The organism is Curtobacterium pusillum (assembly GCF_013359865.1).
Lineage (GTDB): Bacteria > Actinomycetota > Actinomycetes > Actinomycetales > Microbacteriaceae > Curtobacterium > Curtobacterium pusillum.
The window spans coordinates 1-46,432 of the sequence record NZ_JABMCE010000041.1; the positions used below are offsets into that span (position 1 = coordinate 1).

Below are 46,432 nucleotides of genomic sequence, written 5' to 3' on the forward strand. Positions count from 1 at the left end.
CGACCGTCCGGCGCGCAAGCCGCGCCACTGACGCGCGCTTCGCCTGACGGCGGGCGGTCGCGCCCGCCGTCGGTGCCGCGCCTGCCGTCTGCCTGCGGTGCTGCCTGCCGGTGCCGTCGGTGCCGCGAAAGCGACAGTGTGCAGCCGTGCCGCCCCGTCCCTCACGCCAAAGCGACAGTGTGCCGCGGAACTTGCGCGGCACAGTGTCGCTTTCGAGGAACGTGACCCGCACGACCGCTGCCACAGCGCGCCTGTCAGGCGTCGAGGCCCGCGATCGTCCTGCGGCACACCTCGTCCCACGGGGTGGGCTCGATGCCGAAGCGCGTCCGGCTCTCCGTGTCGTCGATCACGTACGGCGCCGTCCACTGGTACCCCATCTGCGCGATCTCCCGCATCATCGGTGACACGATCCCCAGTGCCCGGAGCATCCCGGCCGGCAGCCGACGCACGGTCACGGGCGGCTTCCCCGCTGAGGCCAGCATCTCGGTCAGCGCCTGCTCCTGCGACCGGGGAGCGTTGCTCGGCACCATCCACGTGCGGCCGTGGGTGCTCTCGTCCTCCGCGGCGGCGACGAGCGTCCGGGCGACGTCGAGCACGTCCGTGAAGGTGTGCGGCAGGTCGGTCCGGCCGATCATCGACACGGCCTTGCCCCGCAGCGCGGCGGGGAGCACGCGCGTGATGTGGCCGTTCCCACCGATCCCGGGTCCGACGTAGTCGGAGGCGCGGACTTCGACGGCCCGCACCCGTCCGGCGTCGTGCGCGGCGAGGGCGTCGCCCCACAGCTTCGCGCGCAGGACGCCCTTGTGGTCGGTGGCGGCGTCCGGGAGCCCGGGGTGCATGGGGCCGTCGACGGGGCCGTACGGGTAGAGGTTCCCGGTGATCGCGTACACCGCGCCGGTCCGCTCGGCCGCCGCGAGCAGGGATGCGGCGAGCGGCGGCCAGGTCTGCTCCCACTGCGTGTAGTTCCCCGGGTTGGCGCAGTTGTAGAGGACCGAGGCTCCCTCGGTCGCCCGGGTGAGCGCGTCCGCGTCGGAGGCGTCGAGGGCGACGTGCCCCACCGCCTCCAGACCGGTGTCGCGGCCCGAGCGGGTGATGACCGTGACGTGCTCACCGCGTCCGGCCAGGAGGGCGGCGACGTGCCGACCCACGGGTCCGGCACCGACGACGACGTGGTGCTGCGACATGACTTCCTGCTTTCCTCGACGACGGAGACGTTCCGAGAGCAGCGCTCTCGGAACTCAGCATGCACCGCTTCGCAGCCAATTGCAAGAGCAGTGCTCTCGGTTGTGTGCAGTGCTCTCGCGTGGCAAGGTGGAGGGATGACCGACCGGGCCCCGACCGCGCGCGCACTCGCTCGGGAGACCGTGCACGCCCGCATCCTCGCCGCGGCCCGCGCCCGTCTCACCGACGAGGGGCCGTCCCAGCTCAGCCTCCGCGCCGTGGCCCGCGACGTCGGCATGGTCTCGTCCGCGGTCTACCGCTACTTCCCGAGCCGTGACGACCTGCTCACCGCGCTGCTCATCGCCGACTACGACGAGCTCGGTGCAGCGGTCGAGGCCGCTGACGCGGCCGCCGGGCCGTCCCCGGGCGCGCGGTGGGTCGCGGTCTGCCGGGCGATCCGCGAGTGGTCGATCGCGCACCCGGGCGACTTCGCACTGCTGTTCGGCTCGCCGGTCCCCGGGTACGCGGCCCCACGGGAGACCGTGGAGCCCGCGTCCCGCACGACGCTGACCCTGGTCCGGGTGGTCGCCGACGCGACCGCGGCACGGCTCGCCTCAGGGTCGGCCGCGTCGGGCGCGTCGGACGGGAGGCACGGATCACCGAGCGCGCCGACGGCGGCTCCCGGGCTGGTCGGCTCGGCGGTCGCAGCCGGGGTCGCGTCCCTGCGCGAGCTCGGCACGGAACTGCCGGAGGAAGTCCTGCTCCGCACACTGATGGCGTGGACGACGGTGTTCGGCGCGGTGTCGTTCGAGCTCTTCGGCCACTACGTCGGGTCGGTGTCGGACGGCGCGGCGTACTTCGACGAGGTCGTCGCGCGGCTCGCGGACGACCTCGGGTTCACGCCCGAGTTCGGCTGACGCGGCTCGTGCCGCGAGGACGGGTTCCACGCTGACCGACAGCCGACGGGCGTGTACCCGTGGACTGTCGGTCAGCTCGAAGAACCGCGGTCAGCGGCGACGCGGGTCGCGGGCGGTGTCCGTGAAGAAGTCCTCGTACAGACCGGCACCGTCCTGCAGTTCGCCGTACTTCCAGCGCTTGCGCATCCGGCGGAACGTCTCGATGCGAACCGGGTCGACGCCCTGCTGGGATTCGTAGTTGCCCATGATTCCTCCTCGTCGGCTCAGTCACCCCCGATCGGGGGTACTCGACTCGACGTTACGGACGTGGGAGTGATCCGTCCGGTCCGATAGGTAGGGAAGTTACCCAAGTGCGCTTGCTGGACAAAGGGTCCGGGGGAGTGCTCGAGCGCCCGTAGCCTGCCGCTACGGGGTCGGGGCGCCGAACTCGAGGGCATCGACCACGCGGTCGATGACCTGGACGTACTTCGCTCGTTCCCGATCCGAGAAGGAGGACAACAGCTGGTGCAGATGCTCGTTCGTGCTGTCCATCGCCGAGGCGTAGGCGCGCTCGGTCTCCGGCGTCAGCTCGATGAAGCGGCTCCGCCCGTCGTCCGGGTTCGGGACGCGGCGCAGGTGTCCCGCTCGTTCGAGGCGATCGACCGTCCCCGTCACGGCGGGACCCGTCAAGTCGAGGTGCGACGCCAGGTCCTTCACGCGGACCTTCTGCTCCGCCGCTCCGGAACGCGCGACGAACTGCACCACCGTGAGGTCCGGCCCAGAGACGCCGAGTCGTTCACGCAGGCGTCCGCGCAGGGCTCCCATCGCGGCCTCGAGTCGAGTGACGGCCGCCGTCAGGTCGATCTCGCTCATGCGGTCGCCCCCTCGGTCCTGGTCGGTTCCGCGTCACGATACGCCGCACCCGACTCCGACGCTGCTCCGAACGACGAGGAGTACAGCGGTATCCGGACACTCGTGTCGATCCGGAGGTGCGCATGGTCGATCCGTTGACGGACGACTTCGCCGCCGACGCGCCGGCGACGCCCACCCCCGTCCGCTTCGAGGTCGCCGGACACCGGCCGTCGGACGCCGTGCGCGAGCTGTGCGAGATCTCCGGCGGCGACCGCTGGGTCGCGCGGCCGACCGCCGACGGCTTCGAGTACCGGTACACAGCGCTCGGGGACGCCGAGGTGACCATCCGGCGTTCGCAGCTGCGCGGTGCCCTGCACGGCGTCGTGCGCGCCGGGGGCGACTACGTCGTGACGTGGATGAGTGCGGGCACCGCCGAGGTCGAACGGCTCGGCGAGCGGTACACGGTCGCGACCGAGGTGCCCGCGCTCGTCCCCCCGGACGACGAGTTCTCGTTCCGCACCGCCGACTACGACCAGCGCCTCGTGCACTTCGACCGGGCGTTCGTCCGTCGCGTGGCGGCGAGGCGCGGTCTGGCGGACGAGCGCCCGCTCCGCTTCGACGACCGGCACGTGCCGGACGTCGAGACCGCACGCCGGTGGCAGGCGGCGCTGACGGCGCTCGCCCGGTCGCTGCGCGTGGGCGGGCCGGAGTCGCCCGCCTGGCGGGCCGCGAAGTCCGCAGCGGCCGAGGTCTTCCTCGACATGTTCCCCCCGCAGCTCGACGACCTGCCGGAGGTGCTCGGGAAACCCCGCAACGCTCGGCTCCGCGCCGCGGTCGAGTACATCCACGACCATGCCGCTGAGCCCGTGACCGTCGCCGACCTCTCGGCCGCCTCCGGACTGAGCGTGCGGTCGCTGCAGGAGTCGTTCCGGCGGGTGTTCGACGTGACCCCGCTGACGTACCTGCGGCACGTGCGACTCGACCGGGTGCGGGCCGAGCTCCTCGACGCCGATCTGCGGCCCGGCACCGTCGGGGACGTGGCGCGCCGGTGGGGGTTCACGCATCTCGGGCGGTTCTCGGCGTTCTACGTCGAGCGGTTCGGCGAGTACCCGAAGCAGACGCTGCGGCGCTGACCGCTGCGCGCGTGGCGGAGTCGCGCCGCGTGGACCGGGGTCAGGCGCCGGGCGTGACCCGCGCCGGGCTCGGCCCGGTGCTCCGGCGGACGCGCAGGGTGGTGGGCAGCCGGACGTGGTCCGAGGCCGGCTCTCCGCGCAGCATGGTGAGGAGCATCTCCACCGCGCGTGACCCGAGTTCCGCGAGCGGCTGCGCGACCGTCGTGAGCGGCGGTGTCGTGGTCGAGGCCTGCGGCACGTCGTCGAACCCGACCACCGACAGGTCCTCGGGGACGCGGAGTCCGAGTTCTGCGGCCGCCCGCAGGACACCGACGGCCGAGGAGTCGTTCGCGGCGAACACCGCGGTCGGCCGGTCGGGAATCGTCAGGAGGTCCCGTGCGACCGCGGCGGACCGGTCCTCCTGGTAGCCGCCGTCCCGGACGAGTCCCTCGTCGACCGGGAGACCTGCGGTGACGAGCGCGCGACGGTACCCGGCCTCGCGCAGCTGGGCGGACGCCAGGTCGGGCCGGCCGCGGAGGTGCGCGATCCGGGTGTGCCCGAGCGCGAGGAGGTGTTCGACCGCCTGGACGGCACCGTCCTCGTTGTCGGCGTCGACCGTCGCGTGTCCCTCCGGCCCGGTGTGGGGATCGATGGCGACGACGGGGATCGAGGAGCTCGAGAGCGCCGTGGTGGGCGTCACCACGATGGCGCCGTCGATCAGCGTGCCGGAGAGCCGCGAGAGGGATCGGCGTTCCCATCCGGGCTGGTCGGCGCCCGTGACGAGCCCGGCGTAGGCGAGCAGCTCGTACCCGGTGCCCGTGGTGGCGCTCGAGATCCCGCGGAGGAGCTCGGTCGAGAACGGCTCGAACTCGGGGACCAGGATGCCGACCACGCCCGTCCGGGAACTGCGGAGGCTCCGCGCGACGAGCGAGGTCTCGTAGCCGAGCTGCGCGACGACCTCCTGCACGCGGACGATCGTCGCGGGGGCGACACCGTCGCGCTGGTTGATGACCTTCGAGACGGTGGGGATCGAGACGCCGGCGGCACGCGCGACGTCCGCGATGGTGACCCGGCCGGCTCCGGGACGCATGCCGAGGGCCGTGTCCATGTGCTCACCGTACCGCTGCTCTGGCCCGTAATCGGTAAAGAAAACGTTATCGATATCGATTGACAACCCGCCGCGGCACCTGGCACGCTCTCCGCAGCGGCAGTCGATGTCGCTGCATGTCAACGACGACACGAGGAGTTCCACGATGACGAGGAAGATCCGTGCCGCGGCAGCCATCGCGCTGATCGGGGCGACAGCACTGGTGGCCGCCGGCTGCTCCGCAGGGAGCGACGCCGCGAACGGCGACGGCAAGGTCACGATGACCTTCTGGCACAACTCGACCACCGGACCCGGCAAGGCGTTCTGGGAGAAGACGGTCAAGGACTTCGAGGCGAAGAACCCGAACGTCACCATCAAGATCCAGGCGATCCAGAACGAGGACCTCGACGGCAAGCTGCAGACCGCGCTGAACTCCGGTTCCGCTCCCGACGTCTTCCTGCAGCGCGGCGGCGGCAAGATGGCCGCCATGGTCAACGCCGGCCAGCTCATGGACATCTCCGGCTCGATCGGGAAGACCGCCAAGAGCCAGGTCAGCGACGGCGCCTTCAAGGGGTACGAGCAGGACGGCAAGACGTGGGCCATGCCGGTCGACGTCAACCCCGAGGGCATCTGGTACAGCCAGGACCTCTTCAAGCAGGCCGGCATCGAGGGCACGCCCACCACGCTCGACGAGCTCAACGCCGACATCCAGAAGCTCAAGGACGCCGGCATCCAGCCCGTCGCCGTCGGCGCCAAGGACGCATGGCCGGCAGCGCACTGGTACTACAACTTCGCCCTCCGTGCCTGCAGCGAGAGCGTCCTGAACAAGACCGCCCAGGACCTGAAGTTCACGAACTCCTGCTGGACGCAGGCGGGCAAGGACACCAAGGCGTTCTTCGACACGAAGCCGTTCAACGACGGCTACCTCACCACCGCCGCACAGCAGGGTGCCGGGAGCTCCGCCGGTCTCGTCGCGAACCACAAGGCCGCGATGGAACTCATGGGCGCCTGGGACCCGGGTGTGATCTCCTCCCTCACCCCGGACGGCAAGCCCCTCGCCGACCTCGGTTTCTTCCCGTTCCCGGAGGTCTCCGGCGGCAAGGGCGCACCCGGTTCGATGATGGGCGCAGTCGACGGCTACTCCTGCTCGGCGAAGGCCCCGAAGCAGGCCTGCACCGACTTCCTCAACTACATGACCGAGAAGCCCGTGCAGGAGGCGTACTACAAGGCGTTCAACGCCATCCCGGCGAACCAGTCGGCGCAGTCGGTCGTCACCGAGCCCTACCTGAAGAACGTGCTCGCGGCGTACAACAAGGCGCCGTTCGTGTCGAACTACCTCGACACCGTCTACGGGCAGAACGTCGGCAACGCGCTGAACACGAGCGTCGTGAACCTGCTCGCCGGCAAGGGATCGGTGGACGACATCGTCAAGACCGTCAACCAGGCCGCGGCCAAGGGGTGACGACCCGATGACCACCTCCGTCGCACCCCGCTCCGAAGCGCGGTCCGGGACGGGGCGGAACACGGGCGGGGCCGACGGTTCGCCGTCGGCCCCGGCCCGCCGGGCCCGCAAGGGCACCGACATCCGCACCCGGGTCGAGATCGCGGTCCTCGCCGGCCCGGCGACGATCATGTTCGTCGGGTTCGTGATCCTGCCGGTCGCGCTCGCCGCCTACTACGGCTTCTACAAGTGGCAGGGGTACGGCGTCCCCACGGACTTCGTCGGCCTGCAGAACTACGCGATCATCTTCACCGACCCGGACTTCCGGGGCGTGCTGCTGCACAACGCGTTCATCGTGATCGGGTCGCTCCTCGTGCAGGGGCCGATCGCGGTCGTCCTCGCGCTGCTGCTCAACCAGCGAATTCGCGGCCGCGGCCTGATCCGCGTGCTCATCTTCCTGCCGTACGTCATCTCCGAGGTGATCGTCGGTACCGGCTGGAGCCTCATGCTGCAGTCCAGCGGCGCCGTGAACGACCTGCTCCAGGCGGTCGGCCTCGGCGGCCTGCGCGCCGACTGGCTGTCGAACCCGGACATCGCGATCTGGACGCTCCTCGCGATCATCTCGTGGAAGTACATCGGCTTCGCGGTGATTCTCTTCCTCGCCGGCCTGCAGAGCATCCCGGAGGAGCTCTTCGAGGCCGCGCAGCTCGACGGCGCGAGCTACTGGCAGATCCAGCGGCGGATCACCCTGCCGCTCCTCGGCCCGACCGTGCGCATCTGGGCGTTCCTGTCGATCATCGGGTCGCTCCAGCTCTTCGACCTCGTCTACATCATCTGGGGGCAGTACATCGCCGCGACGGCGGGCACCTCCACGATGGCGACGTACATGGTCGCGAACGGCCGCATGTCCGGCAACTACGGGTACGGCAACGCCGTCGCCGTGGTCATCTTCCTCATCTCGCTGGTCGTCGCCCTCGTCTACCAGCGGTTCGTCCTGCGCCGCGACACCGCCGGCGCCCTCACCGAGAAGGCCGACCGATGACCGCCACCGCCTCCATCGTCTCGCCGAAGCGGGCTCGCCGCCCCCGGGACACCGGGCCCGTCGGGCGTCAGCGGAACCTCGGCACCTACTTCGTCGCGCTGCTGTTCATCGCGGTGTGCGTCGCCCCGGTCGCGTACATCGTGCTCGGCGGCTTCCGCAGCAACTCGCAGATCACCGCGAGCCCCGCGGGGCTGCCGAGCCCGTGGCAGTTCGACAACTACCTGTCGGTGCTCTCGAGCAACGTCTTCTGGCAGGAGCTCGGCAACTCGGTCATCGCCGGCGTCACCACCACCGTCGGCGTCGTCGTGCTCGGCCTGATGGTGAGCTTCGTGATCGCCCGCTACCGGTTCCGGGGCCGGGACGCGCTGTACTCCCTGTTCGCCGCGGGCCTGATGTTCCCGATCACCGTCGCGATCACGCCGCTGTACCTGCTCGTCAAGGACCTCGGCCTGACCAACAGCCTGGCCGGGGTGATCCTCCCGCAGATCGCGTTCGCGCTGCCGACGACGGTCATCATCCTCGTGCCGTTCCTGCGTGCGATCCCGGACGAGCTCGAGGAGGCCGCGTCGATCGACGGTGCCAGCAGGCTCGGGTTCTTCTTCCGGATGGTCGTGCCGCTGTCGCTGCCCGGCGTCGTCACGGTCGGCATCCTCGCCTTCATCGGCAGCTGGAACAGCTACATCCTGCCGCTGTTCATCCTCAACGACGCCTCGGCGTACACGCTGCCGCTCGGCGTCCAGGCGTTCTCGTCGCAGTACTCGGTCGACACGGCACGGGTCCTGGCGTTCACGTCGCTGTCGATGATCCCGGCGCTCGTGTTCTTCGCCGTCTTCCAGCGCCGGATCGTCGGCGGCCTGACCGGGGCGGTGAAGGGGTGACCGCGACCGACGCGACGCGGACCGCCGGAGGCGACCCGCGCCTCCAGGCCGACACGGCCGACACGGCCGACACGGCCGACACGGCCGACACGGCCGACACGACCGCACCCGACCGCGCCACCGCCCTGCTCGCCGGGATGACCCTCGAGGAGAAGACCGCCCAGCTCGTCGGCTACTGGCTCGACCAGAACGGCGTCGTCGCCCCCATGCAGGGCGAGATGGCGGCGCACCAGGACGCCGACGGTGCTCGCACGCTGGCCGACATCACGCGCCACGGCATCGGCCAGTTCACCCGCGTGTACGGCACCCGCCCCGTCGAACCGGACGAGCGCGCGGCCTGGCTGTGGGCCGAACAGCGGCGACTCAAGCGCGAGACGCGCCTCGGGATCCCAGCGCTCGTGCACGAGGAGTGCCTCACCGGACTCGCCGCGTGGAAGGCCGCAACGTTCCCGACGCCGCTCGCGTGGGGCGCGGCGTTCGACCCGGACCTCGTCGAGCAGGTCGGTGCGGCCATCGGTGCGTCCATGCGCGAGCTCGGTGTGCACCAGGGACTCGCCCCGGTGCTCGACGTCGTCCGCGACCCGCGCTGGGGACGGGTCGACGAGTGCATCGGCGAGGACCCGTACCTCGTCGGGACGATCGGCACCGCGTACGTCCGCGGACTGCAGGGTGCCGGGGTCGACGCGACCCTCAAGCACTTCCTCGGGTACTCGGCGTCGCAGGCCGGCCGGAACCACGCGCCCGTGCACGCCGGCCCGCGGGAGGTCGCGGACGTCTTCCTGCCGCCGTTCGAGATGGCCCTGCGGGACGGGGGAGCGCGATCGGTGATGAACTCCTACGCGGAGATCGACGGCGTCCCCGTCGCCGCCGATCCCGAGCTCCTGACCGGCGTGCTCCGCGACCGCCTCGGGTTCGACGGGACCGTCGTCGCGGACTACTTCTCGGTCGCGTTCCTCGAGGTCATGCACGGCATCGCCGCCGACCGCGGCGAGGCGGCGACCCTCGCGCTCGAGGCGGGGATCGACGTCGAGCTGCCGACGGGCGACGCGTACCTCGAGCCGCTGGTCGACCGGGTCCGCACCGGCGCGGTGGACGAGACGCTCGTCGACCGGGCCGTCCTGCGGGTCCTCCGGCAGAAGGAGCGGCTCGGGCTGCTCGACCCGGACGCGTTCGAGGACGACGCCCCCACCGGGATCGACCTCGACACACCCCACCACCGCTCGCTCGCGAAGCAGCTGGCGGCCCGCTCGCTGGTGCTGCTGTCGAACGAGACGGCCGGCGGCGGCGCCCCCGTCCTGCCGCTCCGCTCCGGTGCGTCCCTCGCCCTGATCGGCCCCAACGCCGACCGGGCCGAGGCCCTGCAGGGGTGCTACTCCTTCGCGAACCACGTGCTCGCGGCGCACCCGGACCTGCCACTCGGGTTCGCCATCCCCACCGTGCGCGAGGCGCTCACGGAGGCGCTCGGGTCCTCGACCGTCCGCTTCGCAGCCGGCTGCACGGTGACCGGTCCGGACCGGTCCGGCTTCGCCGAGGCCGTCGCCGTGGCGCAGGCGTCCGACGTCGCGGTGGTCGTCGTCGGCGACCAGGCCGGTCTGTTCGGCCGCGGCACCGTCGGCGAGGGCAACGACACCGAGTCCCTCGACCTGCCCGGTGTCCAACGCGAACTCGTCGAGGCCGTGGTCGCCACCGGCACCCCGACCGTGATGGTGCTGCTCACCGGTCGGCCGTACGCGATCGGCTGGGCGCTCGACGGCGGCGGACCCCGTCCGGCTGCGGTCGTGCAGGCGTTCTTCCCGGGCGAGGGCGGTGGTCTCGCGATCGCGGAGCTCCTGACCGGAGCGGCGTCCCCGTCGGGTCGACTGCCGGTGTCGCTGCCGCGAGCGGCCGGAGCGCAGCCGTACACGTACCTGCACCCGCGCCTCGGCGGGCCGTCCGACGTCACCGCCGCGGACTCGACACCGGTGCGGCCGTTCGGCTTCGGACTCGCGTACACGTCCTTCGCGTACGAGGACCTCGTCGTGGACGAGAGCGTCTCGACCGACGCCGCCTTCGACGTGTCGGTGACGGTCCGGAACACCGGGGAACGAGCGGGCGAGGAGGTCGTGCAGCTCTACGGGCACGACGTGCACGCTTCGGTCACCCGGCCGCTCGCCCAGTTGCTCGGGTACGCGCGGGTCGCGCTGGCACCCGCCGAGTCGGTGCGGGTCCGGTTCGACGTGCCGGTCCAGCGGTTCGCCTTCACCGGCCGCGACCTGCGGAAGGTCGTCGAGCCGGGCGACGTCGAGGTCTGGGTCGCGTCCCACGCCGCGGCGTCACGGCCTGGAGGCGCGGTGCACGCCGACGGGATCGTCGCGGTCGGTGCCGGGTCCGGTCCGGTGCCCGTCCCCGGCTCCGCCACGGACCGTGCGGTGGTCCGGGTGACCGGGCCGGTCCGCGAGGTCGAGCCGACCGACCGGCGCATCGTCACGTGGGAGTGCGTCTGACCCCTCCCCCCCCCCCGGGGCGCGGCGCCGGGTACGCGTCAGCACGGAGCGTGCTCATCGAGTTCGGTCGGGGGCCCGTCGATCGATACGGTGGTCGCCATGGCCCGATTCACGCCCCCTGCCAGCGATGCCATGCGCGCGCGGCTCCTGCTCGCAGCGCGCGACGAGTTCGCGGCGACCGGGCTCGCCGGTGCCCGGATCGAGCGCATCGCGGCGGCGTCGTCGAGCAACAAGGCGCAGATCTTCCACTACTTCGGCAGCAAGGAGGGCCTGTTCGACGCGCTGTTCGCCCAGACCGTCGCCGAGACGTTCGACGAGGTCCCGCTCGACACCGATGACCTCCCCGCGTACGCCGGCCGCCTGCACGACTCCTACGTTCGGCGACCGTGGGCACCGCGGCTCGCGACCTGGCACCGGCTCGAACGAGGAGCCGCCGCCCCGCTCGAGGCGATCGTCGAACGGAACGCGGCGGCGATCGCCGAGGTCGAACGAGCCCAGCGTGCCGGGGTCCTGCCCCGGAAGTACCGACCGGCCGTGCTGCTGGGACTCGTGCTCCACGTCGCGGCGTTCTGGAGCGAGGCGGCACCGGAGTTCGACGCCCTGACCCAGGCGGTCGTCCCGACGCGACGTCGGCAGGTCGTGGTGGACGCGGTCACCGCCCTCGTCGCCGGCTGACGACGGCGGGGCCGATCAGCCGCGTCGACCGGCTCGCGCCGAGAACGCGTCGAGCGCGCGGAGGATCTCGTCGTTCCGGAAGATGACCCCTTGTTGGTACTCGTTCTTCCTCGCCAGGATCCCCGCTTCGACGAGCCGGTCGAGGTGCGGGTAGGCGTTCTTCGGTTCCACCCCCATGCCGGCCGCGAGTGCCGATGCGTTGAGGACGGGCTGTCGGGCCACCACGTCGAGCGCTCGCCAGACGCCGGAGTCCCGACGGGCGGTCAACGCGTCTCTCCATCTCGCGCGGATCGACGCGATCTCGTCCACGAGTTCACGCGCGTTCGCGACCGCTTCGAAGGATGCCTCGGCGACGCGTCGGATGATGGGCTCGATCTCCCCGCGGCGGTAAGCCGTGAGGGCGCGGACGTAGCCGTCGGTGTCCGTCAGCAGCCCGGCAGAGACCGGCACCGTGACGTTCTGGGTGAGTTCGTTCGATCGGAGCATCGCCTGGAGCAGCGCTCGTCCTGTTCGTCCGTTGCCGTCGGTGAACGGGTGGATCGTCTCGAACTGGGCGTGGGTGACCGCGACCTGTGCGAGCCTCGGCAGGTCGAGGCGACGGGCGAAGGCCATCACATCGTCGACGAGCGCTGGAACTCGTTCCCACGACGGAGCCACGTACTGGGCGCCCACCGGTGATCGTCCGCTCGTTCCGATCCACACGGGCTCCTCGCGGAACCGACCGGCTTCGTGTCGTCGGTCGTGTTCCATCAGCACTTCGTGCATGGCCAGCACGGTGTCTGTCGTGAGCTGGTCGGAGAGTTCGATCGCCGTGCGCATGGCTCGTGTGTTCGACACGATCTCGCTGGCGTTGCGTTTGCCGACACCGCCGAGTTCAGCCGTGAAGATCTGCCGTGCACTCGCGGTGAGGTGCTCGATCTGTGAGGACGCGGCCGCCTCCGAGCGGAGCAGGAGCGCTGCGAACGGCGCCACCTCGCTCGCCAAGGACGTGTCGAAGCGTGCGAGCGCCGTGGACGCCTCGTCCGCGAGGACGGCGACGTCGTCAGAGAGCCGGAGTGCGCGGTGCGCGATGGACGGGGGCACCGCAGCTTCATACCGTTCATGCAGCGTCGTCCGTCGAGCCGCTCGCGGCCCGTGCTCCGCGTAACGGCTCTGCCACTGGAGTTCTTCGAATTCGAGTGCGGGCCAAGCCTCGGACGCCGATGTCATGAATCCCGTTTCCTGTCTTCTGAGTTAGAGGATCATCTCAGAAAATCTGCCCCGGCGCTCGTCCGACGGCTCAGCTGCGCGCACGGAGGAACGCCACCTGTCGCTCCCAGTGCGCGAAGCCGCCGCCCTCGTGGCCGTTGTAGGCGTAGACCTCGATCGCCTTGTCGGCCGAGCCGAGGGCGTTGTACGCGGCGAAGGTCGTCCGGGGAGGCACGACGTCGTCCATCAGCGCGACGGAGAACAGCGCGGGGGCGGTGATCCCGGCCGCGAAGTGCACCGCGTCGAAGTAGGACGCGGTGTCCCACACGGTGCCGACCGCGTCGCGGTGCACGGCGAGGTACTCCGCGAGCTCGAGGTAGGGGCCGCCGACCGCCACGGCGGTGCCGTTCTCCCAGTCGCTGAGGAACGCGACATCGGGCAGCACGGCGGTGAGCGGTCCGACGTGTGCCTCGACGAGGGCGGCGGCGGCGATGGTGATCCCGCCGCCCTGGCTGCCGCCGGCGAGCGCGATGCGTGAGGGGTCGACGCCGGGGAGGGTGCGCACGGCGTCGACGAGCCGGACGGCATCCGTGTACACGCGTCGGTAGTAGTGGTCGGCGGGAGAGCCGATGCCGGAGGTCATCCAACCGCCGACGTGCGGCCCCGAGCCGTGCGGATCGGGGGTGTCCCCGCCGGAACCCCACCCGCTGCCCTGGCCGCGGGTGTCCATCACGACGTGGACGCACCCGGTGAGGGCCCAGGCCACGCGTTCGCCGGGCAGTCCGCGTCCGCCGTTGTAGCCGAGGAACTCGACGACGACCGGCAGTGGCCCGTCCGCGGACGCCGGCCGGGAGACCCACGCCTTCACGGGGTCGCCGGCGAACCCGGGGAAGGTCAGGTCCTCGATGACCAGGCCGGTCACCGGGGTGTGCGCGGGGACGAGGACCGGTTCGGTCGTGGCTCCCGCGGCACGGGCCGAGGCGATCGTGTCCGTCCAGAAGGCGTCGAAGTCGTCCGGCCGGCGCACCTCCGGGCGGTAGCGGCGGAGCTCGTCGAGGGGCAGGTCGGTCAATGGCATGCGGTGTCCTCCGGGGACGATGATGCCCCCGGCGCCGCCGAGAGCGGCACCGGGGGCTGGGAGTGTCGGTTCAGCGCGCGGCTGCGCGGTACTGGTCGAGGACCTCGGGGTGCGGGTCGCCCGGGACGACAGCGGTGTCGAGGTCCCACGCGGGGAGTGCTCCGGTGAGCGCCCACGCCGCCTGCTTCGCCGCGCCGGCCGCGACGTACTCGCCCGGCTCGGGCACGAGGACGTCACGCCCGAACACCTGCGACGCGACGACGCGCACGGCCTCGTTGCGTGCGGCTCCACCGATGAGCAGCAGCCGGTCCACCGTGACACCGGTGCCCTCGACGGCGGCGAGGCCGTCCGCGAGTGCGCACAGCATGCCCTCCACGGCGGCGCGCGCGAGGTGCGCTCGATCCGTCGTCGCCGGGGTCATGCCGATGAGCGACGCGGTCGCGTCCGGCCGGTTGGGCGTGCGTTCGCCGACGAAGTAGGGCACGAGCACGAGTCCGTCGGCGCCGGCCGGCGCCTGGAGTGCGAGCCGGCCGAGCTCGTCGTGGTCCACGCCGAGCAGCCCGCCGATCACCTCGAGCACGCGCGCCGCGTTGAGCGTCGTGACGATCGGGAGGCGCGACCCGCCCCCGTCGGCGAACCCCGCCACGGTCCCGCTCGGGTCCGCCACCTCGGCGTCGGTGACCCCGAAGACGGTGCCGCTGGTGCCGAGGGACACCGCGACGTCGCCCGGGCCGAGTCCGAGGCCGAGCGCTGCCCCGGCGTTGTCGCCGAGTCCGGCGCCGACGATGAGACCCGCGGGTGCCACGGCCCCGTCCGGCAGCGGCACGTCGACGTCGAGCGTGCCCATCGCCTCGTCGGGCGCCACGACCCGGGGGACGACCACGGCGTCGTCGTCCCCGGTCTCGGCGACGCGCATCGGACGGCCGAGCGCGAGCTCGAACAGCTCCGGGTCGTAGTCCCGGCGCACCGGGTCCCAGTACGCCGTGCCGCTCGCGTCCGAGCCGTCGGTGGCGAGCGCGTCGAGGTCCGGACCCAGTGGGCTCTCGTCCGCCGGACCGTACCCGCGCAGCCGCCACGACAGCCAGTCGTGGGGGAGCGCGACGGCGGCGACCCGTGCCGCGTTCTCCGGCTCCGCATCGCGGAGCCACCGGAGCTTGGTGCCGGTGAACGACGCGACCGGGACCAGACCCGTCCGGGCGACCCATGCCTCCCGTCCGATCTCCTCGACCATCTGCGCGGCCGCATCCGCACTGCGCACGTCGTTCCAGAGCAGGGCGTCGCGGATGACGCGACCCTCAGCGTCGAGCGCGACCATGCCGTGCTGCTGCCCGGCGATCGCGATCGCTGCGACGTCGTCGAACCCGCCGGCGTCGGCGATCGCGGTGCCGAGCGCGTCCCACCAGCGGCGGGGGTCCACCGACGTGCCGTCCGGGTGGGACGCGCGTCCCTGCCGGACGACGGCACCGGTGGCGGCGTCGCGGATCGTGACCTTGCAGGACTGGGTCGACGAGTCGACCCCCGCCACCAGTGCCATCAGCTGCGAGCGCCCATCAAGTGCTCGATGGCGAGCTGCTGCAGCTTCACGAAGCCGAAGCCCTTGCCGCCGAAGTACGCGTCCGCGTCGAAGTCCTCGAACGCGGTGCGGTCGGCGAGGAAGTCGTCGTACGACTCGCCGCTGTTCAGCGTCGGCGTGCTCAGCTCGGACACCTTCGACGCCTCGAGCGCGGCCTGCACCTCGGGGTCGGCGCGGAACGCCTCGGCGCGCTCCTTGAGCAGCAGGTACATGCGCATGTTCGCCGCCGCGGAGTCCCAGACGCCCGTGATGTCCTCGGTGCGGCTCGGCTTGTAGTCGAAGTGCCGGGGGCCGTCGTACGCCGGGCCGCCCTGCGGAGCGCCGTGCTCGAGGAGGTCGACGAGCGAGAACGCGTTCTGCAGGTCGCCGTGGCCGAACACGAGGTCCTGGTCGTACTTGATGCCGCGCTGACCGTTGAGGTCGATGTGGAAGAGCTTGCCCTGGTAGAGCGCCTGGGCGATGCCGGCGGTGAAGTTCAGGCCGGCCATCTGCTCGTGGCCGACCTCGGGGTTGATGCCGAACAGTTCGGGACGCTCGAGGGTCTCGGTGAACGCGATCGCGTGGCCGAGGGTCGGCAGGAGGATGTCGCCGCGGGGCTCGTTCGGCTTCGGCTCGATGGCGAACCGGATGCCGTAGCCCTTGTCGGTGACGTACTCGGCGAGCAGGTTCACGGCCTCGCGGTAGCGCTCGAGCGCGGCCTGCACGTCCTTCGCGGAGTCGTACTCGGCACCCTCGCGGCCGCCCCACATCACGAACGTCGACGCGCCGAGCTCGGCAGCCAGGTCGATGTTGCGGAGCACCTTGCGGAGCGCGAAGCGGCGCACCTGGCGGTCGTTCGAGGTGAAACCGCCGTCCTTGAACACGGGCGCCGAGAACAGGTTCGTGGTGACCATCGGCACGACGATGCCCGTGGCCTCGAGCGCGCCCTTGAGCCGGTCGATCTGGGTCTGCCGCTCGGCGTCGGTCGAGCCGAACGCGAACAGGTCGTCGTCGTGGAACGTCAGGCCGTAGGCGCCGAGCTCGTCGAGCTTCTCGACCGCCTCGACCACGTCGAGGGCCGGGCGGGTGGGGCCGCCGAACGGGTCGGTGCCGTTGTAGCCGATGGTCCAGAGACCGAAGGAGAACTTGTCTGCGCGGGTGGGCGTCGTTGCCATGGTGATCACCGTTCGTCGTCGAAACAAAATGTTGCCGCGCCCAACATAAGCGGTAGTGTTGGCTGTGGCAAGGACGTGATCGCAAAGGAGCGAGCGGATGGCACAGGAACGACTTCGGGTCGCCATGGTGGGACACGGCTTCATGGGAGCCGCGCACTCCCAGGCCTGGCGGACCGCTCCGAGGTTCTTCGACCTCGCGGTCGGACCGGAGATGGCGGTGGTCGTCGGTCGCGACCCGGACCGGACCGAGGCGGCCCGGGCGAAGTACGGCTGGCAGGCCGCGTCCACCGACTGGCGCGCGGTCGTCGCCGACCCCGACATCGACGTGGTCGACGTCGTGTCGCCCGGCTCCTCGCACGTCGAGGTCGCGATCGCCGCGCTCGAAGCCGGCAAGCACGTGCTCTGCGAGAAGCCGCTCGCCAACACGGTGGAGGAGGCCGAGGCCATGGCTGCGGTCGCAGCAGCGGCCCGGGCGAACGGCGTGCGGGCGATGGTCGGCTTCAGCTACCGTCGCGTGCCCGCCATCGCGTTCGCGAGACAGCTGGTGGAGGCCGGCAGGCTCGGGACCGTTCGACAGGTCCGCGCGCTCTACCTGCAGGACTGGCTGGCGGACGAGGACGGTCCGATGACGTGGCGCCTCGACAAGGCGCTCGCCGGCTCCGGCTCCCTCGGCGACATCGGCGCGCACGCGATCGACCTCGTCGAACACGTCACCGGCGCACAGCTCACGAGCGTGTCCGGCACCCTGGAGACCTTCGTGACCGAACGCCCCCTGCTCGCGGACGGCGTCGGGCTGTCCGGCACCGCGTCGGCCGAGCGGGGGCAGGTCACCGTCGACGACGCCGCGTTCTTCACCGCCCGGCTCGGTGGCGGCGGGGCCGACGGTGCGATCGGGTCCTTCGAGGCGACGCGCTACGCGACCGGCCGGAAGAACGGCCTCACGCTGGAGATCAGCGGCTCGGCGGGTGCGATCCAGTTCGACCTCGAGTCCATGAACGAACTGCGGTTCTACGACGCCACGGCGCCGGCCGGCGAGCAGGGGTTCCAGCGGATCCTCGTCACGGAGCCCGAGCACCCGTACATGGCGGCGTGGTGGCCGACCGGGCACCTCATCGGGTACGAGCACACCTTCAGCCACCAGGTGAAGGACTTCGTCGAGGCGATCGTCGCGGGCACCGACCCGTCACCCTCGTTCGAGGACGGGCTGCACGTCCAGCGAGTGCTCGACGCCGTCGAACGCAGTGCCGCCGACGGCAGCAGCTGGACGGTGATCGCGTGAGCGGGCAGCGCACGGCCCTCGTCGTCCGCGGCGGATGGGACGGCCACCAGCCGGTCGAGACCACCGACCTGTTCGTCCCGTTCCTGCGGGACAACGGGTTCGACGTCCGCATCGAGGACGGCACCGCGGTGTACGCCGACGCGTCGGTCATGGACGCCGTGGACCTCATCGTGCAGGTCGTCACGATGTCCACGATCACCGACGACGAGTTCGCGGGGCTGCAGCGGGCGGTCCTGAACGGGGCCGGACTCGCGGGGTGGCACGGCGGCATCGCGGACGCGTTCCGGAACAACGCCGACTACCTGCACATGATCGGCGGGCAGTTCGCCCACCACGCCGGCAAGCACCCGTCGGAGCGCACGGGCGAGCAGTCCGACAACTACATCCCGTACACGGTGCACATCACCGACCTCGGGCACGAGCACCCGATCACGCAGGGGATCGACGACTTCGACCTCGTCACCGAGCAGTACTGGGTGCTCAGCGACGAGTACGACGACGTCCTCGCGACCACCACGCAGGACGCCCGCGACTTCGACGCCTGGAACCGGCCGGTCACCGCACCGGCGATCTGGACCCGGCAGTGGGGCGAGGGACGCGTGTTCGTGTCGGCACCCGGGCACCGTCTCGAGGTCGTCGAGTCGCAGCCCCTCCGCACCGTCATCGAACGGGGACTCCTGTGGGCAGCACGGTGAGCGAGCGGCCGCTGCGCGTCGGTGTGGTCGGCGTGGGGAACATCAGCCAGCAGTACTTCGAACACCTCCCGGCGCTGCCGGAACTGGCCCTCACGGCGGTCGCGGACCTCGACGTCGAGCGGGCGCGATCCGTCGGCGCCGACCAGGGTGTCCGGGGCGTCTCCGTCGACGAACTCCTCGCCGCGGACGACGTCGACGTCGTGCTCGACCTGACGATCCCCGCGGCGCACGCCGAGGTCACGACCCGGGTCCTCGAAGCAGGGAAGCACGTCTACGGCGAGAAGCCGCTCGCCCTGTCCACGGCGGAAGCGGCGCCGGTCCTGGCGCTCGCCGCGGACCGCGGCCTGCGGGTCGGCTGCGCGCCGGACACGGTGCTCGGCACCGGGATCCAGACCGCCCGTGCGGCGATCGACCACGGGCTCGTCGGCGACCCGGTGGGCGCTGCGGTGTCGTGGAGCGCCCCGGGCCACGAGCTCTGGCACCCGGCGCCGGCGTTCTACTACCAGCCCGGCGGGGGTCCGCTGTTCGACATGGGCCCGTACTACCTGACGAGCCTCGTCCAGTTCTTCGGGCCCGTCGCCCGCGTCGGCGGCAGCGCCACCAGGTCCACCCGGGAGCGCACGATCGCGACGGGCCCCTTCGCGGGTGCCCCCATCCCGGTCGACGTCGACACCCACGTGGTCGCCGTCCTCGAGCACGAGGGCGGGGTGGTCTCCACCGTCACCGTCTCGTTCGAGGTCTGGGCGACGCGTGCGCCGCTCTTCGAGGTGCACGGCACCGCCGGCAGCCTGGCGGTGCCCGACCCGAACCGGTTCTCCGACCGGGTGTCGATCGCCACCGCCGACGACCGCGAATGGCGCGAGCTGCCCGTGGCCGCGGGCTACGCCGACGCCGGGCGCGGGTACGGCCTCGCCGACATGGCGCACGCCATCGCCACCGACCGGCCGCACCGGGCGACCGGGGAACTGGCGTTCCACGTGCTCGAGGTGATGGAGGCGATCGGGAGGGCGGCACGCGAGCACACCGTCGTCGAGGTGCGGTCCCGGGTCGAGCGCCCGGCCCTCGTCCCCGCGGACGCGACACCCGGGTCCTGGTGACCCGGCCACAGGAGGAAGGAAGCAGCATGACGGAGACGAACCGTGCCTCCAGGCCGGTGACGCTGTTCACCGGACAGTGGGCGGACCTGCCGTTCGAGGAGGTCGCGCGCCTGGCCGGCGAATGGGGCTACGACGGACTGGAGATCGCCTGCTGGGGCGACCACCTCGACGTCCGGCGCGCGGCGACGGACCCGGCGTACGTCGCCGACCGGACGGCCGTCCTGGAACGCAACGGCCTGCAGGTCTGGACGATCGCGAACCACCTCGTCGGGCAGGCCGTGTGCGACGACCCCATCGACCAGCGGCACGAGGACATCCTGCCGCCGCACGTGTGGGGCGACGGCGACCCCGAGGGCGTCCGGCAGCGCGCCGCCGAGGAGCTGCAGTGGACGGCACGAGCCGCCGCGGCGCTCGGCGTCGACACCGTCACCGGCTTCTCCGGCTCCTCGATCTGGAAGACCGTCGCCGGGTTCCCCCCGGTGCCCGCCGCGATGATCGACGCCGGCTACCAGGACTTCCACGACCGGTGGTCACCGATCCTCGACGTGTTCGACGAGGTCGGCGTGCGGTTCGCGCTCGAGGTGCACCCCTCGGAGATCGCCTACGACTACTGGACCGCCCGCCGGACCCTGGACGTCTTCGCGGACCGCCCGGCGTTCGGGTTCAACTTCGACCCGTCCCACTTCGTCTGGCAGGACCTCGACCCCGCCGCGTTCCTGCTCGACTTCGCCGACCGCATCTACCACGTGCACTGCAAGGAGTCGGTCAAGCAGCTCGACGGCCGCAACGGACGGCTCTCGTCGCACCTGCCGTGGGGAGACCCGCGCCGCGGGTGGGACTTCGTCACCGCCGGGCACGGGGACGTGCCCTGGGAGCGGGTGTTCCGCGTGCTGAACCACATCGGGTACGCGGGGCCGACGAGCGTCGAGTGGGAGGACGCGGGCATGGACCGGCTCGTCGGCGGCCCGGAAGCGCTGGCGTTCGTCCGCCGGCTCGGGACGATCACACCGCCGGACGCCTCGTTCGACGCGGCGTTCGCGCGGTCGCGGTGAGTGGTACCGCAGTGAGCGGGGGTCGTCCGTCGCCCGTCGTCGGGAACTCGGCACGCGTGCTGCGGCTCGTGCACCAGGACGGGCCGCTCACGCGTGCCGAGCTCACCCGCCGCACCGGGCTGAACCGGTCGACGACGCTCGCGATCGTCGGGGAGCTGGTCGCGCTCGGACTGGTGCACGAGGAGAGCGCGGGCGCCGTCTCGGGCGCGGGCACGAACGCGTCCGTCGGGCGGCCCAGCCCCGTCGTCCGGGCGTCCGCCGACGTCGTGGCCGTGGCCGTCACCGTCGAGGTGGACGCCGTCACGGTCGCCCTCGTCGGGCTCGACGGCAGCGTCCGGGACCGTGCCGTCGTCCGCTCCGGGGCCGCCCCGACCGCGCCCGAGGCGATCGCGACCATCGCCCGCGCGCTCGACGAGCTCGTGCCGAACCGCGCGGGCGCCAGCAGCGCCGGCGGTCTCCGCGTCGCCGGCGTCGGCGTCGCGGTCCCCGGCACCGTCCGGGTCGAGGACGGCGTCGTCCGGTACGCCCCGCACCTCGGCTGGCACGACGAACCCGTCGCCGAGCCCCTCGCCGCCCGCACCGGCCTGCCCGTCCGCGCCACGAACGACGCCAACACCGGTGCCTGGGCGGAACGGCTCTACGGCAGCGGCCGGGGCGTCGACGACCTCATCTACCTCAACGGCGGCGCGAGCGGTATCGGTGGCGGCGTGATCAGCGCCGCCCGGCCCCTCAGCGGCGCCGACGGGTACGCGGGCGAACTCGGCCACACCTTCGTCGCGGCGAACGGCGTGCGGTGCCACTGCGGTGCCGTCGGCTGCCTCGAGACCGAAGCCTCCCGGGACGCCCTCGTGGCCGTGGCCGGCGTCGCCCCCGACGATCCCGCAGCGCTCGCCGCGGTGCTCGCGGAGCGGCGGCCCGAGGTCGAGCGCGTCGTGGACCGGCAGGTGAGCGCGCTGGCCACGGCGCTCCGCAACGCCATCCACACCGTGAACCCCGAGGTCGTCGTCCTCGGGGGCTTCCTCGGCGTGCTGCTCGACCACGTCGGGGACCGCATCGAGACCGCCGTGCGCGAGCAGTCGATGGCCGCCGTGACCGAGCGGCTCCGCATCGCTCCGGCCGCCCTCGGCGCCGACGTCCTGCTCCGGGGCGCCGCCGAGCTCGGGTTCCGCGACCTCCTGCTCGACCCCGTCGGCGGGCTGCCCGCCACCGAAACACCGACCGGTCGCGCCGTCGCGGCCGGGGAATCGAGGACCCCGTGACCTCCATCGACCGTCAACGCGTCAGTGTCCTGCTCGGCACCGAGGACCTCGCCGTCGAGGACCGCCCCGTCCCCGCCGTCGACCCCGGCGACGTGCTCGTCCGGGTCGCAGCCGTCGGCGTGTGCGGCTCCGACGTGCACTACTACCGGCACGGCCGCATCGGGGACTTCGTGGTCGAGGAGCCGCTCGTCCTCGGCCACGAACTGTCCGGCACGATCGAGGCCGTCGGCGACGGTGTCGACCCCGCGCGGGTCGGGGAGCGCGTCGCCGTGGAACCCCAGCGTCCCTGCCACCGGTGCGCACAGTGCCTGGCCGGCCGCTACAACCTCTGCCCGCACATGCGCTTCTACGCGACCCCTCCGATCGACGGCGCCTTCGCGGAGTTCGTCACCATCGAGTCCGAGTTCGCGCACACCCTGCCTGACGCGGTGTCGTTCGAGGCCGGCGCGCTGCTGGAGCCGCTCTCCGTCGGGATCGCCGCGGTGCGCAAGGCCGGGATCGTCCCCGGCTCCTCCGTGCTCATCGCCGGCGCCGGCCCGATCGGCATCATCTGCGCGCAGGCCGCGAGGGCGTTCGGCGCCTCCCACATCGTCGTCAGCGACCTCGTCCCGGAGCGCCGCGAGCGGGCACTGTCCTTCGGCGCCACCGAGACCGTCGACCCGACCGTCGTGTCGGTCGCGTCCGACCTGCCGCCGTTCGACGCGTTCATCGACGCCAGCGGGGCGCCGCGTGCCGTCGCGGACGGCATCCGTGCGGTGGGGCCGGCGGGTGCTGCCGTCCTCGTCGGGCTCGGCAACTCGGAGATGACGCTCCCGGTGGAGCACATCCAGAACCTCGAGGTGACCGTGACCGGGATCTTCCGGTACACCGGCACGTGGTCGGTGGCGATCGAGCTGGTCGCGTCCGGGCAGGTGGACCTCGACTCGCTCGTGACGGGACGGTTCGGGCTCGACGAGGTCCGGGACGCCCTCGAGAGCGACACCGACCCCGAGTCCCTCAAATCGGTCGTCTACCCGGGTGGCATCCCGGCTGGCGGGGCCCACCTCCAGTCCGGCACGTGACCCGGAACGGGGCCACCGCCGCGACACCGGGACGCGCTACGGTTCGCGCATGACGGCTTCACCGACGGCGGACGTGCCGCAGCGCACCGACCGCCGCGCCCTCGTGTCCTGGGCCCTGTGGGACTGGGGCTCCGCGGCGTTCAACGCCGTCGTCACGACGTTCGTGTTCAGCACCTACCTGGCGAGTCGGGCCTTCGTCGACCCGGCGCTCGTCGCCGACACCTCCGCGGCGGGGAAGGCGCTCGTGGAGCGCGAACTCGCGCACAACGCAGCCGTGGTCTCGACGGCGCTCACGATCGCCGGCATCGTCGTCGCACTCGTGGCCCCGGCGATCGGCCGACTCGCGGACTCCTCCGGACACCGACGCCGTTCGGTGCTCATCGCCACCATCGGCATCGCGCTGTCCATCGGCGGCATGGTGTTCGTCGCGCCGAGCCAGCCGTACCTGCTCCTCGGCGCCGCACTGCTCGGCATCGGCACGGTCGCCTACGAGATCGCGAGCGTCGGCTACAACGCGATGCTCGGGCAGGTCGCGACGGGGGAGCAGACCGGCCGCGTGTCGGCGATCGGGTGGGCGGCCGGGTACTTCGGCGGCATCGTCCTGCTCGTGGTGCTGCTCGTGCTGTGCATCCAGGACTTCGGCGGCGGGGACGTCGCCGGGCTCCTCCGCCTGCCGGCGACCGTGGCGTCGGGGCAGTGGGACGTCCGCGTCGCGATCGGCATCGCCGCGGTGTGGCTCGCGGTGAGCTCGATCCCGCTCTTCGTCACCGTCCCCGAGGCGGCTCCGGACCGCTCGCGCACCGGCAGCCTCCTCGGCGCCTACGTCGACCTCGTGCGGGACGTCGCCCGGCTCTGGCGTGAGCGCCGGAACGTCCTGGCGTTCCTGCTCGCGAGTGCGGTCTTCCGCGACGGCGTCGGCGCGGTGTTCACCTTCGGCGGCATCGTCGCGGCGCAGGTCTTCGGGTTCAGCGCCTCCCAGGTGATCCTGTTCGCCATCGCGGCGAACGTCGTCGCGGGCATCGCCACGTTCCTGTCCGGCAGGCTCGACGACCGTTTCGGCTCGCGCGCGATCATCGCGGTGTCGCTCGTCGGGCTCGCCGTGTGCGGGATCGGCGTCTTCGCGGTGGGGACGGTCACGGCGGGGTTCTGGGTGCTCGGGCTCACTCTCGCGCTGTTCGTCGGGCCGGTGCAGGCGTCCTCGAGGGCGTACCTCGCGCGGCTCGCGACGCCCGGACGCGAGGGCGAGCTCTTCGGCCTCTACGCCACGACCGGACGGGCGGCGTCGTTCCTGGCGCCGGCGCTGTTCGGGGTCGCGGTGACGATCGGCGGGTCGACGCGGTACGGGATCCTCGGGGTCGTGGTGGTGCTGGTCGCGGGGCTGGTGCTGATGGCGGTCGTGAAGCGGGAGCCGCGCGCCGTGCGGTGACTTCCGCAGGGAGCGTGCGCCAGGATGGTGCCATGACCGACCAGCGGATCGCCGTCGTCGTCCTCGCCGCCGGGCAGGGCACGCGCATGAAGTCGTCCACCCCGAAGGTCCTGCACCGCATCGCAGGTCTGCCGCTCATCGCCCACGTGCTGCGGACGGCGTCGTCCCTCGGCCCGCAGCACGTCGCCGTCGTCGTGCGGCACGAGCGTGACCGGGTCGCGGCCGAGGTCACCGAGCGCGCCCCCGACGCCATCGTCGTCGACCAGGACGACGTCCCCGGGACCGGACGCGCGGTCGAGGTCGCCGTCCAGGCGCTCCCGGCCGACTTCGACGGCGCCGTGGTGGTGCTCTCCGGCGACGTCCCGCTGCTCGACGCCGAATCCGTCCGGCGTCTCGTCGACACGCACGTCGGCGCCGCGAACGCCGTGACCCTCGTCAGCGCGATCGCCCCGGACCCCACCGGTCTCGGCCGAGTCGTCCGCGATGCCTCCGGCGCCTTCACCGGCGTCGTCGAGCACAAGGACGCCACGTCCGAGCAGCTCGCGATCACCGAGACCAACGCCGGCATCTACGCGTTCGACGTCGCGCACCTCCGAGCGGTCCTGCCGGCGCTGACCACGGCGAACGCCCAGGGCGAGAAGTACATCACCGACGCGCCGACCCTCATCGCGAACCGCGGCGGGGTCGTCGACGTCGTAACCCTGACCGACCCGTGGCTCGTCGCCGGCATCAACGACCGCGCCCAGTTGTCCGACGCCGCCCGTGAACTGAACGCCCGCATCGTCCGCCGACACCAGCTCGCCGGTGTCACGGTGCAGGACCCGGCGACCACCTGGATCGACCTCGACGTGTCGATCGAAGCCGATGCCGAGATCCTCCCCGGCACGCAGCTGGTCGGCGCCACCGCGATCGCCGCGGGTGCTTTGGTGGGCCCGGACAGCACCCTCCGCGACACCGAAGTGGGCGCCGGAGCCGTGGTCAACCGCGTCGACGCGACCCTCGCCGTGATCGGCGACGGCGCCTCGGTCGGGCCGTTCGCCTACCTGCGTCCGGGCACGATCCTCGGTGACGGGGGCAAGATCGGCACCTTCGTCGAGACCAAGAACGCCACGATCGGACGGGGCAGCAAGGTCCCGCACCTGTCCTACATCGGCGACGCCGAGGTGGGTGAGGACTCGAACATCGGGGCGAACACGATCACCGCGAACTACGACGGCGTGGCCAAGCACCGGACCGAGGTCGGGTCGAACGTCCGGACGGGCTCGCACAACGTGTTCGTCGCCCCGGTTAGGATTGGTGACGGAGCGTACACCGGCGCGGGTACGACGGTCCGCAAGGACGTACCGGCCGGGTCGCTGGCGATCAGCTACGCCCCGCAGCGCAACACCGACGGATGGGTCGAGGAACACCGACCCGGCACGCCGGCGGCCGAGGCGGCTCGGCGCGCGCACGGCGAACAGATCTGACGGCTCTCGGGCCGATCGACACGGCCCCTCGGGGTCAGGGAGTGAGCACCGCACTTGTCCGGAATCAAAACGACCGGCCAGAAACGACTCGTCCTCGTCTCGGGGCGAGCACACCCGGCGCTCTCGGCCGAGATCGCCGAGGAACTCGGTGTCGAGCTCGTCCCGACCGACGCCCGGACGTTCGCGAACGGGGAGCTCTACGCCCGCTTCGACGAGTCGGTCCGCGGCTGTGACGCCTTCGTCATCCAGTCGCACACGGCGCCGATCAACGAGTGGCTCATGGAGCAGCTCATCATCGTCGACGCGCTGAAGCGTGCCTCGGCGAAGCGCATCACGGTGGTCGCGCCGTTCTACCCGTACGCCCGTCAGGACAAGAAGGGCCGTGGGCGCGAGCCGATCTCGGCCCGACTCGTCGCCGACCTGTTCAAGGCCGCCGGCGCGCACCGCATCATGAGCGTCGACCTGCACGCGGCGCAGATCCAGGGCTTCTTCGACGGTCCGGTCGATCACCTGTTCGCGATGCCGGTCCTGCTCGAGCGCTTCCAGCAGATCCTCGACCCGTCGACGCTGACGGTCGTCTCGCCGGACATGGGTCGCGTGCGCGTCGCCGACATCTGGTCCGAGAAGCTCGGGGCACCCCTCGCCATCATCCACAAGCGCCGCGACCCGCTCGTTCCGAACCAGGTGTCCGTGCACGAGATCGTCGGTGACGTCTCCGGCCGCGTGTGCCTGCTCGTCGACGACCTCATCGACACCGGCCGCACGATCGCCAAGGCGGCCGAGGCGCTCAAGAACGCCGGCGCCACCGGGGTCGTCGTGGCCGCGACCCACGCCGTGTTCTCGGACCCGGCGACCGAACTGCTGCAGAGCGAGTTCATCGACCGGGTCGTCGTCACGGACACTCTGCCGCTGCCGGAGGAGAAGCGCTGGGACCGGCTCGAGGTCCTGCCGATCGCCCCGCTCATCGCCCGCGCCATCCACGAGGTCTTCGACGACGGTTCGGTGACCTCGATGTTCGACGGTGCTGCTTGACCTCACCCGCGCGTGACGCGCTCGCGGCCCGGCTCCGGGCTGCGGGCAGCGTCTTCGCCGAGGACGAAGCAGACCTCCTGCTCGAAGCCGGCGACGGCGATCCGGCGCGCCTCCGGTCGGTCGTGCAACGGCGTCTGGCCGGCGAACCGTTGGAGTACGTCCTCGGGTGGGCGGCGTTCGACGGGCACCGCATCCGGGTCACCCAGGGCGTCTTCGTGCCCCGAGCCCGGACCACGGCCGTCGTGGAGCAGGCCGCGCGCCGGTTGCAGCGCTACGACCGGGTCGTCGACCTGTGCTGCGGTGCCGGCGCGATCTCGGTCGCGCTGCTCGGCCGCGTCGGCGCCCTCGACCTGGTGGCGGCCGACATCGATCCGGACGCGGTGGACGTGGCGGCGGAGAACGTCGGCGACCGTGGGATCGTCGTCGCGGGAGACCTCTTCGACCCGCTGCCGGACCGGTTCCGCGGCGCGGTCGACGTCATCGCGGTGAACGCGCCGTACGTCCCCACGGCGTCGATCGCGACGATGCCGACCGAGGCCCGGGACCACGAGCACCGCATCGCGCTCGACGGCGGTGCGGACGGCCTCGACCTGCACCGGCGCATCGCCGCGGGAGCGGGGGAGTGGCTCCGGCCGGGCGGCGCCGTCGTCATCGAGGTCTCGGCGGCCCAAGCACCCGGGTCGTCGGCCGCGTTCGAGGACGCCGGCTTCGCGACGTCCGTCGAGACCGACGACGACGTCGACGGCACCTGCGTGGTGGCGACCCGGCCTGCGTGAGTTCGCCGCTCGTCCGCGACGCGGTGTCCCGGACCTGGGCGGTGTCCTGCGGGCCGGCGCCGCGCCTCCAGTACGCCCACCCGCCTGATGCGTGACCGCCACGCGTCAGTCCGCGCGCACCTCAACCGTGTGCCAGCCCGTGGCGCCGTTCGGCGCCGGCGGACGTTCGACGCTCGTCTGCACCTCGCCGTCCGCGCTGACCGCCCGGACCTGGATGCGGTGCGACCCCTTCGTCGGTGTCCACCGGTACACCCACTGCCGCCACGTGTCGGCGGACACCGAGTCCGCGAGGGTCGCCTCCTGCCACGCGCCGTCACCGACGCGCACCTGCACGGCCTTCACCCCTGTGTGCGGCTGCCAGGCGACGCCCGCGACGGCGACCGGCTCACCGGCCCGCACCGTCGAGCCGGAACGCGGTGTGTCGATGCGTGACTCGAGCTTCACCGGACCGCGTTCGGACCAGCCCCGCGGCGTCCAGTAGCCCTGGGCGTCGGCGAATCGGGTGACCTCGAGCTCGGTGACCCACTTCGTGGCGGACACGTAGCCGAAGAGTCCCGGGACGACCATCCGCACCGGGAACCCGTGCTCCGGCGGCAGCGGTTCGCCGTTCATCCCGACGGCCAGGAGCGCCGCCGTCCCGTCGTCCCGCAGCACGTCGAGCGGCGTGCCCGCCGTGAACCCGTCGACGCTGCGGGAGAGCACCATGTCGGCGCCGGCGTGGGGTCCGGCACGCTCGAGCAGCTGCCGGATCGGGTAGCCGAGCCACAGCGCGTTCCCGATGAGGTCGCCGCCGACCTCGTTGGAGACGCAGCTCAGCGTGGCGAGGTGCTCCTCGAGCGGCAGAGCGAGCAGTTCGTCCCAGGTCAGCACGACCTCGTGGTCGACGGCGCCGTGGATCCGCAGCCGCCAGTCGGCCGGGTCGACCGACGGCACCCGCAGTGCGGTGTCGATCCGGTAGAAGTCGGCGTTCGGCGTGACGTACGGCGTGATGCCCGCGACGTCGAGTGATGCGCCCGAGGGCACGGCGGGCGCCGTCGTCGCCGCCGCGGGCAGGCGGATCGCCCGACGCGCGGCCGTCGCCGCCTGCATGGCCGAGGTGCCCAGCCTGGAGGCGGTGCCCACCACGATCGCGGCCGCCGCCGCGGTGACGCCCCAGACCAGGAACGCGCGACGCTCGGCCGACGCGGACGCTGGCGGGGTGGCGGCGGTCGGGACCGAGGCCGCAGTCTCCCACCGGCGGAGCCGTGCTGCCAGGACCCGGAGCACGATGATCGCCGCGGCCACGCCGAGCACCGAGGGAGCGCCGTCCCACGTCCCGCCGCCGGACCGTGTGGTGACGGCCAGGAGCGACAGGACGCCTCCGGCGGCGAACACGAGGGCACCGAACGGTGGCCGGGATCGCTCGAGGATGCCCGCGCAGGCGCTGATCGCGGCGACGAGCACCGCCATGAGGACGAACAGCGCGACCTTGTCGCCCGTACCGAACAACGCGACCATGAGGTCCTTCGCACCGCGTGGCGCGAGGTCGATCACGGCGGAGCCGACCGCGACGAGCGGGCTCCCGGCACCGCCGAGGACGAGGGCGCCGAGCTCGGCGGCGGCGAAGAAGGCGGCGGCGGCGACGAGACCGGCGGCGGCCGCGAGCAGCGCCGGGCGACGGACCGTCCGGGACGCGGACTCGAGGTCAGTGGTCACGGGCTGAGCGTAGGTGGCCCGCGCCGCGCGCGTGCTGACAGTCGTGCATGTCGCACCGGGCGGACCGGTTCGTCGGGCGTTCACCGGTCCGGGCCAGCCGATCCCGAGCGGGTCGTGCGAGGATCGGAGTGTGCTGAGGCGTCCCGACCGTGTTCCGCGCTTCGCCCGCGCCCGGAGACGGGACCGGGGACCGATGTCCTCGGCCCGGCGCCTCATGCTCCTGCGCTGGGGCATCGTCGGCGTGTGGGCAGCGCTGCTCACCGCCCGGATCATCGTCGTCGCCACCTCGCCCGGCGCCGACCTGACGTACTTCGGCATCGCCGAGGTCGTCGCGATCACCCTCGGCGTCGTGGTCATCGCCGTCGCGGTCGTCCGAGCGCAGGCGATCCGCCGTCGTCGCGAGGATGAGGCGCTCGCCCTCGCGATCCGTCGCATCGACCCGACCGTGTGGCTCGTGCCCGCCGCGCCGACCCCGGAGCTCCGGACCTCGATCGAGTCCGTGCGGCCCGAGGTCTCGCTCGGACACCGCGTCACCTGGGCCTTCGGCGCGACCGAGGCGTCGCTGTGGGAGCTCGAGGACCGCCGCGCCACCCGGCTGCTCGTGATCCGGTGGAGCCGGATGGTGCACGTCGGACTCGAGGACGTGCACGGCGACGGCCGTTCCTGGGCGATCGCGATGCACTACGTCCGGCCGGATGACACCACCGCCGTGGCGACGTTCCTCGTCCGTGCGGCTCCGGGTTCCCGGCGGATGCTCGGGCGCGGACCGAGGCTCGAGCGGCTGGTCGCCGACCTCGCGCGGGAGCGCATCGTCGCCTGAGCGCATCGTCGCCTGAGCGTCCGGCCGTGGAAAGGCGGAAGGCCCCGCCGATCGGCGAGGCCTTCCCGTGGTGCGGTTGTCGCCGCGGTCTAGTGGGTGGACGGTTCCTGGTCGACTTCGCGGCGGTCGTCGTCGGACCACAGCGTGTGGAAGGTGCCGTCCTTGTCGATGCGCTGGTAGGTGTGCGCACCGAAGAAGTCCCGCTGCCCCTGGATGAGCGCGGCGGGCAGGCGGTCGGAGGCGAGCGAGTCGAAGTACGACAGCGCCGACGAGAACCCCGGAGCCGGGATCCCCGACGCCGCCGCGATCCCGACGATGCGACGCCAGGCGGCCTCGCCCTCGGCGACGGCGTTCGCGAAGTACGGGTCGACCAGCAGCGACTCGAGCGTCGGGTTCTTGTCGTACGCCTCGACGATGCGGTTGAGGAACTGGGCGCGGATGATGCAGCCACCGCGCCAGATCTTGGCGATGTTGCCGAGGTTGATGTCCCAGCCGTACTCCTTCGCCCCCGCGATGATGAGGTCGAAACCCTGCGCGTACGCGACCACCTTCGACGCGTACAGCGCCGCACGGACGTCGTCGGCGAACGTGTCCGGCACCTCGGCGATCTCCGGGCGGCGCTGCACCGATGCCTGGACGGCGGCGCGCTGCGTCGGCTTGGAGGACACCGCGCGGGCGAACACCGCCTCGCCGATGCCGGAGACGGGGATGCCGAGCCCGACCGCGTTCTGCACGGTCCACACGCCGGTGCCCTTCGAGCCGGCTTCGTCCCGGATGACGTCCACGAGCGGCTTGCCGGTGTCGGCGTCCCGCTGCTTGAGGACCTCGACCGTGATCTCGATCAGGTACGACTCGAGGTCGCCGCCGTTCCACTCGTCGAACACCTTCACGAGGTCCTCGACCGACAGGCCCCCGACGCGACGGAGCAGGTCGTAGGACTCGGCGATGAGCTGCATGTCGGCGTACTCGATGCCGTTGTGCACCATCTTGACGAAGTGTCCGGCGCCGTCCGTGCCCACGTGCGTCACGCAGGGCTCGCCCTCGGCCACGGCGGCGATCGACCTCAGGATCGGGCCGAGCGTCTCCCACGCCTCGGCCGAGCCGCCGGGCATGATCGACGGACCCTTCAGCGCGCCCTCCTCACCGCCGGAGATGCCCGTACCGACGAAGTTCAGACCCTTCTCGCGCAGATCGTGCTCACGGCGGATCGTGTCGTGGAAGTTCGCGTTGCCGCCGTCGACGATGATGTCGCCCTCTTCGAAGCGCTCGGCGAGCTGCTCGATGACGGCGTCGGTGCCCTTGCCGGCCTGGACCATGATGATCGCCGTGCGGGGCTTGGACAACGACGCGACGAAGTCGTCGATGGACTCGGACGCGATGAACCCGGCATCCCCGTGCTCGTTCAACAGTTCCTCGGTGCGGGCGTACGTGCGGTTGTACACCGCGACCGTGTTGCCCTCACGCGATGCGAGGTTCCGCGCGAGGTTCGACCCCATGACAGCGAGGCCGATGACCCCGATGTTCGCCTGACCGTTGTTGTCTGCCACGAAGTCTCCCTTGTCCTGACGTTGCGGCTCCAACTTACGGTCCCCGGCCTGGGACCGCACGGGTGTTACGGCAACTGGGGATGCGCGTCCGTCCGGACCAATACTGTGGAGGAATGACCGAGAGCGTTGTCCTGCCGCCCGTGCTCGTGATGGGGGTCTCCGGCTCCGGCAAGTCGACGATCGGCCAGGCCCTCGCGGACGCCCTCGCCGAACGAGGGGAGCCGAGCGTGTTCGTGGACGCCGACGACCTGCACCCCGCTGCGAACAAGGAGAAGATGCGGCAGGGAATCCCCCTCACCGACGAGGACCGGTGGCCCTGGCTCGACGCGTGCGCCGCCCGGATCGCGGAGGTCGAGGCATCCGGCAACCGCTGTGTGATGGCGAACTCGGCGCTCAAGCGCGTCTACCGCGACCGTCTCCGCGCGTCCGCTCCGGGTCTGGTCATCGCGTTCCTCGACGGCTCGCACGACCTCATCGCGGAGCGGCAGTCGCACCGTCACCACGAGTACATGCCGACCTCGCTGCTCGATTCGCAGTTCGCCACCCTCGAGCGCCCGCAGCCGGACGAGGCCGCCGTCGCCGTGTCGATCGAGGGATCGGTCGACGACACGGTGGCGGCGATCCTCGCCGCGCTGTCGGTCACTTCCGGCTGAGTTCGGACAGCCGCGAGCGGTACTCGTCCGCGTCGATGTCGCCGCGCGCGAACCGGTCCGCGAGCACCGAGCGCGCATCCGAGCGTGCTCGCCAGCTGCCCCGCCGGAGGACTCCGAAGACGAGGAAGACGACGAGGAACGCGACGAGGAAGAACGCGGGGAACACGAAGAACGGGAACCCGCCGCCGTGCCAGTACGGGCCGGTGGCAGCGATGGTGGTGAGCATGGTGACCTCCTGTGGTCGGTTTCGGTGCCGCTGTCGCGACCGTTCCAGCCTCCGGCCTGGAGGCACGTCACGCGTCCGCCGTGCAGCCCCACTTCCGCCTGCTCCCGCGGTCGTACACCGCACACTCCTCCACAGCGGACTACTCCCAGGGGAGTAGTCCACAGGTCGTGCTCCCGCCCGATGTCCCGCCCGCGGAGCGACCCTAGGCTCGAACCATGGACACCACGCCGACCGTCACCGACCCGGTGACCGGCGACGACCGCTGGAGCGGACGCCGCCGGTTCGCCCGCGTCGGTCGGGTGCTCCCGGTGGCCTTCCTGCAGATCGTCGGCACGCTCCTCGCGTCGCGGTTCGCGACCGTCGCCGGGGCGACCGGCACGGTCGGCGGGCCCCCGTGGGCTCGGCACACCTTCGGCAGCGGGGTCGACCCCGTGCAGCTCGGCCCACTCGCGATCTCGCTGCTGGTGGCCGGCGTCGTCGTGCTCCCGTGGCGGTGGCGCTGGCCGCGCTCGGTGCTCCTGGTCACCCTCGCCACCACGATCGGCTACGCCCTGGTGGTGAGTCCGCGCGGCCCGTTCGTCGCCGCCCTGACGATGGCGCTCGCCAACGCCTGGCTGCGGGGACACCGCCGCACGGTGGTGGTCGCCGCGGCCGTGGCCCTCGTGGTGCTCCCCACTGCGGATCTCGTCCTCGGGCGGTCGTCCGTGCTCGACCTGAGCGCCGTGGTGCTCTGCGTGGCCTGGCTGGTCGTCACCGTCGCGGTCTCCGAACTCGTGCGGGTCCGGGTCGAGCGCGGGGCGGAGCGCCGCCGCCAGCGCGTCGAAGCGGAGCGGCAGCGTGCCGCCGACGAACGGGTCCGCATCGCCCGCGAACTGCACGACTCCGTCGCCCACAGCATGTCCCTCATCAACCTGCAGGCCGGTGTGGCCCTGCACCTCGGCGATGACCTCCCGGAGCAGACCCGCGACGCGCTCACCAACATCCGCGACTCGAGTCGCGACGCCCTCGTGGAACTCCGGACGATCCTCGGCGTCCTCCGATCGGTCGACAGCACAGCGGTCGACGGCGGTCCGGAACGCAACCCCGTCCCCGGGCTCGAACGTCTGCCGGACCTCGTCGAGCGGGCACGAGCGGCCGGCGTCGACGTCGAGCTGGCCGTCGTCGGCGACCCGTCGTCGGTCGCCGGCATCACCGACCGGAACGCCTTCCGGATCGTGCAGGAGTCGGTGACGAACGTGATGAAGCACGCGCCCGGCCACCGCGTCACGATCTCGGTCGCGATCGGCCCCGACCTCGTCGACCTCACGGTGGACGACCACCCCGCGGCCGGCACCGCGTCCGACCCCGCCCGGACGCCGCTCCTCGCCCCGTCCGGCAACGGCATCATCGGCATGCGGGAACGTGCCACCGCCGTCGGGGGCACGCTGACCGCCGGCCCCAACGCCGCCGGCGGCTGGCGGGTCGACGCGCGGCTCCCCGTCACCACGCCGGTCCCGAAGGAGACACCGTGACCGACACCGCTCCGCCCGACCCGATCAGGGTCGTCCTCGTCGACGACCAGGTACTCGTCCGTGCCGGGCTCCGTGCGCTCGTCGACGCCGAGCCCGGGATGACCGTCGTCGGCGAGGCGGGTGACGGCGACGCCGCGGTGGACGCCGCACGGCGGGAACGTCCCGACGTCGTGCTCATGGACATCCGGATGCCGGGCACCGACGGGCTGGCGGCGACGCAGCGGATCTCGGCGGATCCCGAGCTCGCGCACGTCCACGTGGTCATCCTCACGACCTTCGAGGAGGACGACTACGTGTTCGAGGCGATCCGGGGTGGCGCTGCCGGGTTCCTGGTGAAGGACACCGAACCCGCGGAACTGCTCCGCGCCGTCCGCACGGTGGTCGCGGGGGAGTCGCTGCTCTCGCCCCGTGCCACCCGCTCCCTGATCGAGGCGTACGCCACCCACGCGAAGCCGTCCTCCCTCGCGCCGGAGCTCGGCGTCCTGACCGATCGCGAACGCCAGGTCATGCAGCTGGTCGCCGTCGGCCTGACGAACGCCGAGATCGCCGAGCGCCTCTTCGTCAGCCCGATGACGACGAAGACCCACGTCTCCCGGGCGATGATCAAGCTCGGCGCCCGCGACCGCGCGCAGCTCGTCGTCTTCGCGTACGAGACCGGGCTCGTCACCCCGGGCTGGCAGCCCTGAGCGCCGTCGAAGCGCTTGGTATCGGTGGTGATACCATCGAGCGCATGGCGATGACCCTTCGGCTCGACGACGCGGAGACGAGCGCGCTCCGCAGGCGTGCGGATCTCGAAGAGCGTTCGATGCAGGAGATCGCACGTGCGGCGATCCGCGAGTACATCGAGCACCACAGTCGCGCCGACCTCATCGACGGCGTCCTCGACCGCGAGCTTCCGCGCTTCGCCGAAGCGCTCGATCGTCTCGGACGGTGATCCACCTCACCACCGACGAGGCCCTCCACGTCGCCCGTCGGACACTCGGCGACGCCTTCGTCCTCCGGGACGTCGGACTGCTCGAAGCAGCGGTCGCCCGAGCGGCCACCTCCGTCGGCGGCCAGGATGCGTACCCGTCCGTGCTCGAGAAAGCGGCCGCCCTCGTGCACTCGGTCGTGCGCAACCACGCGCTGGTCGACGGGAACGAGCGGCTCGGCCTCATGCTGCTCGTCGTGTTCCTCGGGGTGAACGGGCGCCGGCTCTCGGCGAACAACGACGAGGCGTACGAGCTCATCGTCGCGATCGCGGACGGGCGTCTCGACTCGGTCCCGGACATCTCGGATGCCCTGACCGAACTGGTCGAAGCCGCGGACTGACGCCGCTTCGCCACGGCGCACCGGCACCTGCCCCGAGCAACCGCCCCCGCGCTCAGAGCTTGAAGGTCGCCTTCGGGATGTCGGACACGATGCGCCGCGCCGTCCGTACCGCGTCCTCCTCGGACATCTCGTGCGTGACCACGAGCGACGCGAGGTAGGCCGCGTCCGCCCGTCGCGCCATGTCGTGCCGGGCCGGGATCGAGCAGTACGCCCGGGTGTCGTCGATGAACCCGGAGGTCTTCGTGAACGACGCCGAGTCCGTGATCGCCGACCGGTACCGTCCGATCGCCGCGGGGGTGTCGATGAACCACCAGGGAGCGCCCGCGTACACGGCGGGGTAGAAGCCGGCGAGGGGACCGATCTCCCGCGAGAAAACGGTCTCGTCGACGGTGAACAGCACGAGGTGGAACCCGGGCGCGGTCCCGAAGGACTCGAGCAACGGCCTGAGGGGTGACGTGAAGGACCCGACGGCGGGCAGGTCGTGCCCGGTGTCCGGCCCGAAGCGCTCGAGCGTGGGGGTGTGGTGGTTCCGGTGCACCCCGGGGTGGAGCTGCATGACGAGGCCGTCCTCGACGCTCATCTCGGCCCACCGGTAGAGCATGTCGTGCCGGTACGCGGTGGCCTCCGCTGCGGTCACGGCGGACGGCCCCTGCAGCGCTGCGGTGTGGATGCGCGCGCGCTCCGCGGGCGACAGCGGCGTCGACCCGGCGTCGAGCACGCCGGTGTCCGTGGCGGTCGCACCGTGCTCGATGAAGTACCGGCGACGTGCGCGCAGTGCCGCCAGCAGGCCGTCGTGGTTTCCCGTGTCGATGCCGGCGGCCTCGCCGATCGACGCGACCACGTGCCTCCAGTCCGACCGCGACGGGTCGAAGACCGCATCGGCTCGGAAGGTGGGGACGACCCGGCCGGTGAAGGTGGGATCGGCGGCGAGTCGGGCGTGCGCGGCGAGGTCGGCGGTGGGGTCGTCGGTGGTGGCGAGGACCTCGATGCCGAAGGCGTCGAAGAGGGCGCGCGGACGCATCCGCGGCTGCTCCAGCAGCGAGGCGATGTGGTCGTACTGCTCGTCCGCGTTCGCGGCCGACGGCTGCTCCGTCAGCCCGAAGACGTCGTGCAGCTCGGTCTCGAACCAGTAGCGGACGGGGGTGCCGAGGAAGTCGTCCCAGTGCTCGGCGAGCGTCCGCCAGATCTCACGGCCTGGCGGGGCCGGCTCAGCGGCATCGCGCCAGCGATGCGCCGGTTCCGCCGGGCGAGCCTGCGAGCCCGGATCGGGTCGGCTCCCCGACAGGTCGACGCGACCCAGCGCCTCCAGTCCGACGCCGTTCGCGTGCAGGAGCCGCAGGACGTAGTGGTCGGGAGTGATGAGCAGCGACGCGGGGTCGGCGAACGGCTGGTCGTCGGCGATGAGGGCCGCGTCGACGTGCCCGTGGGGCGAGATGATCGGTGCGTCCTCGACCGCGCCGTAGATGGTCCGCGCGACCGCGCGCGCTCCCGGATCGGCGGCGAAGAGCCGGTCGGGGTGCGGGGCGAGCGGGGTGGCGGTACTGGTGCGGGTCATCGTCGACTCCTTCAGGACGGGTGTGGGACGGGTGCGGGACGGGTGCGGGCTCAGGTCGCGCGTGGCGTGGGACCGGTGGACTCGCGGACGGTCAGGTGGGTGGGCAGCGCGACGGCGCCGCTCATGTGCTCGCCGGGCAGTTCGTCGGCGGGGATGGCGCCGAGACGGCCGAGGAGCATCCGGATCGCGACCCTCCCGGCGCGCTCGATGGGTGACGTCATCGTGGTGAGCGGGGGGTTGCAGAAGTCGGCGCCGAAGATGTCGTCGCAGCCGACGATGCTCATGTCCTCGGGGACGCGGACGCCGCGCTCCCGCAGCCGGGCGAGCATGCCGATCGCGATGAGGTCGTTGAACGCGATGCACGCGGTGACCCCGGCGTGGACGGCGGCGTCGGCAGCGGCCGCTCCGGAGTCGACGAAGGGCGCGTGCGGGCCGATCCGGGCGACGCGCACGCCGAGCCGCTTGGCGACGCCGATGAGCGCCTTCCACCGGCGTTCGTTCGACCACGAGCTGTCCGGGCCTGCGACGTAGAGGACGTCCCGGTGTCCGAGCGACACGAGGTGCTGCACGGCCTGCTCGACCCCGCCCGGGGTGTCGATGAGGACGGAGGGCACTCCGGCGGGCCGCCGGTTCACGACGACGAGCGGCGTCCGTTCGGCGAACCGGGCGATCTGTGCGTCGGACAGACGCGACGCGGTGAGCACGGCGCCGTCGGCCTTCCCGACGATCGCACTGAGGGCCGCCATCTCGGCGTCGGCGGACTCCTCGGTGTCGACGAGGAGCTGCGTCCACCCGGCCCCGGCGAGCTGGTGCTGCGTGCCGCGGATGACGTCGAAGTAGAAGGGGTTCGTGATGTCCGACACCAGGACGGCGACCGCCCGGGTCCGGCCGGACGTGAGGGCGCGGGCCTGCGAGTTCGGGACGTAGCCGAGGTCCCGGGCCACCTGCTGGATGCGCTGCTGCGTCGCCTGGTTGACACGGTCGGGCAGGGACAGTGCACGCGACACGGTCGACGGGGCGACGCCGGTCGCCTGGGCGATGTCGCGGATCGTCACCCGCCGGGACGTGTCGGTGTCTGCGCTGCTCACGATGCCGAACCTAGGCATGGCTGGCAACAAGTGGCAACCGATTGCCGGAGTGTTGCCAACGCGGAACAGTGGTGGCCACGCCGGAGGCAACGCAGCCCGGTGCCCGGGATGCAGCGTCGCTCCCGGGTGGAGGTCTCGAGGAGGAAACCCCCGCATGAGCACAGGAAGACTCAGGACACGCACCCTGATCGGTGCCGTGGCCGTGGTCGCCCTCGCCGCACTGTCCCTGCAGGGATGCGCTGTGGTGAACGGCAGCGGCGACGACCCGAACACCCTCCGCGTCATGATGGGCGCGGACACCACCTACCCCAAGGAACGCAAGCAGTGGCAGCAGGACGTCGCCGCCGAGTTCAAGCGCACCACCGGAGCGAACGTCCAGTGGGAGACCTACGCCTCCGCGCAGGAGGAGCTCACCGCGATCCAGACGAGCGTCATCTCCGGGCAGGGTCCCGACGTCTACGCGATCGGCAGCACGTTCACCCCCACCGCGTACGCCACCGGCGCGTTCGTCGAGATGGGGAAGAAGGAGTGGAAGGCCGTCGGCGGGAAGGACCAGTTCGATCCGGCGTCGTTCGGCATCTCCGGCCCGAGCACCTCGAAGCAGATCGGCATCCCGTTCGCCAGCCGCCCGTTCGTGATGGCGGTCAACAAGGAGCTGCTCGCGCAGGCCGGCATCGACTCGATGCCCACGACCTGGGACGAACTCACCGAGGACGCGAAGGCCACGACCACCGGTGACCACCACGGCATGGCGATCGCCTACGCCGACGGCTTCGACCCGTGGAAGTTCATCTGGGGCATGGCGCAGAACGCCGGCAACACGATCGTGTCGAAGAGCGGGAGGGCCGAGATCGACACCCCGGCGGTGCAGAACGCCTACCGCACCTACTTCGACTGGGTGACGAAGGACGGCGTCGTCGACAAGGCCGCGATCGGGTGGAACAACGCGCAGGCGCTCGCGCAGTTCACCGAGGGCAAGGCCGCGTTCTTCCCGATGACGACCACCACGGCGATCAACTCCTTCACGGGCACCCCGGTCGACGGGAAGTACGAGTTCGCCCTGCTGCCGACCGTGCCGCCCGGCGCGACCGAACGACCGAGCAACGGCATCGAGGCGGCGAGCATCCTCTCGGGTGACAACTGGGTCGTGGCCGACTACGGCACGAAGCAGGACCTGTCGTTCGACTTCATCAAGCAGCTCAGCACGCCGAAGGCCCAGCTCGAGTACTACAAGCTCTTCGGCAACCTGCCGACCAACGCTGAGGCAGCCGGGCAGCTCGCAGCCGCCAACCCACAGCTGAAGCCCATCATCGACGCCGGCAAGCTCTCCAAGCCGACCGCGTTCACCGGGGCCTGGTCGGACATCCAGCTGGCCCTCGTCGACGTCGTCGTGCAGTCCATCCCGCAGCTCAAGGGCGGCGAGGTCACCGACGATCAACTCCGGAAACGCCTGCGGGACGCGCAGGAGGACGCGCAGTCCACGTTGAACCGCCAGAAGAACGGAGGCCTGTGATGACGCAGGTCCGCCCACACGGCAAGACGCCGCTGTACAAGCGCGAGCGTCCGCTCTGGATGCTCCTGCCCGGCGGCGTCCTCATGCTCGCCGTCATCGTCGTACCGCTCCTGGTGGGCGTGTACATCGCGATGCTCGACCTCGACCAGTACACGCTCCGGCAGTGGTTCAGCGCCCCGTTCGTCGGCCTCGCGAACTTCGCCGAGGCGTTCACGAACTCGCCGCTGCTGCACTCCGTCTGGATCTCGGCGTCGCTCTCGGTGCTCGTCACCGCGGTCACCGTCCCGATCGGCGTCGCCGCAGCGATCTCCACCCAGAACCGGTTCCCGGGTCGCGGACTCGTCCGGTCGATCTACCTCATCCCGTACGTGCTCCCGGCGTTCGTCGTCGGCACGTTCTTCCGGACGATGCTCCAGCCGCAGGGCGTCGTGAACTCGATCCTGCACACCGACGTCCTCTGGCTGAACGGCTCGGCCTCGTACTGGGCGCTCGCCGGCGTCATGGTGTGGACGAGCTGGCCGTTCGTCTACCTGCTCTCCCTCGCCGGACTGCAGGCCGTCGACAACGAGGTGCACGAGGCGGCCGCGCTCGACGGGGTGACCTGGTGGGCGAAGCTGCGCTACATCATCTTCCCGTACCTCCGCGGGCCGCTGTCCCTGGCGGTGATCATCGCGATCCTGCACAACATCAACAACTTCACCCTGCCGTTCGTCCTCTTCGGCATCCCGTTGCCGTCGAGCGTCGAGGTGATGCCCGTCCTGACGTACATCGCCAGCTTCCAGTCGTTCCGCTTCGGTCTCTCCGCAGCGATGGCGATCTGCTCGCTCGTGATCGTCGCCATCCCGCTGTTCGTCTACCTCCGGGCCGTCAAGCTCGACACCGGTGACGACGCGGGACCCAACCGGAAGCAGCGTCGCGCCGACCGACGCACGCTCGCGGCCGCCGCCCCCGCCGCGGTCGCCGACATCGACGGAGCCCGAGCATGAGCGCCTTCAGCACCACGAAGACCCGTCCGACCGCCACGCTCACCGAGAGCATCATCGCACCGCGGACGGGTGGCCGCCGACCGAGGCGCCCGTACGACACCGACGTCACGCGGCTCCTGCCGCGCTGGCTGCTCATCGTCGTCATCGCCGTGATCATCGCGTTCATCGCCGTCCCGGTGCTCTACATCCTGTTCGGCTCGGTGAACTCCGACGTCGCCGTCGCTCGCGGCGAGTACTTCCCCTCCGAGTTCACGCTGTCGAACTACGTGGAGATCTGGTCGACCGTCGCGCTCGGTTCGGGTCTGCTCAACAGCATCCTGACCGCCGGTGCGGTCGCCGTCGCGAGTGCGGCGCTCGCCGTGTCCACCGCGTACGTGCTCGTGCGCTTCCGGTTCCTCGGCCGCCTGACGATCCTCCGCGGGCTCCTCGCCCTGCAGTCGATCCCCGGCACGCTCCTGCTGCTGCCCGTGTTCGTGGTGTTCTCGAACATCGCGAGCGCGACCGGTGTGCAGATCATCGGCACCCGCTGGGGCCTGTTCGTCACCTACCTGACGTTCGCCCTGCCGTTCTCGACCTGGGTGATGGTGACGTACCTCCGCGGCCTGCCGAAGGAACTCGAGGAGGCCGCCCGCATCGACGGCGCGTCCAGCGGCCGGATCCTGCGGAGCGTCGTGCTCCCGCTGTCCTGGCCGGGCATCGTCGTGTCGGCGATCTTCGCGTTCCTGCTCGGCTGGAACGACGTCCTGTTCTCGACGATCATCACGACGCCGAACACCCGCACGGTGGCCGTGGTCCTGCAGGTGCTCGGCACCACCCAGGAGGGCGGCGCCGTCCCGATCTACGGCCAGATGATGGCCGCCTCGATCGTGTGCGCGGTCCCGGTCGTCGCGCTCTACCTCATCTTCCAGCGCTACCTGGTCGGCGGCTTGACCGCCGGCTCCGTCAAGTAGCGCCACGCTCACGAAGGGAATGCAATGACCCAGCTCAGTTGGGAGCTCTCCGGCTTCGGCGACGAGATCGACGCCGACCCGGCGATCCAGGTGGCGGTCCTCCAGGCGCTGGGGGCCAGCGCCATCGAGGTCCGCAGCGCATGGGGGGTGAACGTCGTCGACCTCGACGAGGACCAGCTCGCCGGCCTCCACCGCCTGTTCGAGGAACGCGGGCAGAACGTTTCCGCCATCGCCTCCCCGATCGGCAAGGTGCCCGTCGACGAACCCGTCGAGCACGAGGTGCGCCGCCTCGAACGTGCGATCGCCGCCGCGCACGCGCTCGGTACCACCAACATCCGCATCTTCTCGTTCTACTTCGAGGGACGGCAGCCGGAAGACGTCCGCGACGACGTCCTCGTCCGGATGCGGGCCCTCGCCGACCTCGCGTCGCGCGAGGGGGTCACGCTCCTGCACGAGAACGAGAAGGACATCTACGGCGACGTGCCCTCGCGCGTGCTCGACATCGTCGAGAGCGTCGGATCGTCCTCGCTCCGGCTCGCGTGGGACAACGCGAACTACGTGCAGTGCGGCGTCAAGCCGTTCACCGACGGGTGGACGCAGCTCGCGCCGTACGTCGACTACCTGCAGGTCAAGGACGCCCTCGCCGCCGACTCCTCCGTCGTCCCGGCGGGCGAGGGCGACGGCGAACTCGTGGAGACGCTGACCGCCCTCCGCGACGCCGGGTACGCCGGCTACGCCTCCCTCGAACCGCACCTCAGCGACTTCACCCACCTCGGAGGGTTCTCCGGCCCCGCGGCGTTCGGCCGCGCCGGCCGCGCCCTCCGGAAGCTCACCGACCAGATCGGAGTCACCCTGCGATGAGCAGCACCACCGGACCCCTCAGGCTGGCCGTCGTCGGCGCCGGCGTCATCGGCCGCCACCACGCTCGCGTGGCCGTCCAGCACGACGACCTCGAGATCGTCGCGCTCGTCGACGCGATCCCCGCCGCGGCCACGAGCGCCGCCGACGAGATCGAGGCGATGGGCGTGGCGCGCCCCGTCACCACCGAGACCATCGAGCAGGCCATCGCCGAGACGGACATCGACGTCGTGGCGATCTGCGCGCCCTCCGGCATGCACGTCCAGCTGGCCGAGGCGGCGCTCGCCGCGGGCAAGCACGTCGTGATCGAGAAGCCGCTCGACACCACGATGCCCCGGGCGCGCGAGATCGCCCGCCTGGCGCGGGAGGCACGCGAACGCGGACTGGTGACGAGCGTCATCAGCCAGCACCGCTTCGACCCGGCGTCGGTCGCCGTGGCCCAGGCGGCACACGGCGGCGGCTTCGGCACCGTCACCTCGGGTGTCGCGAGCGTCGCCTGGTACCGCTCGCAGGGCTACTACGACTCCGGAGACTGGCGCGGCACCTGGGACCTCGACGGCGGCGGCTCGGTGATGAACCAGGGCGTGCACACCGTCGACCTGCTGGTGTGGACGCTCGGCCGTCCGGTGGAGATCTCGGCCCAGACGGCACTGCTCGCGCACGACCGGATCGAGGTCGAGGACACCGCCGTCGCCACGGTCCGGTTCGAGAACGGCGCCCTCGGTGTCATCCACTGCACGACCGCCGCGTACCCGGGTCTCTCCGCTCGCTACGCCGTCTACGGCACGCACGGTTCCGCGATCGTCGACGACGACCGGCTGTCGTACTTCCACATCGCCCCCGACTCGGCGACGCTCGAGTCGGCGTCGACCACCGCGAACGCCACCGCGGTGGCGGATGCCGTCGACCAGAAGGCCGACGTCGTCCCCGCCGAGCACGTCGTCGGCGGGCCGGCCGAGCCCGACCACTTCGTCGCCGGGCACAGTCGGCAGTACGCCGACATCGTCGCCGCGATCCGGTCCGGCAGCGAGCCGGGCGTGACCGTCGACGCCGCACTCGTGTCACTCGCCACCGTCCGCGGACTCTACGTCAGCGCGACGCTCGGGCAGGCCGTCCGCATCGACGATGTGATCGAGGGCAGGTACGACGACGTCGTCCCAGTGGTCGGTGCCGCCTCCACCGCGACCGAAGGAGCAGTCCGATGAAGTTCTCCGTGTTCACCGCCTCCACGCCGGAGTGGACCCCGTCGCAGGCGGCGGAGACCCTCGCCGCGCAGGGCTGGGACGGCATCGAGTGGCGCATCGTCGACGACCGCCCGGCTGGCGGCGCGCCGGTGCCGGCGACCCGGTCCTTCTGGGCGGGCAACGAGTCGACGTGGCAGTTCACCGGCATCGAGGACCACGTCGGCGACATCGCACGGATCACCGACGGCGCCGGCCTCGAGTACTCCGGCATCGGTGGCTACCAGCAGGCCTCGAACCGGGACGGGGTCGACACCATGCTCCGCGTCACGAGCGAACTCGGCGCCCGCCAGGTCCGGGTCTCGATGCCGGTGTACCGGGCGGAGAAGGAGCGTACCGGCGAGACCTACGCGCAGATCTTCGACCGCACCCGCGTGGACCTGGAGTGGGCGGTGTCGCGCGCGACCGAGCTCGGCGTGAAGGCCCTCGTCGAGCTGCACCACATGACGATCACGCCCTCGGCGTCGGCGGCGCTGCGGCTCGTCGACGGGCTCGATCCCGAGCACGTCGGGGTCATCCACGACCTCGGCAACCTCGTCATCGAGGGGCAGGAGGACCACCTCGCGGCGTTCGAGCTCCTCGGCCCGTACCTCGCGCACGCCCACGTGAAGAACGCCCGCTGGGTCGACACCGGGGACACCCGTGCCGACGGTTCCTCGATCTGGCAGAACGAGTGGGCACCGCTGCGCACCGGCCAGGCCTCGGTGTCCGAGTACCTCGACGCCCTGCGGCAGGTCGGCTACGACGGCTGGGTCACCGTCGAGGACTTCTCCACCGACCTCCCGCTCGAAGCCCGCACGGCGGACAACCTGGCGTACCTGAAGTCCCTCGTCCCGGTGTCGGCATGAGCGAGCGTCGTCCGGGCATCGTGCACCTCGGGGTGGGGGCGTTCGCGCGCGCGCACCTCGCCTGGTACACGCAGGAGTCGTCCGGTGCGCCGTGGGGGATCACCGCGTTCACCGGCCGTTCCCCTGACATGGCTGAGGCGCTCGCGGCGCAGGACTGTCGGTACACGCTGGTCACCCGCGCCGCTTCCGGCGACGAAGCCGAGGTGCTCGACGTGGTCCTGGCCGCCCACCCGGGCAGCGACGACGGGGCCTGGAGGCGCGTGGTCGCGTCCCCGGCGACGAGCATCGTGACGCTGACGGTCACCGAGAACGGGTACCGGTCCGGCTCCGACGTGGCCGCGCGGTTGGTCGCGGGGCTGGACGCCCGGCGTGCCGCCGGCGCGGGCCGGATCGCGCTCGTCAGCCTCGACAACCTGACGCACAACGGCCAGGTCCTGCGCGAGGCCGTGCTCGGCGCGGTCACCGACGACGAGCTGCGGACGTGGATCGCGTCGAACGTCGCCTTCCCGAGCTCCATGGTCGACCGGATCACGCCGGCCACCACCGAGGCGGACGTCGACGGGCTCGCCGACCTGCCCGGGGCGCTGCCGGAGGACCGCATCCCGGTCGTCACCGAGCCGTTCGCCGAGTGGGTGCTCGAGGACGCGTTCGCCGGGATCGACCGGCCGGCGTGGGAGACCGCAGGCGTCCGGATCGTCGAGGACGTCACCCCGTACGAACAGCGGAAGCTCTGGCTCCTCAACGGCTCCCACTCCCTGCTCGCGTACCTCGGCCTGCAGCTCGGCCACGAGACCGTGGCGTCGGCGATGGCCGACCCGGTGTGCCGCACCGCTGTCGAGCAGCTCTGGGACGAAGCCGCCCTCGAGCTGCCCCTGCCCGAGCCCGAGGTCCGCGAGGCACGGGCCGCGCTCGTCGACCGTTTCGCGAACCCGCGCATCCGGCACACCCTGCGGCAGATCGCCTCGAGCGGGTCCGAGAAGCTGCCCGTCCGCGTCGTCGACGTGCTCCGCCACCGGCTCGACCGCGACCCGGCGGCCGGCATCGGTCCGGGAGCGGCCACCGCGATCGCCGCCTGGTGGTTGCACATCACCGGGCAGCCGGAGCTGGTGAACGACCACGGTGCGCCCGGGCCAGACTCGGACGTGCACGACGTGCTGCGCGTCATCGCGCCCGATCTCGACACCACCCCCGTGGTCGCCGCGATCACCGCAGCGGCCGACCGCATCCGGACGGCCCGCAGCGCCGCGGACCGCACGACCAGCGACGAAGGAGTCCCCGCATGACCGACACCACCACGAACCCCGCGGCCCCGGTGCCCGGCGCCGACGATGCCGGCGCCGCGACCGATCCCACCGCCGGGCGTCCGGACACGTGGGCGTCGGCCGACCGAGGGCAGCTGATCGACCGGGCCGAGGTCATCGTCACGAGCCCGAACCGGAACTTCGTGACGCTGAAGATCACGACCGCCGACGGGGTCACGGGTCTCGGCGACGCGACGCTCAACGGTCGCGAGCTCGCCGTCGCCGCGTACCTGTCCGAGCACGTCGTCCCGCTGCTCGTCGGACGGGACGCGAGCCGGATCGAGGACGCGTGGCAGTTCCTCTACCGGTCGTCGTACTGGCGTCGTGGTCCGGTGACGATGGCTGCGATCGCTGCTGTGGACATGGCGTTGTGGGACATCAAGGGCAAGGTCGCGGGGATGCCGGTGTACCAGCTGCTCGGTGGGGCGTCCCGGACCGGGTTGATGGCGTACGGGCACGCCTCGGGCAAGGAGCTGCCCGAGCTGTTCGACTCGATCCGGCACCACCAGGAGCTCGGCTACAAGTCGATCCGGGTGCAGACCGGTGTGCCGGGGCTGAAGTCGATC

At 71.7% G+C, this 46,432-nt stretch carries 45 protein-coding genes; 31 read left to right on the forward strand and 14 right to left on the reverse strand.

What is annotated here, in order from left to right; genetic code table 11:
- Both HP507_RS17520 and HP507_RS01025 read right to left on the reverse strand, forming a co-directional pair.
- On the reverse strand, positions 1-244 hold a 244-nt coding region (locus HP507_RS17520; RefSeq protein ID WP_217508360.1), incomplete at its 3' end, for a hypothetical protein.
- Positions 245-254: 10 nt separating this feature from the next.
- The gene (locus HP507_RS01025) at positions 255-1,184 is read right to left on the reverse strand and encodes an NAD-dependent epimerase/dehydratase family protein (RefSeq protein ID WP_175350018.1); all 930 of its coding nucleotides are present in this window, start codon (positions 1,182-1,184) and stop codon (positions 255-257) included.
- 135 nt (positions 1,185-1,319) lie between these two features.
- Here HP507_RS01025 and HP507_RS01030 point away from each other — a divergent pair, with 135 nt between their 5' ends.
- Entirely contained in the window at positions 1,320-2,078 is a 759-nt protein-coding gene (locus tag HP507_RS01030; RefSeq protein ID WP_175350019.1) for a TetR/AcrR family transcriptional regulator, read from the forward strand.
- A gap of 90 nt (positions 2,079-2,168) precedes the next feature.
- On the opposite strand, the gene HP507_RS01035 is transcribed toward HP507_RS01030, so the two are convergent.
- Positions 2,169-2,324: a hypothetical protein gene (locus HP507_RS01035; protein WP_175350020.1), complete on the reverse strand. Its 156-nt coding sequence runs from the start codon at positions 2,322-2,324 to the stop codon at positions 2,169-2,171.
- Positions 2,325-2,483: 159 nt separating this feature from the next.
- Positions 2,484-2,930, reverse strand: coding sequence for a MarR family winged helix-turn-helix transcriptional regulator (locus HP507_RS01040; protein WP_175350021.1), 447 nt, complete (start codon positions 2,928-2,930; stop codon positions 2,484-2,486).
- Positions 2,931-3,052: 122 nt separating this feature from the next.
- Here HP507_RS01040 and HP507_RS01045 point away from each other — a divergent pair, with 122 nt between their 5' ends.
- Positions 3,053-4,042, forward strand: a complete 990-nt coding sequence (locus HP507_RS01045) for a helix-turn-helix transcriptional regulator (protein WP_175350022.1) — start codon at positions 3,053-3,055, stop codon at positions 4,040-4,042.
- Positions 4,043-4,082: 40 nt separating this feature from the next.
- Here HP507_RS01045 and HP507_RS01050 read toward each other — a convergent pair whose 3' ends face one another.
- Positions 4,083-5,129, reverse strand: coding sequence for a LacI family DNA-binding transcriptional regulator (locus HP507_RS01050; protein ID WP_254700865.1), 1,047 nt, complete (start codon positions 5,127-5,129; stop codon positions 4,083-4,085).
- 145 nt (positions 5,130-5,274) lie between these two features.
- Between HP507_RS01050 and HP507_RS01055 the strand changes: the two genes are divergently transcribed.
- The 5 genes from HP507_RS01055 (at position 5,275) to HP507_RS01075 (ending at position 11,627) form a co-directional block, all read left to right on the forward strand.
- Complete coding sequence (locus tag HP507_RS01055) at positions 5,275-6,570, forward strand: ABC transporter substrate-binding protein (RefSeq protein WP_175350023.1); 1,296 nt, start codon at positions 5,275-5,277, stop codon at positions 6,568-6,570.
- A gap of 7 nt (positions 6,571-6,577) precedes the next feature.
- Positions 6,578-7,591, forward strand: coding sequence for a carbohydrate ABC transporter permease (locus HP507_RS01060; RefSeq protein ID WP_175350024.1), 1,014 nt, complete (start codon positions 6,578-6,580; stop codon positions 7,589-7,591).
- Positions 7,588-8,469 (forward strand): carbohydrate ABC transporter permease, encoded by an 882-nt coding sequence (locus HP507_RS01065; protein WP_175350025.1) that lies wholly within the window; start codon positions 7,588-7,590, stop codon positions 8,467-8,469. Before HP507_RS01060 ends, HP507_RS01065 begins: the two co-directional genes overlap by 4 nt.
- 137 nt (positions 8,470-8,606) lie before the next feature.
- On the forward strand, positions 8,607-10,952 hold the full coding sequence (locus tag HP507_RS01070; protein ID WP_175350057.1) for a beta-xylosidase/alpha-l-arabinosidase: 2,346 nt from the start codon (positions 8,607-8,609) through the stop codon (positions 10,950-10,952).
- 99 nt (positions 10,953-11,051) lie between these two features.
- The gene (locus HP507_RS01075) at positions 11,052-11,627 is read left to right on the forward strand and encodes a TetR/AcrR family transcriptional regulator (protein ID WP_175350026.1); all 576 of its coding nucleotides are present in this window, start codon (positions 11,052-11,054) and stop codon (positions 11,625-11,627) included.
- 15 nt (positions 11,628-11,642) lie between these two features.
- Here the strand turns inward: HP507_RS01075 and HP507_RS01080 are convergent, their stop codons facing one another.
- The 4 genes from HP507_RS01080 to xylA all read right to left on the reverse strand — a co-directional run bounded on the left by HP507_RS01080 (position 11,643) and on the right by xylA (position 16,620).
- Complete coding sequence (locus tag HP507_RS01080; RefSeq protein ID WP_217508361.1) at positions 11,643-12,710, reverse strand: Fic family protein; 1,068 nt, start codon at positions 12,708-12,710, stop codon at positions 11,643-11,645.
- 196 nt (positions 12,711-12,906) lie between these two features.
- Entirely contained in the window at positions 12,907-13,893 is a 987-nt protein-coding gene (locus tag HP507_RS01085; protein ID WP_175350028.1) for an acetylxylan esterase, read from the reverse strand.
- Between the two features lie 70 nt (positions 13,894-13,963).
- On the reverse strand, positions 13,964-15,427 hold the full coding sequence (locus tag HP507_RS01090; protein WP_175350029.1) for an FGGY family carbohydrate kinase: 1,464 nt from the start codon (positions 15,425-15,427) through the stop codon (positions 13,964-13,966).
- Positions 15,427-16,620: a xylose isomerase gene (gene xylA / locus HP507_RS01095; RefSeq protein WP_175350030.1), complete on the reverse strand. Its 1,194-nt coding sequence runs from the start codon at positions 16,618-16,620 to the stop codon at positions 15,427-15,429. Before xylA ends, HP507_RS01090 begins: the two co-directional genes overlap by 1 nt.
- A 97-nt stretch (positions 16,621-16,717) precedes the next feature.
- Here xylA and HP507_RS01100 point away from each other — a divergent pair, with 97 nt between their 5' ends.
- From HP507_RS01100 to HP507_RS01145, 10 genes are read left to right on the forward strand one after another with little or no spacing between them, the layout of a single operon-like run.
- Positions 16,718-17,899, forward strand: a complete 1,182-nt coding sequence (locus HP507_RS01100) for a Gfo/Idh/MocA family protein (protein ID WP_175350031.1) — start codon at positions 16,718-16,720, stop codon at positions 17,897-17,899.
- Complete coding sequence (locus tag HP507_RS01105; protein WP_175350032.1) at positions 17,896-18,594, forward strand: ThuA domain-containing protein; 699 nt, start codon at positions 17,896-17,898, stop codon at positions 18,592-18,594. Before HP507_RS01100 ends, HP507_RS01105 begins: the two co-directional genes overlap by 4 nt.
- Complete coding sequence (locus HP507_RS01110; protein WP_271207394.1) at positions 18,579-19,691, forward strand: Gfo/Idh/MocA family protein; 1,113 nt, start codon at positions 18,579-18,581, stop codon at positions 19,689-19,691. The genes HP507_RS01105 and HP507_RS01110 overlap by 16 nt, the downstream gene beginning before the upstream one ends.
- A gap of 26 nt (positions 19,692-19,717) precedes the next feature.
- Positions 19,718-20,743 (forward strand): sugar phosphate isomerase/epimerase family protein, encoded by a 1,026-nt coding sequence (locus HP507_RS01115; protein WP_175350033.1) that lies wholly within the window; start codon positions 19,718-19,720, stop codon positions 20,741-20,743.
- Between the two features lie 11 nt (positions 20,744-20,754).
- Positions 20,755-22,002, forward strand: coding sequence for an ROK family transcriptional regulator (locus tag HP507_RS01120; RefSeq protein WP_271207395.1), 1,248 nt, complete (start codon positions 20,755-20,757; stop codon positions 22,000-22,002).
- A complete protein-coding gene (locus tag HP507_RS01125; RefSeq protein ID WP_175350035.1) occupies positions 21,999-23,063 on the forward strand; it encodes an NAD(P)-dependent alcohol dehydrogenase in 1,065 nt (354 codons plus the stop codon). The genes HP507_RS01120 and HP507_RS01125 overlap by 4 nt, the downstream gene beginning before the upstream one ends.
- A gap of 49 nt (positions 23,064-23,112) precedes the next feature.
- Positions 23,113-24,489, forward strand: a complete 1,377-nt coding sequence (locus tag HP507_RS01130) for an MFS transporter (protein WP_175350036.1) — start codon at positions 23,113-23,115, stop codon at positions 24,487-24,489.
- Between the two features lie 32 nt (positions 24,490-24,521).
- Entirely contained in the window at positions 24,522-25,955 is a 1,434-nt protein-coding gene (glmU, locus tag HP507_RS01135; RefSeq protein ID WP_175350037.1) for a bifunctional UDP-N-acetylglucosamine diphosphorylase/glucosamine-1-phosphate N-acetyltransferase GlmU, read from the forward strand.
- Between the two features lie 54 nt (positions 25,956-26,009).
- Positions 26,010-26,987 (forward strand): ribose-phosphate diphosphokinase, encoded by a 978-nt coding sequence (locus tag HP507_RS01140; RefSeq protein ID WP_175350038.1) that lies wholly within the window; start codon positions 26,010-26,012, stop codon positions 26,985-26,987.
- Positions 26,984-27,763 carry a putative protein N(5)-glutamine methyltransferase gene (locus HP507_RS01145; protein WP_175350039.1) on the forward strand — a complete coding sequence of 260 codons (780 nt, stop codon included), beginning with the start codon at positions 26,984-26,986 and terminating at the stop codon, positions 27,761-27,763. Before HP507_RS01140 ends, HP507_RS01145 begins: the two co-directional genes overlap by 4 nt.
- Before the next feature lie 105 nt (positions 27,764-27,868).
- Here the strand turns inward: HP507_RS01145 and HP507_RS01150 are convergent, their stop codons facing one another.
- Complete coding sequence (locus HP507_RS01150; RefSeq protein ID WP_175350040.1) at positions 27,869-29,458, reverse strand: molybdopterin-dependent oxidoreductase; 1,590 nt, start codon at positions 29,456-29,458, stop codon at positions 27,869-27,871.
- Positions 29,459-29,651: 193 nt separating this feature from the next.
- On the opposite strand from HP507_RS01150, the gene HP507_RS01155 reads away from it, so the two are divergent.
- Positions 29,652-30,278: a hypothetical protein gene (locus HP507_RS01155; RefSeq protein ID WP_175350041.1), complete on the forward strand. Its 627-nt coding sequence runs from the start codon at positions 29,652-29,654 to the stop codon at positions 30,276-30,278.
- An 89-nt stretch (positions 30,279-30,367) separates the two neighbouring features.
- On the opposite strand, the gene gndA is transcribed toward HP507_RS01155, so the two are convergent.
- Positions 30,368-31,825 carry an NADP-dependent phosphogluconate dehydrogenase gene (gene gndA / locus HP507_RS01160; protein ID WP_175350042.1) on the reverse strand — a complete coding sequence of 486 codons (1,458 nt, stop codon included), beginning with the start codon at positions 31,823-31,825 and terminating at the stop codon, positions 30,368-30,370.
- 113 nt (positions 31,826-31,938) lie between these two features.
- Here gndA and HP507_RS01165 point away from each other — a divergent pair, with 113 nt between their 5' ends.
- Positions 31,939-32,478 carry a gluconokinase gene (locus tag HP507_RS01165; RefSeq protein ID WP_175350043.1) on the forward strand — a complete coding sequence of 180 codons (540 nt, stop codon included), beginning with the start codon at positions 31,939-31,941 and terminating at the stop codon, positions 32,476-32,478.
- Here HP507_RS01165 and HP507_RS01170 read toward each other — a convergent pair.
- Positions 32,465-32,704: an SHOCT domain-containing protein gene (locus tag HP507_RS01170; RefSeq protein WP_175350044.1), complete on the reverse strand. Its 240-nt coding sequence runs from the start codon at positions 32,702-32,704 to the stop codon at positions 32,465-32,467. The genes HP507_RS01165 and HP507_RS01170 overlap by 14 nt on opposite strands.
- 215 nt (positions 32,705-32,919) lie before the next feature.
- Between HP507_RS01170 and HP507_RS01175 the strand changes: the two genes are divergently transcribed.
- Genes HP507_RS01175 through HP507_RS01190 form a run of 4 tightly spaced genes read left to right on the forward strand, consistent with a single transcriptional unit; the run spans position 32,920 to position 35,526 of the window.
- The gene (locus tag HP507_RS01175) at positions 32,920-34,215 is read left to right on the forward strand and encodes a sensor histidine kinase (RefSeq protein WP_175350045.1); all 1,296 of its coding nucleotides are present in this window, start codon (positions 32,920-32,922) and stop codon (positions 34,213-34,215) included.
- Entirely contained in the window at positions 34,212-34,901 is a 690-nt protein-coding gene (locus HP507_RS01180; RefSeq protein ID WP_271207396.1) for a response regulator, read from the forward strand. The genes HP507_RS01175 and HP507_RS01180 overlap by 4 nt, the downstream gene beginning before the upstream one ends.
- 44 nt (positions 34,902-34,945) lie before the next feature.
- Positions 34,946-35,149 carry a ribbon-helix-helix protein, CopG family gene (locus HP507_RS01185; protein WP_175350046.1) on the forward strand — a complete coding sequence of 68 codons (204 nt, stop codon included), beginning with the start codon at positions 34,946-34,948 and terminating at the stop codon, positions 35,147-35,149.
- Positions 35,146-35,526: a type II toxin-antitoxin system death-on-curing family toxin gene (locus tag HP507_RS01190; RefSeq protein WP_175350047.1), complete on the forward strand. Its 381-nt coding sequence runs from the start codon at positions 35,146-35,148 to the stop codon at positions 35,524-35,526. The genes HP507_RS01185 and HP507_RS01190 overlap by 4 nt, the downstream gene beginning before the upstream one ends.
- A 52-nt stretch (positions 35,527-35,578) precedes the next feature.
- Here HP507_RS01190 and uxaC read toward each other — a convergent pair whose 3' ends face one another.
- Positions 35,579-37,081: a glucuronate isomerase gene (gene uxaC / locus HP507_RS01195; protein WP_175350048.1), complete on the reverse strand. Its 1,503-nt coding sequence runs from the start codon at positions 37,079-37,081 to the stop codon at positions 35,579-35,581.
- Between the two features lie 50 nt (positions 37,082-37,131).
- Positions 37,132-38,169, reverse strand: a complete 1,038-nt coding sequence (locus HP507_RS01200) for a LacI family DNA-binding transcriptional regulator (protein ID WP_271207397.1) — start codon at positions 38,167-38,169, stop codon at positions 37,132-37,134.
- A 154-nt stretch (positions 38,170-38,323) separates the two neighbouring features.
- Between HP507_RS01200 and HP507_RS01205 the strand changes: the two genes are divergently transcribed.
- The 8 genes from HP507_RS01205 to HP507_RS01240 form a co-directional block, all read left to right on the forward strand.
- The gene (locus tag HP507_RS01205) at positions 38,324-39,682 is read left to right on the forward strand and encodes an ABC transporter substrate-binding protein (RefSeq protein ID WP_175350050.1); all 1,359 of its coding nucleotides are present in this window, start codon (positions 38,324-38,326) and stop codon (positions 39,680-39,682) included.
- Positions 39,682-40,668 (forward strand): carbohydrate ABC transporter permease, encoded by a 987-nt coding sequence (locus HP507_RS01210; protein WP_175350051.1) that lies wholly within the window; start codon positions 39,682-39,684, stop codon positions 40,666-40,668. Before HP507_RS01205 ends, HP507_RS01210 begins: the two co-directional genes overlap by 1 nt.
- Positions 40,665-41,618, forward strand: a complete 954-nt coding sequence (locus tag HP507_RS01215; protein ID WP_254700866.1) for a carbohydrate ABC transporter permease — start codon at positions 40,665-40,667, stop codon at positions 41,616-41,618. Before HP507_RS01210 ends, HP507_RS01215 begins: the two co-directional genes overlap by 4 nt.
- 24 nt (positions 41,619-41,642) lie before the next feature.
- Entirely contained in the window at positions 41,643-42,479 is an 837-nt protein-coding gene (locus HP507_RS01220) for a sugar phosphate isomerase/epimerase family protein (protein ID WP_175350052.1), read from the forward strand.
- Positions 42,476-43,681, forward strand: a complete 1,206-nt coding sequence (locus tag HP507_RS01225) for a Gfo/Idh/MocA family protein (protein ID WP_175350053.1) — start codon at positions 42,476-42,478, stop codon at positions 43,679-43,681. Before HP507_RS01220 ends, HP507_RS01225 begins: the two co-directional genes overlap by 4 nt.
- Complete coding sequence (locus tag HP507_RS01230; protein ID WP_175350054.1) at positions 43,678-44,565, forward strand: sugar phosphate isomerase/epimerase family protein; 888 nt, start codon at positions 43,678-43,680, stop codon at positions 44,563-44,565. The genes HP507_RS01225 and HP507_RS01230 overlap by 4 nt, the downstream gene beginning before the upstream one ends.
- Positions 44,562-45,848 carry a mannitol dehydrogenase family protein gene (locus tag HP507_RS01235; RefSeq protein ID WP_175350055.1) on the forward strand — a complete coding sequence of 429 codons (1,287 nt, stop codon included), beginning with the start codon at positions 44,562-44,564 and terminating at the stop codon, positions 45,846-45,848. The genes HP507_RS01230 and HP507_RS01235 overlap by 4 nt, the downstream gene beginning before the upstream one ends.
- Positions 45,845-46,432 (forward strand): enolase-like domain-containing protein (locus HP507_RS01240; protein WP_478219498.1); only part of this gene is annotated, 588 nt, incomplete at its 3' end. The genes HP507_RS01235 and HP507_RS01240, both read left to right, overlap by 4 nt.

Excerpts from the sequence above, each read along its gene's own strand:
- HP507_RS01235 (WP_175350055.1), top strand. The coding sequence starts at position 44,562 with ATGAGCGAGCGTCGTCCGGGCATCGTGCACCTCGGGGTGGGGGCGTTC.
- HP507_RS01225 (WP_175350053.1), top strand. The coding sequence starts at position 42,476 with ATGAGCAGCACCACCGGACCCCTCAGGCTGGCCGTCGTCGGCGCCGGC.
- HP507_RS01075 (WP_175350026.1), top strand. The coding sequence starts at position 11,052 with ATGGCCCGATTCACGCCCCCTGCCAGCGATGCCATGCGCGCGCGGCTC.
- HP507_RS01030 (WP_175350019.1), top strand. The coding sequence starts at position 1,320 with ATGACCGACCGGGCCCCGACCGCGCGCGCACTCGCTCGGGAGACCGTG.
- HP507_RS01060 (WP_175350024.1), top strand. The coding sequence starts at position 6,578 with ATGACCACCTCCGTCGCACCCCGCTCCGAAGCGCGGTCCGGGACGGGG.
- HP507_RS01045 (WP_175350022.1), top strand. The coding sequence starts at position 3,053 with ATGGTCGATCCGTTGACGGACGACTTCGCCGCCGACGCGCCGGCGACG.
- HP507_RS01185 (WP_175350046.1), top strand. The coding sequence starts at position 34,946 with ATGGCGATGACCCTTCGGCTCGACGACGCGGAGACGAGCGCGCTCCGC.
- HP507_RS01165 (WP_175350043.1), top strand. The coding sequence starts at position 31,939 with ATGACCGAGAGCGTTGTCCTGCCGCCCGTGCTCGTGATGGGGGTCTCC.
- glmU (WP_175350037.1), top strand. The coding sequence starts at position 24,522 with ATGACCGACCAGCGGATCGCCGTCGTCGTCCTCGCCGCCGGGCAGGGC.
- HP507_RS01220 (WP_175350052.1), top strand. The coding sequence starts at position 41,643 with ATGACCCAGCTCAGTTGGGAGCTCTCCGGCTTCGGCGACGAGATCGAC.
- HP507_RS01155 (WP_175350041.1), top strand. The coding sequence starts at position 29,652 with ATGTCCTCGGCCCGGCGCCTCATGCTCCTGCGCTGGGGCATCGTCGGC.
- HP507_RS01040 (WP_175350021.1), bottom strand. The coding sequence starts at position 2,930 with ATGAGCGAGATCGACCTGACGGCGGCCGTCACTCGACTCGAGGCCGCG.
- HP507_RS01065 (WP_175350025.1), top strand. The coding sequence starts at position 7,588 with ATGACCGCCACCGCCTCCATCGTCTCGCCGAAGCGGGCTCGCCGCCCC.
- xylA (WP_175350030.1), bottom strand. The coding sequence starts at position 16,620 with ATGGCAACGACGCCCACCCGCGCAGACAAGTTCTCCTTCGGTCTCTGG.
- HP507_RS01205 (WP_175350050.1), top strand. The coding sequence starts at position 38,324 with ATGAGCACAGGAAGACTCAGGACACGCACCCTGATCGGTGCCGTGGCC.
- HP507_RS01115 (WP_175350033.1), top strand. The coding sequence starts at position 19,718 with ATGACGGAGACGAACCGTGCCTCCAGGCCGGTGACGCTGTTCACCGGA.
- HP507_RS01100 (WP_175350031.1), top strand. The coding sequence starts at position 16,718 with ATGGCACAGGAACGACTTCGGGTCGCCATGGTGGGACACGGCTTCATG.
- HP507_RS01230 (WP_175350054.1), top strand. The coding sequence starts at position 43,678 with ATGAAGTTCTCCGTGTTCACCGCCTCCACGCCGGAGTGGACCCCGTCG.
- uxaC (WP_175350048.1), bottom strand. The coding sequence starts at position 37,081 with ATGACCCGCACCAGTACCGCCACCCCGCTCGCCCCGCACCCCGACCGG.
- HP507_RS01170 (WP_175350044.1), bottom strand. The coding sequence starts at position 32,704 with ATGCTCACCACCATCGCTGCCACCGGCCCGTACTGGCACGGCGGCGGG.
- HP507_RS01025 (WP_175350018.1), bottom strand. The coding sequence starts at position 1,184 with ATGTCGCAGCACCACGTCGTCGTCGGTGCCGGACCCGTGGGTCGGCAC.
- HP507_RS01055 (WP_175350023.1), top strand. The coding sequence starts at position 5,275 with ATGACGAGGAAGATCCGTGCCGCGGCAGCCATCGCGCTGATCGGGGCG.
- HP507_RS01085 (WP_175350028.1), bottom strand. The coding sequence starts at position 13,893 with ATGCCATTGACCGACCTGCCCCTCGACGAGCTCCGCCGCTACCGCCCG.
- HP507_RS01210 (WP_175350051.1), top strand. The coding sequence starts at position 39,682 with ATGACGCAGGTCCGCCCACACGGCAAGACGCCGCTGTACAAGCGCGAG.
- HP507_RS01215 (WP_254700866.1), top strand. The coding sequence starts at position 40,665 with ATGAGCGCCTTCAGCACCACGAAGACCCGTCCGACCGCCACGCTCACC.
- HP507_RS01070 (WP_175350057.1), top strand. The coding sequence starts at position 8,607 with ATGACCCTCGAGGAGAAGACCGCCCAGCTCGTCGGCTACTGGCTCGAC.
- HP507_RS01050 (WP_254700865.1), bottom strand. The coding sequence starts at position 5,129 with ATGGACACGGCCCTCGGCATGCGTCCCGGAGCCGGCCGGGTCACCATC.
- HP507_RS01130 (WP_175350036.1), top strand. The coding sequence starts at position 23,113 with ATGACGGCTTCACCGACGGCGGACGTGCCGCAGCGCACCGACCGCCGC.
- HP507_RS01175 (WP_175350045.1), top strand. The coding sequence starts at position 32,920 with ATGGACACCACGCCGACCGTCACCGACCCGGTGACCGGCGACGACCGC.
- HP507_RS01035 (WP_175350020.1), bottom strand. The coding sequence starts at position 2,324 with ATGGGCAACTACGAATCCCAGCAGGGCGTCGACCCGGTTCGCATCGAG.
- HP507_RS01090 (WP_175350029.1), bottom strand. The coding sequence starts at position 15,427 with ATGGCACTGGTGGCGGGGGTCGACTCGTCGACCCAGTCCTGCAAGGTC.